42 protein-coding genes (1 of these 42 running past the window's edge) are annotated in these 57,671 nt (G+C 44.9%); 18 read left to right on the top strand and 24 right to left on the bottom strand.

Annotated features, from left to right (window positions below):
• The 5 genes from A3729_RS23900 to A3729_RS23880 form a co-directional block, all read right to left on the bottom strand.
• Positions 1-681 carry the 5' portion of an MtrB/PioB family outer membrane beta-barrel protein gene (locus A3729_RS23900; protein WP_197476021.1) on the bottom strand. Its footprint begins 540 nt before the window's first position, so only the first 681 of its 1,221 coding nucleotides appear in the window; the start codon lies at positions 679-681; its stop codon lies off the left edge, out of view.
• Positions 682-736: 55 nt separating this feature from the next.
• Positions 737-1,471 carry a hypothetical protein gene (locus A3729_RS23895; protein WP_068513993.1) on the bottom strand — a complete coding sequence of 245 codons (735 nt, stop codon included), beginning with the start codon at positions 1,469-1,471 and terminating at the stop codon, positions 737-739.
• Complete coding sequence (locus A3729_RS23890) at positions 1,472-3,001, bottom strand: XrtA system polysaccharide chain length determinant (RefSeq protein WP_068634368.1); 1,530 nt, start codon at positions 2,999-3,001, stop codon at positions 1,472-1,474.
• Between the two features lie 6 nt (positions 3,002-3,007).
• Positions 3,008-3,622 carry an XrtA/PEP-CTERM system exopolysaccharide export protein gene (locus tag A3729_RS23885; RefSeq protein WP_082880615.1) on the bottom strand — a complete coding sequence of 205 codons (615 nt, stop codon included), beginning with the start codon at positions 3,620-3,622 and terminating at the stop codon, positions 3,008-3,010.
• A gap of 118 nt (positions 3,623-3,740) precedes the next feature.
• Positions 3,741-5,159: a TIGR03013 family XrtA/PEP-CTERM system glycosyltransferase gene (locus A3729_RS23880; protein ID WP_068513987.1), complete on the bottom strand. Its 1,419-nt coding sequence runs from the start codon at positions 5,157-5,159 to the stop codon at positions 3,741-3,743.
• A gap of 319 nt (positions 5,160-5,478) precedes the next feature.
• Between A3729_RS23880 and tviB the strand changes: the two genes are divergently transcribed.
• The 7 genes from tviB (at position 5,479) to meaB (ending at position 16,351) form a co-directional block, all read left to right on the top strand.
• Complete coding sequence (gene tviB / locus A3729_RS23875; RefSeq protein ID WP_068513984.1) at positions 5,479-6,750, top strand: Vi polysaccharide biosynthesis UDP-N-acetylglucosamine C-6 dehydrogenase TviB; 1,272 nt, start codon at positions 5,479-5,481, stop codon at positions 6,748-6,750.
• Between the two features lie 82 nt (positions 6,751-6,832).
• Positions 6,833-7,846, top strand: coding sequence for an AraC family transcriptional regulator (locus A3729_RS23870; RefSeq protein ID WP_068513982.1), 1,014 nt, complete (start codon positions 6,833-6,835; stop codon positions 7,844-7,846).
• 353 nt (positions 7,847-8,199) lie between these two features.
• A complete protein-coding gene (locus tag A3729_RS23865; protein ID WP_068513979.1) occupies positions 8,200-9,864 on the top strand; it encodes an acyl-CoA carboxylase subunit beta in 1,665 nt (554 codons plus the stop codon).
• Positions 9,864-12,725, top strand: a complete 2,862-nt coding sequence (locus A3729_RS23860; protein ID WP_068513978.1) for a biotin/lipoyl-containing protein — start codon at positions 9,864-9,866, stop codon at positions 12,723-12,725. Before A3729_RS23865 ends, A3729_RS23860 begins: the two co-directional genes overlap by 1 nt.
• A gap of 11 nt (positions 12,726-12,736) precedes the next feature.
• The gene (gene mce, locus A3729_RS23855; RefSeq protein WP_068513974.1) at positions 12,737-13,144 is read left to right on the top strand and encodes a methylmalonyl-CoA epimerase; all 408 of its coding nucleotides are present in this window, start codon (positions 12,737-12,739) and stop codon (positions 13,142-13,144) included.
• Between the two features lie 51 nt (positions 13,145-13,195).
• Entirely contained in the window at positions 13,196-15,346 is a 2,151-nt protein-coding gene (gene scpA / locus A3729_RS23850; RefSeq protein ID WP_068513972.1) for a methylmalonyl-CoA mutase, read from the top strand.
• Positions 15,347-15,355: 9 nt separating this feature from the next.
• Entirely contained in the window at positions 15,356-16,351 is a 996-nt protein-coding gene (gene meaB / locus A3729_RS23845) for a methylmalonyl Co-A mutase-associated GTPase MeaB (RefSeq protein ID WP_068513969.1), read from the top strand.
• A gap of 141 nt (positions 16,352-16,492) precedes the next feature.
• Here meaB and A3729_RS23840 read toward each other — a convergent pair whose 3' ends face one another.
• Positions 16,493-16,735, bottom strand: a complete 243-nt coding sequence (locus A3729_RS23840) for a YdcH family protein (RefSeq protein WP_068513965.1) — start codon at positions 16,733-16,735, stop codon at positions 16,493-16,495.
• A gap of 323 nt (positions 16,736-17,058) precedes the next feature.
• Between A3729_RS23840 and A3729_RS23835 the strand changes: the two genes are divergently transcribed.
• The 4 genes from A3729_RS23835 to A3729_RS23820 all read left to right on the top strand — a co-directional run bounded on the left by A3729_RS23835 (position 17,059) and on the right by A3729_RS23820 (position 22,247).
• On the top strand, positions 17,059-17,700 hold the full coding sequence (locus A3729_RS23835; RefSeq protein WP_068760543.1) for a PEP-CTERM sorting domain-containing protein: 642 nt from the start codon (positions 17,059-17,061) through the stop codon (positions 17,698-17,700).
• 138 nt (positions 17,701-17,838) lie between these two features.
• Positions 17,839-19,500 (top strand): energy-dependent translational throttle protein EttA, encoded by a 1,662-nt coding sequence (ettA, locus tag A3729_RS23830; protein WP_068513959.1) that lies wholly within the window; start codon positions 17,839-17,841, stop codon positions 19,498-19,500.
• A gap of 186 nt (positions 19,501-19,686) precedes the next feature.
• Positions 19,687-20,064: a PilZ domain-containing protein gene (locus A3729_RS23825; protein WP_068513956.1), complete on the top strand. Its 378-nt coding sequence runs from the start codon at positions 19,687-19,689 to the stop codon at positions 20,062-20,064.
• 131 nt (positions 20,065-20,195) lie between these two features.
• Positions 20,196-22,247 (top strand): EAL domain-containing protein, encoded by a 2,052-nt coding sequence (locus tag A3729_RS23820; protein WP_068513955.1) that lies wholly within the window; start codon positions 20,196-20,198, stop codon positions 22,245-22,247.
• Positions 22,248-22,271: 24 nt separating this feature from the next.
• Here A3729_RS23820 and radA read toward each other — a convergent pair whose 3' ends face one another.
• The 13 genes from radA to A3729_RS23755 all read right to left on the bottom strand — a co-directional run bounded on the left by radA (position 22,272) and on the right by A3729_RS23755 (position 41,101).
• Complete coding sequence (gene radA, locus A3729_RS23815) at positions 22,272-23,633, bottom strand: DNA repair protein RadA (RefSeq protein ID WP_068513952.1); 1,362 nt, start codon at positions 23,631-23,633, stop codon at positions 22,272-22,274.
• A 149-nt stretch (positions 23,634-23,782) separates the two neighbouring features.
• Positions 23,783-25,144 (bottom strand): hypothetical protein, encoded by a 1,362-nt coding sequence (locus A3729_RS23810; protein ID WP_156495262.1) that lies wholly within the window; start codon positions 25,142-25,144, stop codon positions 23,783-23,785.
• A gap of 173 nt (positions 25,145-25,317) precedes the next feature.
• Positions 25,318-26,382, bottom strand: coding sequence for a uroporphyrinogen decarboxylase (gene hemE, locus A3729_RS23805; RefSeq protein WP_068513946.1), 1,065 nt, complete (start codon positions 26,380-26,382; stop codon positions 25,318-25,320).
• 119 nt (positions 26,383-26,501) lie between these two features.
• Positions 26,502-27,920 (bottom strand): FAD-dependent oxidoreductase, encoded by a 1,419-nt coding sequence (locus A3729_RS23800; protein WP_068634367.1) that lies wholly within the window; start codon positions 27,918-27,920, stop codon positions 26,502-26,504.
• Positions 27,921-27,972: 52 nt separating this feature from the next.
• The gene (gene gltB, locus A3729_RS23795) at positions 27,973-32,418 is read right to left on the bottom strand and encodes a glutamate synthase large subunit (protein WP_068506603.1); all 4,446 of its coding nucleotides are present in this window, start codon (positions 32,416-32,418) and stop codon (positions 27,973-27,975) included.
• A gap of 211 nt (positions 32,419-32,629) precedes the next feature.
• A complete protein-coding gene (locus A3729_RS23790; RefSeq protein WP_197476020.1) occupies positions 32,630-34,261 on the bottom strand; it encodes an AAA family ATPase in 1,632 nt (543 codons plus the stop codon).
• A gap of 60 nt (positions 34,262-34,321) precedes the next feature.
• Complete coding sequence (aroB, locus tag A3729_RS23785) at positions 34,322-35,398, bottom strand: 3-dehydroquinate synthase (protein ID WP_068506598.1); 1,077 nt, start codon at positions 35,396-35,398, stop codon at positions 34,322-34,324.
• Between the two features lie 4 nt (positions 35,399-35,402).
• The gene (gene aroK, locus A3729_RS23780) at positions 35,403-35,927 is read right to left on the bottom strand and encodes a shikimate kinase AroK (RefSeq protein ID WP_082865394.1); all 525 of its coding nucleotides are present in this window, start codon (positions 35,925-35,927) and stop codon (positions 35,403-35,405) included.
• Between the two features lie 115 nt (positions 35,928-36,042).
• A complete protein-coding gene (gene pilQ, locus A3729_RS23775; protein ID WP_231877493.1) occupies positions 36,043-38,208 on the bottom strand; it encodes a type IV pilus secretin PilQ family protein in 2,166 nt (721 codons plus the stop codon).
• A 19-nt stretch (positions 38,209-38,227) separates the two neighbouring features.
• The gene (locus A3729_RS23770; protein ID WP_068506594.1) at positions 38,228-38,767 is read right to left on the bottom strand and encodes a pilus assembly protein PilP; all 540 of its coding nucleotides are present in this window, start codon (positions 38,765-38,767) and stop codon (positions 38,228-38,230) included.
• Complete coding sequence (locus tag A3729_RS23765) at positions 38,767-39,453, bottom strand: type 4a pilus biogenesis protein PilO (RefSeq protein ID WP_156494828.1); 687 nt, start codon at positions 39,451-39,453, stop codon at positions 38,767-38,769. The genes A3729_RS23770 and A3729_RS23765 overlap by 1 nt, the downstream gene beginning before the upstream one ends.
• Positions 39,453-40,037, bottom strand: a complete 585-nt coding sequence (locus A3729_RS23760) for a PilN domain-containing protein (protein ID WP_068506592.1) — start codon at positions 40,035-40,037, stop codon at positions 39,453-39,455. Before A3729_RS23760 ends, A3729_RS23765 begins: the two co-directional genes overlap by 1 nt.
• Complete coding sequence (locus A3729_RS23755; RefSeq protein ID WP_068506607.1) at positions 40,037-41,101, bottom strand: pilus assembly protein PilM; 1,065 nt, start codon at positions 41,099-41,101, stop codon at positions 40,037-40,039. The genes A3729_RS23760 and A3729_RS23755 overlap by 1 nt, the downstream gene beginning before the upstream one ends.
• 182 nt (positions 41,102-41,283) lie before the next feature.
• On the opposite strand from A3729_RS23755, the gene A3729_RS23750 reads away from it, so the two are divergent.
• Complete coding sequence (locus tag A3729_RS23750) at positions 41,284-43,737, top strand: penicillin-binding protein 1A (protein ID WP_068634366.1); 2,454 nt, start codon at positions 41,284-41,286, stop codon at positions 43,735-43,737.
• Positions 43,738-43,866: 129 nt separating this feature from the next.
• On the opposite strand, the gene A3729_RS23745 is transcribed toward A3729_RS23750, so the two are convergent.
• The gene (locus A3729_RS23745; protein WP_197470071.1) at positions 43,867-45,129 is read right to left on the bottom strand and encodes a malic enzyme-like NAD(P)-binding protein; all 1,263 of its coding nucleotides are present in this window, start codon (positions 45,127-45,129) and stop codon (positions 43,867-43,869) included.
• Positions 45,130-45,364: 235 nt separating this feature from the next.
• The gene (gene rpmE / locus A3729_RS23740) at positions 45,365-45,577 is read right to left on the bottom strand and encodes a 50S ribosomal protein L31 (protein WP_068509060.1); all 213 of its coding nucleotides are present in this window, start codon (positions 45,575-45,577) and stop codon (positions 45,365-45,367) included.
• Between the two features lie 292 nt (positions 45,578-45,869).
• Between rpmE and A3729_RS23735 the strand changes: the two genes are divergently transcribed.
• The 5 genes from A3729_RS23735 (at position 45,870) to hslU (ending at position 52,694) form a co-directional block, all read left to right on the top strand.
• On the top strand, positions 45,870-48,080 hold the full coding sequence (locus tag A3729_RS23735; protein ID WP_068509058.1) for a primosomal protein N': 2,211 nt from the start codon (positions 45,870-45,872) through the stop codon (positions 48,078-48,080).
• Positions 48,081-48,215: 135 nt separating this feature from the next.
• Positions 48,216-49,907, top strand: a complete 1,692-nt coding sequence (gene argS / locus A3729_RS23730) for an arginine--tRNA ligase (protein ID WP_068509056.1) — start codon at positions 48,216-48,218, stop codon at positions 49,905-49,907.
• A 33-nt stretch (positions 49,908-49,940) separates the two neighbouring features.
• Positions 49,941-50,606, top strand: a complete 666-nt coding sequence (locus A3729_RS23725) for an SPOR domain-containing protein (RefSeq protein ID WP_082865176.1) — start codon at positions 49,941-49,943, stop codon at positions 50,604-50,606.
• A gap of 155 nt (positions 50,607-50,761) precedes the next feature.
• The gene (gene hslV, locus A3729_RS23720) at positions 50,762-51,292 is read left to right on the top strand and encodes an ATP-dependent protease subunit HslV (protein WP_068509054.1); all 531 of its coding nucleotides are present in this window, start codon (positions 50,762-50,764) and stop codon (positions 51,290-51,292) included.
• A 76-nt stretch (positions 51,293-51,368) separates the two neighbouring features.
• The gene (gene hslU, locus A3729_RS23715; protein ID WP_068509052.1) at positions 51,369-52,694 is read left to right on the top strand and encodes an ATP-dependent protease ATPase subunit HslU; all 1,326 of its coding nucleotides are present in this window, start codon (positions 51,369-51,371) and stop codon (positions 52,692-52,694) included.
• Between the two features lie 319 nt (positions 52,695-53,013).
• Here hslU and A3729_RS23710 read toward each other — a convergent pair whose 3' ends face one another.
• The 3 genes from A3729_RS23710 to A3729_RS23700 form a co-directional block, all read right to left on the bottom strand.
• Positions 53,014-54,276 carry a patatin-like phospholipase family protein gene (locus A3729_RS23710; protein ID WP_068509051.1) on the bottom strand — a complete coding sequence of 421 codons (1,263 nt, stop codon included), beginning with the start codon at positions 54,274-54,276 and terminating at the stop codon, positions 53,014-53,016.
• A gap of 89 nt (positions 54,277-54,365) precedes the next feature.
• Positions 54,366-56,651 carry a phosphoenolpyruvate--protein phosphotransferase gene (ptsP, locus tag A3729_RS23705; RefSeq protein WP_068509049.1) on the bottom strand — a complete coding sequence of 762 codons (2,286 nt, stop codon included), beginning with the start codon at positions 56,649-56,651 and terminating at the stop codon, positions 54,366-54,368.
• A gap of 41 nt (positions 56,652-56,692) precedes the next feature.
• Positions 56,693-57,169 carry an RNA pyrophosphohydrolase gene (locus A3729_RS23700; protein ID WP_068509047.1) on the bottom strand — a complete coding sequence of 159 codons (477 nt, stop codon included), beginning with the start codon at positions 57,167-57,169 and terminating at the stop codon, positions 56,693-56,695.
• A 241-nt stretch (positions 57,170-57,410) separates the two neighbouring features.
• On the opposite strand from A3729_RS23700, the gene A3729_RS23695 reads away from it, so the two are divergent.
• On the top strand, positions 57,411-57,671 hold a 261-nt coding region (locus A3729_RS23695), incomplete at its 3' end, for an HAD family phosphatase (RefSeq protein ID WP_197476019.1).

Below are 57,671 nucleotides of genomic sequence, written 5' to 3'. Positions count from 1 at the left end.
AGTTTCTGCACTCTCTTCAGGCACTAACTGCGTGCGCCCTGCACTTAAACTAACACTGCCATCAACAAATTGACGAAAAAAACCTACACCCAGCTGAATACGGTCATACTTTTCAGTACCGTCAGCATCCAACATTACTTCATATTGCCCGGTTAAGTTCACACCGGTAATCGAGTTAATTTGGTGAGCAATGGCCGCGGAAAAATCAGCACGCTGCGTATCTGAGGTATTACTTTGAGAATTTTCTACGATTGTATAGCTGCCTTCTCCTGTTAAATATGTAGTTGGAGACACTACATAGGTAATGCTCGGGCCACTGGAAAGAGTATCCCTATGCCCTAGGTTGCCCGGCCTTGCTTGCTCTAGCGGGTCATCAAGAGTCTGGCTACGCGTAAAAGACGTCTGCCAACTTAAGAAATCCTCAATTAGATCAAAGTTTAATAATCCCAACCCTGTACTCAAGGTCGTTTCACCCTCGTAACTACCGCTATAGTAGTGGTCTTTTTCTAGAGTAAAGTTAGCATTGGTTTGAAACGTTTTTCTTTCTTCTACTACACCAGCAGAGAGGGAGAGGGTATGAACGGTATCTTGATCTTTTACGTCACTTGCAAGGCCTATGTTATCTGTGTACTCAACACTATTCGATAACACTGCAGTATACTCGGCTGCCAATACGGGCAAAGAAAGGCCAAGTAAGCATATAAACCTGAGAAGTGAGCACCGATTCATCATAAGTTTAATTATTGTAAACCAGGCCAGCTAGCTTATCTTTTCCAACCACATCAATTGCAGCTTCTACCTGCTCCTGAGTAGCTCGACCATGAGGAACCACTAACACAACCATATCTGCGATTTCGGTCAATATTCTTGCCTCTGACGATTCTGTGACTGGCGGGGCATCAATAAAAATATAGCGATCACTGTATCGTGAACGAATTTCATCAATAAAATGCTGCATCTTATCGGATGAAAAGTACTCTGCAGCACCCTCACTATTATCGCCAATCGGCACAACCCGCAAACGCGGAACACCCGTCGCATAAACGACATCTTTGACATCAAAGCTTGCATGACTTAAATAGTCAGTAATACCAACGCTCGCATCCCCAATAATCAACTGTTCCAAGCTTGGCGCGTATAGGTTTGCATCAATTAACATACTGGTTTTGGCTTTATCCAAAGCAAAAACGCTCGCAAGATTCATCGCGACATAGCTCGCGCCACCTTGATGACAGATAGAAGTCACCATACATACAAAATTCTTTTTATTATTCTTTTTCATTAGCTGCGTTCGCAGCTCTCTAAATATATTTAGAATTTTAGCGTTGGTTTTCTGACCGCTAATTAGCTTAAGGCGCTCCAATTCCTCAATAGTGAACTGATCCACCTCTCCCATACGCCTAATTTCAGCCCGTTCTTGATCACCCGTTTTAAAACCGGCTACGCCCTGACTTTGAGAAATATCACTCATCTAAACCATCCCCAACTTCGCAGCAAATGCCAAACCTATATATGCAGCCAAAATTACAATAGAAAGCGCGACACAAATGATCATATCAATTCTTACAACGCGCTTTGTAAAAGCGGTCTTAATATGAGGAATGACAGCTAAAGTCGTTACATCAAGCTCATGTAAACGTTCAGGAAAACGAATTCGCTGATCAACAAAAATATATGCAACAGCCAAACCTATAATGACCAACAATCCGACTATTGGCCCCAATAAAACAAAGTGTAAAAAACGCAAGCCAACAGGGTTAAGCGGCGGTAAAGCCGGCTCTTGAATACGATAAGTTACACCCTGCCCCTCAACGTTCAATGTCATTGATAAACGAGCCTTCTCTTTTCTCTCAAGCATATCTTCATAGATACGCTTAGTCACTGTATAGTCTCGAGTAAGCTCTGCCTCTTCCGCTCCTCTTTCTGCAATACGTTTGCGCCGGTCAAACTCTTTATCCATCAAGCCCCGTAACGCACTTAAGCGTTTTTCTTTCGTCTGCTTTCGGGTAATAGCGTTCGACAAGCTACTTCGAAGCTCTTGATATAATGGGTTTAATACTGCTTCCTGCTCGTTACCAGCTCCCGAATTATCATTATCTGAGTTCTTATTCGCATCGGCTTGCCTCATAGCATCACGAATATCTTCGATCTGATAAGTTAAACTTACTACATCAGGGTAATCTTCAGTATAGGTTAACAACAAATTATTACGGCTTGCCTCTAGTGATTTAAGGCGTTCACCATACACGTCTGCTTTATATTTCTGGGAAGAAAACTCGGACTCGTTACTTAATTGCCTTTGAACCGCTACAATGGATGTCTCATCTTCGTCGATACTTATTTTTAGCTCTTCTATTTGCGAGCGAATACGACTAATACTTGAATCCACATCACCGTCACGACCATCAAAATTCTGAGACCTGAAGTTCTTCAAGCGCTCTTCTGCCAGCAATAGTTGATCTTTATACTGCTTTACCTGGTTATCGATAAACAAAAAAGCTTCGCGACTTTCCGTACGCTGCTCATCCGTACTTGCACGAATAAAAACATCTACAACCTCATTTATCACCCTGTAAGCGTCATCAGCCGTTGAATCTGAATAGGCTACTTTAATGTAACCAGCCCCCAGACCTCTAACTTGAACTTTAGAACGCAGACTATTTATCTGCTGCCCCAGCTCCTCTGCAGATTCAAAGCTGTCGATCCCATAAACATTTTCAACCACTGTCTTTAGGATCCGAGGAGACTGGATCATATCTCGTACAACCTTCGTATGGTTCTGGACCTTAGATTGCGCAGCCTGAGTCGCTAAAAGTGGCTTTAGTATATTCTGGTTATCGGCAAAGATTGTGGCGGATGTTTCAAACTTTGAAGGCCAGAAAATCCCAGTCACCAATACTGCAAAGCTCACGACAGTGAACCCAAACAAGCATAAAAACTTTCTCTGCCACAACTCTCGAAAAATGACACCGATATAACGAATTAACAGCGCAAAATCCATATTCGTCTAGAAGCCTCTCTCTGGAACAGTAATAATGTCTTGCGGGTAAAGGGTATAATTGGAATCCAGAATTCCTTTTTCTAATATATCATTCAAATAGATCGGGTAAACTTTTGCTCCTTCAGCTGTCTGACGATACAACTTAGACCCGTCGCCATCTGCAAATACAGTTACACCACCCGCTTCTAACACCACATCTAAAACTGTAATACCTTTACGATAAGGGATCGATCTTTGTTGCTGCACCGCACCGGTTACTCGAATTCGATGAATAAAATCCGCACTCGTTGGATTGGAGACAATCACCGTTACTTTGGGGTTGCGAATATAACTATTGAGTTTATCCTCAATAATCGTTGATAATTCAGCGGTCGATACGCCATCCACTTCGATGTCACCAGCCAAAGGTACAGAGATTTTTCCATCCGGGCGCACCAGAACAGATACTGACAGGTCTGGATTTCTCCAAACATTCACTTGTACAGCATCGCCAACACCTAAGAGGTATTCTTCTACAACCCCTATACTGGTTTCAACAGGCTGCTCCTTCACAACATTCTTAGTCGAGCAGGCACTTAGAAAACCCACCAACACAAAACAAATAATTAGTTTTATTTTCATCCTTCGACCCTTTGCCCTTACTCTAATCTTAAAAACGAACAAGCTCTTCGCCCTAACACAATAAACCTACCCTGCTTACGAGCTCGCTTTGACACCCAGTGATTACTACAATAACAGTTTAATGAACACCCTTGCCCAACAACACAACTTCAACCGTTTGTATCACAATCAACACATCCATAAAGAAGCTATGATTCTTAACATAATACAAATCATATTTTAACTTATTTCTCGCATCGTCAACCGACGCGCCATAGGGGTACTTTAACTGTGCCCAGCCCATCAATCCCGGTTTTACTTTATGCCGAGCATCGTAAAAAGGTATTTGTTCTTTCAATTCTTCTACAAACTGAGGCCTTTCTGGACGAGGCCCAACAAAACTCATATCGCCCGTAAAAACATTATAAAGCTGCGGCAATTCATCAAGACGTGTATTTCTGATAAACGCCCCCACTTTTGTTACGCGCGCATCATTTTTAGTCGCCCAAACGGCCTTACCGTCTTTCTCCGCATCTTGAGCCATACTTCTGAATTTATAAATAGAGAACTCTTTTCCATTCAGCCCGACACGCGTCTGACTGTAGAGAATTGGCCCGTCACTTTCTAGCTTAACCGCAATGGCAGTTATCAACATAAACGGCCAGGTAAGCAATAAAATCAGGCTTGCGACGGTCAAATCAAATAACTTCTTTAGAATATCTCGTGCTTGAGAATAGACAAAACCATCTGAGAACAAAGCCCAACCAGGACGAAGCATTGAAATTTCCAATCGCAACAGCTCTCGCTCTATGAACTCAACAGGGTCCGTCACACGAACCCCTCTGAGCTTACAATCCAGCAGTGCATCTATAGGAATCTGACCACCTTCACTGCGGCGGCGCTCATCTGGCGCGACAACTATTTCACTAATATTATGCTGCTTAACAAAGGCCATCCAATCTTCAGGTTCATTGACCAATAAACTGGAATCTACAACCACCTCACCTTGCCCACAAGCCATACAGCCATATAACTGAAACCCTGACTCATCTTTACTAGCTTGAATTCGCTCCATAATATTGGCAGCTGTGTTCCCAGCACCAAAAATTACAACTCGCCGCGTTAACTGAGCCAAATCAACGACTTTATAAAAAAGTACCCTTACCACTAATACGAAGATCAAGGAAAAGGTGATCGCAAACGCTAAAACGCCGCGACCTAAATACATAACAGGGAACAAGTAATAGAGTATCGTCAAGCTTGCGGTACCCAAGAAGAAATAGCTCACAACAGTACGCAAAGCCATCCCGGTCAAGCCTTCTATATAGATACTCGTATAAACCCCCATTGCAAGGGAGCATACACTCAACACCACCGCAAAGGAGATCATCTGAAGTTTAGGTGACTCCAGAATAACATTTACTTCGTCCGCGGCACCCCACATATTTCGCAACTCGACACCGGCAACAACCGCCAACATCAACAAGCAAAATTCAACCGCCCCTAAAACGAGAAACTTACTATGCAAATAATGATTTAAAACACGTACGTGAGCCACTAACGATTACCTTGAATGGAACTGAGAATTTTCTACAAACAACCCGGCTAAGCGAAAGAATAACACCCCACCAACACCCTAGCCGGAGAATAATACAGCTGTACGATAAAAGACGTAAATACAGAATTCACCTTTCATCATAGACTATTTCTTTAAATTATCTGCTTCGTCCTTTACTATTCTCTTAGAATTCAGTCTATCCTGAAGAATTAGTTGCGGCATTATGCAATAATCCGTCACCTTTTTTCAGCGTTCATTGTAAGTCATTTGTAAACAGTCGGCGCAAAGTTTTTATTTATTGATGAAAGATCGAGAGACCATGGAAACAAATACACAAATTTGCATTATCGGACAGGGCTATGTAGGTCTGCCACTGGCAGTCGAATTTGGGAAGAAATTCCCAACCATAGGGTTTGACATCAAAGAAGATCGCATCAACGAGTTACGCGAAGGTGTTGATAGCACACTAGAATGCTCATCTGAAGAGCTTGCTGAGAGCACACACCTCACCTTCACAACCCAGCTCGATGATATCAAGAATGCTACCGTCTATATCGTCACAGTTCCTACACCGATCGATGACTACAAAACACCAAACCTAACGCCGCTAATCAAAGCGAGCGAGATGCTTGGCAAAGTAGTCAAAAAGGGCGATTACGTTATTTACGAGTCGACTGTTTACCCGGGTGCAACCGAAGAAGACTGTTTACCACTAATCGAGCAAGGCTCTGGTTTGAAGCTAAATGAAGATTTCTTTGCGGGATACAGCCCGGAACGAATCAATCCTGGCGATAAAGAACACCGTGTCACGAACATTCTCAAAGTTACCTCTGGCTCAACGCCCGAAGCGGCAACTTTTATTGATGACCTTTATAAAAGCATCATCGTTGCCGGCACGCACAAAGCAGCTTCTATTCGTGTAGCTGAAGCCGCAAAAGTTATTGAAAACACCCAGCGTGACGTCAACATCGCTCTCGTTAACGAGCTTTCTTTAATTTTTGACAAAATGGGCATCGACACCCTGGAAGTACTCGAAGCCGCTGGCACAAAGTGGAACTTCCTCCCCTTCCGCCCAGGCTTGGTTGGCGGTCACTGTATTGGTGTAGACCCATACTACCTAACACATAAAGCGCAATCGATTGGTTACCACCCAGAAATCATTCTTTCCGGTCGTCGTATTAACGACAACATGTCTGCTCATGTTGCCGAGAAAGTATTGAAGCTTATGACCAAGAAGAAAATTCAGGTTGTTGACGCAAACATTCTGGTCATGGGGCTTACATTTAAAGAGAACTGCCCTGATATTCGCAACACCAAAGTGACTGATGTTATTACAGAGCTCCAGGGCTACCACGCCAATATTGACGTCTATGACCCTTGGGCAGATGCAGAAGAGGTGAAGCATGAGTATGGGCTTAACTTGATCAGCGAACCTAAACAAGATCACTACGATGCAGCAGTCATTTGCGTATCACACGACCAGATCAAAGAAATGGGTATCGCAGAAATCCGTAAGCTATGCAAAACCAATAACGTTATCTTTGATGTGAAATATCTATTCGACAAAGATGATGTTGATGCGCGTTTGTAAGCCTCAGCTCGGCATTGAATTAAGAGCCCGGTAGTTACCGGGCTTTTTTGTTATCCGCTTGCGATTCGATAATTAGCACCACATGGCAACCATTGGCACTCACTACATCCTCAGCGCGCTAGGCGGCGCGAGAAAAAAAGGCGTCGATACTCGCCAACTGCTAAAGCAAGCGCGAATATCCGAACTTCAACTCAGAAACCCCAGAGCACGCTTCCCGGTAGAGTCGGTTGCCAAGCTCTATTCAAGTATTGCAGAGACCCTAAATGACGAGTTTATGGGCTTCACTGAAACCCCCATTAAGCTCGGAACCTTTGCCCTCATGGCTGAATGGGTCAGTTACAGTCATAACCTCGAAGAACTATTGCATCGAGGGATTCGCTTCTATAACCAGATCAACAATGAAATAAAGGTTTCTCTTGATGTCGAAGGAGAGCACGTATATTTCACCTCAGAGTTCAACAATCCGGAATTAGATTTCGAGCACTTTTATATCGAGTACTGGCACGTCATTTGGCACCGCTTTGCAAGTTGGTACATTGGCAAACCAATTAAACTAATTGGCGCCTATATTAATTACACCCCCATTGATCATGAAGAATTTGAGCTCTTGTTTCGCTGTAAAACTAACCAAAAGAGCAAATTCAACCGCTTAGTCTTCCATCGGAAGTATCTCGAAGAGCCTTTGATCAAAACTACTCGCGACCTAAAAGTCTTTCTAGCACGCGCGCCGATAGATCTACTTACCATCCCCGGCGAAGACAATAGCCTGACAGCACAAATCAAACTTCTTATAGAGCCCAAGAGCACCCACATCAGCGAAGCAATTAAACTTCCAAATAGCGCTGTCATCTCTCGCCAATTAGGAATCAGTGAACAAACACTACGCCGAAAGCTTCACCTAGAGGGCATTAGCTATCAACAAATCAAGGATAATCTTCGCCTCGATATCGCTAATAAGCTGCTGACCAAGCGCAACCTGACTATCGCAGAAATTTCTCAGCACCTTAACTTCAGCGAACCCCGAGCCTTTTCACGCGCCTATACAAAATGGACAGGCGAAACACCGAAAACCTACCGCGTAAAAAAGATAAAATAAGCGATTAAGTCTATTTATCTGCACCTTTTCAACCAACAAATAAGCGTTTATGTCTATTTAAATTTTATATATTTGTCCTATACAGACATCATAACAAAACACTTATCTGTTTAATTTCAACACCTTAATTAAATATCACACCTTACCTCTCGTATCGAAGCGCACTTTATTTTATAGACATTTCCAAATATCATCGCTGCACTTTTTAGGACAAAAGCGAACCTTTTTCGTTTTAGTCATAATATTAAATTGCCAAAACTTCGCTACACTTGAGCGCTAAAATACACCTATACTTAGTAGCTTTATTTAACGAACTCCTATCACGACAGGCAAGCAAACTAACGGACCGTGCGATGACAACAAGCAAAGACGCCACACCCAAGATCAGCCTAGATAACCCTTTTGGTTCTGACAACGAGCTGGACTTTAGAATCCCCGGGCAAAATGCAGAAAACCCCGGACTTTATGAAGAAACTCTCCGTAAAGGTTACGACCTGATGCAGCGCCCAAGAAAAGCTGCTGGTGTAACGGCCATTACGCGTCAACACAGTAAAAAGCGAATGACGATATGGGAACGTATTTCAGTTCTAACAGATGAAGACCCAAAGGTACTGTTCCAGAACTGGGGTAAAAATCTAGATGGCGCGTCAATCGTCACGGCAGTCGTAAAAATAGACGGCCGAGACGTTGCCTTATACGGTCACGATTTCACCGTCAGGGCGGGCTCTATGGATGCCACCAACGGCACTAAGCTAGCCCGCTTAATGGAGCTTGCGGGTAAACGAAAGATTCCTTTAGTGGGCCTAAACGATAGTGCCGGCGCTTACGTCCCCGCCGGAGTCGGCGGTCTAGACGGTTACGCCGAAGCTTTTACCGCTTTAAGAAAGATCAGCGGTGTTGTACCTAGCATTATGTGCATGTTTGGTTTTAATGCCGGTGGTGGTTCATACCTTCCACGCCAAGGTAGCTTTATGATTCAGCCAAATGATACATTCTTTGGCCTAACAGGCCCTGGTGTGGTGAAAAGTGTACTCGGTGAAGATGTAACGCCTGACGAGCTTGGCGGCCCTGGCGTACATAGCCAAAGTGGTGTCACAGATATCGTGGTAAAAGATGAAGTCAGCGCCTTGAAGAAAGTTCGCCAACTACTCAAATATCTTCCGAACAACAATTCCGAGTTAGCACCCTATCAGGAAACGTCCGATCCGATTGATCGTAAGACCTGGGATATCGACATCCTGCTGAAGAAGGCCTTCAATAGCCCAACCGGTTTCAATACGCCTATTGATGTCACTATCATGATCCAGCAACTTTGCGACCATGGCGACTTTATTGAAATTCAGGAAGAGCGTGCACGTAACACGGTTACAGCCTTGGGTAGAATGGGTGGCAATGTGGTCGGCTTTCTGGCCAATAACAGCGCCGTGTCTTCAGGCCAGATTGATATTGATGCAGCCTATAAGAATGCACGCTTTATCCGCTTCTGTAACCTTTACAATATCCCTGTCATCTTTATGGAAGATACAACGGGTTTCTTACCTGGTAAAGATCAAGAATCAAACGGTATTGTGCAAGCAGGTAGAGCAATGCTTGATTCAATTATTGACCTAAGAACGCCTCGTTTTTTGGTGATCATTCGTAACGCTTTCGGTGGTGCTTACGCTTCTTACAACTGCTATCAGACAGGTGCAGACTTTGTATGCGCCCTGCCTTCTACCAGAGCAGCCGTAATGGGACCAGCAGGTGTAGAATTTGTCTATAAGAAGGAGTTACGCGCTATTCGCGGTGCGGTTAAGACAGGCGAGCAAAGTGCCGAATGGGGCGCTGAGCAAGAAGCCTTACTCGCAAAACGCTATGAAGAAGAATTGATGAACCCAAATGAGGCGTTGAGCCTAGGGTCGATCTCTCAAATTGTTATGCCCAGAGACATGCGCAAGGTCTTGTGCGAACAGCTCAATTTCCACTTATCACACTATACACCTGAGCCACTCGGCGGCGTACAAAGGGAGTCTTTCTAATGAGTAACGAACATTACCTTAACAACCCGCTGACTCATCAAGACCGTCGTTTAGGCCAATCAGACAGCACTTGGGTACGTAGCTTCTCGTGTGAAGACATTCGCCCCTTAATCATTTGTCGTGGCCCTATTCGTAAAGAAGCAATGGATGTATTTGCAGAAATGGGAGTGACGCATTGCGGTATCTTATTGTCTGAAAAAGACAGTATTGTTTATCAAAATGCCTTGGCGCCAGAACTGCGCCAAATCAACAATCCTGACCGCATTCACCGTGTGCCAGACTACAGCGGCGCAGATAAAGAAGAGCGTGTTCAGCGCATAGAACAGATCATTCGCATTGCTAAAGAGAACAACTATAACGCTATTTTTGCCGGCTACGGCTTTATGGCCGAAGACGAAGCGATGGTTGGCGCAATGGAAGAAGCCGGTCTGAACTTTATTGGCCCTTGCTCGGAAACGGTTCATAAAGCAGGCCTAAAAGACGAGGCGAAGCGCACCGCATTGCAAGTCGGCGTCAGTGTAACGCCTGGAATCAACAATGCTACTGCCTTGACACTCCTTAAAAAGCATAGCGATGAAAAGGCGCTACTGTCTTTAGTCAAAAAAGAAGGCTTAGCACTCAACCAAGAACGCTTTGAAAATGCCGACTCAATTGAAGATAAAGCCGACGTCGTGCTTGATGCAGGCTACAAAAAAGGCATCGACCTTTATAGCGTGGCAGAGCTTCAGGAAACCATCCGCGAGCAAGTAATCAAGATTGGCCAGGAGTACCCTGAAAACCGTATTCGCCTGAAATGCATCGGCGGTGGCGGCGGTAAAGGCCAACGCATACTCTCCAGCCCTTCAAGCTTTAAAGGCAGCATCGAAGAGCGCTTAAGCCAAGCAGCAGATGAAGCACCTTCTCTAGTACTTGAGATCCTCAACGAGGTAAAAGCGACAGGCCAAGGCGACAACAAGAATATTCTTGTCGAGTTGAATATCGAAACCACTCGTCACCAGGAAATCCAGGTGATCGGTAATGGTGAATGGGCACTGGCTTTGGGCGGTCGTGATTGCTCTTTGCAGATGCACGAGCAAAAGCTGCTTGAAATATCGGTTACGACCGAAGATTTACAGCATGCGCTTACAGAGTCGTTGCATCGCGGTAGTGAAGCCGAATCTAAAATCCTTAGCCAGGAGATCAAAACCCTTCAGGCGATGGAAAAAGAATCCGAAGTATTTGGTCAGGCTGTAGGTTTGGACAACGTATCCACCTTCGAGTGTATCGTTGACCGCGACAAACACTTCTTTATGGAAATGAACACCCGAATTCAGGTTGAACACCGCGTTACAGAGCTCTGTTATAGCCTGAAATTCGTCAACCCCGACAACGCTGATGACAGTTTTACGGTGCACTCATTGGTCGAGGCCATGGTATTACTCGCTGCACACGGCAAGCGCTTACCCAAGCCCGAGCGCGTATTGCGTCATAATGCTTCGGTTGAAGCCCGCCTTAATGCAACTAACCAAGCTTTGGCACCCCATGCAGGTGGTTTGATTGAACATTGGTCAGATTCGCTTGATGGCGAAATTCGTGACGACCAGGGCATCAGTCTTCACAACCCTGATACAGATGTATTCATGTCCTATCACTTGGCCGGTGCTTACGATAGTAATATCGCCCTACTCCTGACTGTTGGCAACAATCGTCTGGAAAGCTTTGAACAAATGTCTGAAGTACTTCGCCGCACTAAGCTGGAAGGTAAGGATCTAGGCACCAACCTTGAATTCCATTACGGCTTGGTCAACTGGATAATGGGCAACAATATTCATGCGAAACCAACAACCCAGTTTATCGTTCCCTATCTAACGGCTGTAGGCGCGTTAAAAAAACAGGCACAGCAATACGACCTGAACCAGGTTTATGCTGAAGTCTGCCAAGCAAATATTGCTAGCCTTAAATCCAAGGACGACAAGACTGCAATGCAAAGCGTATTGCAACGCAAGCACCTATTGCTTACACGTCCGGTTGAGCACTTAATGCTTGAACCACACTTGTTATCCGGCTGGTTGGCCATGCATCAAACTCACTTCTCGGTTGATAAGAAGGGCAAGGTCTCCTGGATAGAAAACCCGATTAAAGTCCTGGATGAAACTTATCACTTCCTTAACATGGACTTTCACCCGGGAAACAAACGAGAGAACCCAGCGGCCACCATGATCTGGGATCATGACCAGGAAATCCTCAGCGATGCACTTTCCTTCTATAGCACACTTGAAGAAAAACTGGATATTTGCAACTTCAACGACTTAGACAAAGCCCTAAAAGCTGCCAAGCACAGCGATTTTGATACAGCGACCTGGGCCGCAATCAAAGCTGCCCACGCAGGCTATCAAGCTGGCTGCAGAGTACTACTATTACTGCCATACATAGCCGCCAAGACAGGTTTCTTCGAACTGAAAGTCGCTGATGACCTGAGCTTAGTCATTCCTGAGAACTTAACCAATAAAGATTATCAGGAAGCGATGGCGAAGGTCCTAGTACCACCACCTGTCGCGAAAAGTGATGAGATTCTCGCCAGCTCAGGCGGTATGTTCTATTCGCGCGAAGCGCCTGATATGCCTCCCTTTATTGAGGAAGGCCAGCACTTTGAGACGGGAGATCCGCTCTATATCGTTGAAGTCATGAAGATGTTCAATAAAATAGCTGCGCCGTTCTCTGGCACCATTGCTAAAGTGCTGCTTGAAGACGATGGCACCATTATTAAGAAGGGTCAGCCACTGTTCAAAATTGTTCCTGATGAAGAAATCGTTATTGAAACAGACGAGCAGATAAAAGACAGACAAACCAAAGCTTGCACTGAGTTTTTGGCGAATATTTAGGAGAATAAACAATGATTACAGGCTTAGACCACATTGCGATAGCAGTGCCAGATTTACAGAAAGCCATAGAGCGCTTTGCGGAAGACTTCGGCTTGAACCTTAAAGGCCAGGAAGATGTACCTGAAGCAAAAACCAGTGCTGCGTTTTTAGACGTTGAGAAAACCAGTATTGAATTGATTCACCCACTTAACGGTGAAGGCCCTGTGCAGAAATACTTGGAAAAGAAAGGCGGTGGCATTCACCACCTTTGTTTCCGCAGCGACGATATCGAAGCGGATGTTGAGCGTTTGAAGGCAAAGGGTTATCAATTCCTTTCCGATGCACCTTCACCTGGTGCGCACAATTGTAAAGTGATCTTCATCCACCCAAAAAGTGCCGACGGCATTTTAATAGAGCTTAACCAACCCATGGATCAGTAAGCACTTACATAAGCATAACAATAGAGCAGCTATTACTTAACGAGAAATACTATGTCTGATAAAAAGCCTGATTTAGCCGCACAACTCGAGCAATGGGAAGCGCTTGCGACCAAACAAATGAAAGGGGTCAGTCCGGATGAAATGACCTGGCAGACGCCAGAAGGTATTCCCGTTAAGGTGCTCTATACCGAGGAAGATACAAAAGACCTGCCTCACACCCAGACACTTCCCGGTATGGCTCCCTTTGTACGTGGCCCAATGGCAACGATGTACGCCGGCCGCCCCTGGACCATCCGCCAATACGCAGGATTTTCCACCGCAGAAGAGTCAAATGCTTTCTATCGCAAAAACCTGGCTGCCGGTGCACAAGGCGTATCAGTTGCCTTTGATTTAGCGACTCACCGAGGTTACGACTCAGACCACCCACGCGTAACGGGTGATGTAGGTAAAGCAGGTGTGGCGATTGATTCAGTCGAAGATATGAAAATTCTTTTCGACGGCATTCCGCTTGATAAAGTATCGGTATCCATGACCATGAACGGCGCAGTCTTGCCAATCCTGGCTAGCTACATCGTTGCAGCAGAAGAGCAAGGCGTTTCACAAGAACAGCTTTCAGGCACGATTCAGAATGACATTCTGAAAGAGTTTATGGTGCGCAATACCTATATCTACCCACCAAAACCATCCATGAGGATTATTGGCGATATTATCGGCTACACCTCCGAGAACATGCCTCGCTTTAACAGCATTTCAATCTCCGGCTACCATATTCAGGAAGCCGGTGCTGATGCAGCGCTGGAACTAGCCTACACACTTAGCGATGGCAGAGAGTATGTTAGAACTGCACTGAAAGCTGGTTTGGACGTCGATGCCTTTGCGCCTCGCCTTTCCTTCTTCTGGGGCATTGGCATGAACTTCTATATGGAGATCGCCAAGCTCAGAGCCGGTCGCTTGTTATGGCATAAGATTATGGATGAGTTCGGACCTAAGAACCCCAAATCTTCTATGCTTCGAACCCACTCGCAAACATCAGGCTGGTCTTTGACCGAGCAAGACCCTTACAACAATGTGATTCGTACCACCATCGAGGCGATGGCTGCGGTATTTGGTGGCACTCAGTCACTGCACACCAATGCTCTGGACGAAGCGGTTGCACTACCAACAGAATTCTCTGCCCGTATTGCGCGAAATACTCAGATCATCCTTCAAGAAGAAACAGGTATTCCTCAGGTTGCAGACCCTTGGGGGGGCTCCTACATGATGGAAAGTCTCACGCAGCAGATTGCTGATCGAGCTTGGGAATTAATTGAAGAAATCGAGGAAAAAGGTGGAATGGCAAGTGCCATAGAACATGGCATTCCAAAAATGCGAATTGAAGAAAGTGCCGCGAAAAAACAAGCACGCATTGATCGCGGTGAAGATGTCATTGTTGGTGTCAATAAATACCAGCTCGATCATGAAGATGACCTGGATATACTTGAAGTAGACAATGTGGCTGTACGCGAGTCACAAATCAAGCGCTTGGAATCGATTCGTACAAATCGAGATTCTGATGCGGTTAAAGCAGCGCTTACAGCCTTGACTGAGGCAGCGAAAACAGGTGAAGGCAATTTGCTAGAATTGAGCGTAAATGCTGCTCGCTTACGCGCGACTGTTGGCGAAATTTCTGATGCTCTGGAAGAAATATACGGACGTTTTCAGGCGGAATCTCGCACTATTAGCGGCGTTTACGGCGCCTCCTATGAGGGCGATGAAGACTGGCAAGCAATACAGTCTGATATTGAAGCCTTTGAGAAAGCCCAAGGTCGGCGCCCAAGAATGCTGGTCTGTAAAATGGGCCAAGACGGCCATGACAGGGGTGCTAAAATTATTGCCACCTCATTTGCCGATGCGGGCTTTGATATCGACCTATCCCCTATGTTTTCAACCCCTGAAGAAGTCGCCAAGCAAGCCGTCGAAAATGACGTGCATGCCGTCGGTGTCAGCTCACAAGCTGCAGGACACAAGACACTAGTTCCTGAGCTCATTCAGGCGCTCAAAAATCAAGGCGCGGACGACATTATCGTTATTGCCGGGGGAGTGATCCCTAAACAAGACTACGACACACTCTATCAGGCAGGAGTTAAAGGAATCTTCGGGCCTGGTACAAAAGTGCCTTATAGTGTTCGCCAAGTGCTAACGGCGATCAATGAGTCTGCCTAGCTTCCTGGTATGAATATCGATCTTGAGCAACTCAAAAAAGGCCAGCGCCGAGCACTAGCCAAAGCTATTACCTTGGTCGAGAGCAAGCGCGACCAAGACAGAGCGGCTGCTCAACAAGTCTTGAATGAGCTATTGTCAGATACCGGAAATAGCCTTCGTATAGGAATCAGTGGCGTACCGGGGGTGGGAAAGTCTACCTTCATCGAAGCCTTTGGTCGCCATCTGATCGCTAATGGAAAAAAGGTAGCTGTACTCGCTGTCGACCCCAGCTCTCCTCTACGTGGAGGAAGTATCCTTGGCGATAAAACCCGCATGGAAAAACTTGCCCGTGAAGACAATGCCTTTATTCGCCCCAGCCCTTCTGAAGGCGCGCTAGGTGGCGTCGCGCTTAGAACCCGTGAGACAATGCTCCTATGCGAAGCCGCCGGCTACGATGTAATACTCGTAGAGACCGTTGGTGTAGGCCAATCCGAGTATGAAGTCGCCTCGATGGTCGATTTCTTTCTCGTATTGATGCTTCCTAACGCTGGAGATGACTTACAAGGCATCAAACGAGGCATTATGGAGCTGGCGGATGCCTTAGTCGTTAACAAAAGTGATGGTCCTAACCAAGGCTTGGCTCAGCAAACCAAAAACCACTACAGTAATGCCTTTCACCTCTTACAGCACGATGGTTTTTGGAAACCTCAAATTCTCACCTGCTCATCTCTTGAGAACACCGGAATTGAGACTGTATGGGACATGATTCTGGACTACCAGGAACAAGGCAAAAGCCACTCCAATGAAGAAGGCCTTAATCTATTTGAGGATAAACGCGCCCGACAAAATAGAGAATGGTTGAACACCTTGGTAAAAGATATGTTGGAACAGGAGCTTAAAAGTCACCCTCCAGTTCAATCAGCACTACCTAAGCTCCGCTCAGCTGTGCAGGAAAATAGTGTAACCCCCTACTCTGCAGCACATCAAATCATTCAGTTATTTCTCAACAAACAAGACCCGTCTTGACTATTTACCGCCCCTTAGCGAGGACCCTATTGCTATCAGCCTGAGCTAATCACGACAGGCAAGGGTTCGAATATATCTGCCAACGCTAAACTAAAAAAGCCCGATTAAGTAACCGGGCTTGATAACAAACTAAGCTAAATATTATGCTGTTGTTTTCTTGATAATCGCAAGCAAATCGTCCTTTAGCTTAAGGCGCTCTTTCTTACACTTTTCAAGGTACTCGTCAGAGGTGTTTTCTGCACCAGTCTCAATTCTGTGTACTTCATGATCCTTATCATGATACTCATCAAATAAACGAGCAAAGTGATTATCACTCATCTTGAGGTTATGAATAGTCTCTTTATGCTCTGGCAACTCATGAACTAGATCGTGCTTTTCTAACATAGATATATATCTCCTTAGAGGGATTGTTTTTTATCATCTTTTCATAACTCCACTTTATATGAGCCTTAGTCCAAACGAGATGATCTAGGTCAAACAATTAGGTATCTTGAAAATCTTTCTATTGTCAGCCTAGATCAGGCCTAAACGTGAGTTTTCTATACATCAGGTAAAGACTTGTAAGCAAGTCGTGAAATCTAGTCAAATCCGCCTATACCCATTACTCAAACCTAAGAACAGCCTATACACTGAAGTCATTGTTTATGAATAGTTCTTCCAAAAAGCATAAGCACTATGGAAAGACTAAAACCAAATCAGGAAAGAATATGCTAAAAAGAATCATTGCTGTCAGCAGCCTGCTGTTTGCTGCGTCAAGCGTCAATGCAGGCCTCATTAACCCGACCGGCAATGCCGACGGGCTAAACTTTAGCTGGTCGCAACAAGAGTCTGATCAGCTTCAAACGTTTGATGAACAACAGGGCGTTGCGATAGCTCATCAACAGGTTCAAGTTGACTACTTGCTTGGGAGTAACCTGTTCGTTGGTGATACCTTAAGAGGTCAGCAAACTGGCAAAAATTCACCTTACCTAAGTGCAGGCAGTTACAGTTCTCACCTGATTCACTTTGACCCACTAGGCACCTCGAGCGGTAAAGAGACCAAGCAATTAATTGAGTTTGATAGTGACATTGTTGCGATCATCCTCAACGGTAAAAAACTCAATGCGTCGGACAATATATTTGGTGGTACGGGGGCCAATTACGAGACATCAACTTCTCGAAAGTGGGAAAGTAACGATTTTCTAACATTTACTAGCTCCCAGTCGATACTGGTTGATCGCGCAACGGTAGGTCGCTACTGGATTGATGATGCGCGCATCATTACCCAAAGCGTATCAGAACCCTCTTCTATTGCCTTGCTTGGCCTAGGTCTTCTTGGCTTAGTGGGTATTCGTCGCAAGAAAATCTAAGTCTCCTCATCGCAATCATTACCCTGCTTCGAACGATTTAGTCAATTAGTCTGGAGCAGGGATTGCCAAGCCTGCCTTTTTTAGCTAACGTCTAGCCCATTCAGATCGACCCCGTTTTTACTAATTAAGGCTATTTGTATGGCACAGTACGTATTCACCATGAATCGCGTGGGAAAAGTTGTCCCACCTAAGAAAGAAATCCTCAAAGATATCTCCCTTTCATTTTTCCCTGGCGCCAAAATTGGTGTATTGGGTCTTAATGGTGCGGGTAAATCAACACTACTAAGAATTATGGCGGGCGTTGATAAAGACTATATTGGTGAAGCCCGCCCTCAGCCGGGTATCAATATTGGCTACCTCGCTCAGGAGCCTGAACTTAACGAAGAAGCAACGGTCAGAGACAACGTTGAAGAAGGCGTGAGTGAGATTAAAAATGCGTTAACTCGCCTAGATCAAGTTTATGCAGAGTACGCTGAAGAAGGTGCAGATTTCGATGCTCTAGCCGCAGAACAAGCCAAGCTAGAAGCAATCATTGAAACCGGTGATGGTCATAATCTGGAAAGAACACTGGAAGTCGCTGCTGATGCCTTAAGACTGCCACCATGGGATGCTGAAGTTAAACATTTATCAGGTGGTGAAAAGCGTCGTGTCGCTCTTTGCCGTCTATTACTTTCTAAGCCGGACATGCTGCTTCTTGATGAACCGACCAACCACCTTGATGCAGAAAGTGTCGCGTGGTTGGAACGTTTCTTACATGACTACCCTGGAACCGTCGTCGCCATCACCCACGATCGTTACTTCCTTGATAATGTTGCAGGTTGGATACTGGAGCTCGATAGAGGCCATGGCATTCCATTTGAAGGTAACTATTCTCAGTGGCTTGAAAATAAAGAGAAACGTTTAGAGCATGAGCAAAAGCAAGAAGATGCTCGCCAAAAGAGTATTAAATCTGAGCTAGAGTGGGTTCGCAGCAACCAAAAAGGGCGACATGCCAAGAGCAAGGCGCGTCTTAAGCGCTTTGAAGAGCTTAACTCTTCCGACCTACAGAAACGCAACGAGACCATGGAAATTTACATTCCACCAGGGCCACGCCTGGGTGATGTTGTTATCGAGCTCGATGGTGTCAGTAAGCAATACAAAGACAAGCTGCTATTCAAAGATTTGAGCTTTAGTGTTCCACCCGGAAGCATTGTCGGTGTAATTGGTGGTAACGGTGCAGGTAAATCTTCACTATTCAAGCTGCTAGCAGACGTAGAGCAACCCGACTCAGGCACTATTCGTTTGGGTGATACTGTTAAGCTGGCTTTCGTTGAACAAACGCGTGACCTGGACAATTCCAAGACGGTATGGGAAGAAGTCAGTGACGGTAACGATATGATCACTATCGGCAATTACCAAACACCATCTCGTGCTTATGTCAGTCGTTTCAACTTCCGTGGTAATGACCAGCAAAAGAAAGTGAATGAGCTGTCTGGTGGCGAGCGTAACCGTCTACATTTAGCCAACGTGCTTAAGCAAGGTGCGAACGTTCTACTACTCGATGAGCCAACCAACGATCTTGACGTAGAAACACTACGAGCACTGGAAGAAGCCGTCTTGGCATTCCCTGGTTGCGCAATAGTGATTTCGCACGACCGTTGGTTCCTCGATAGAATTGCAACGCATATATTGGCTTATGAAGGCGATAGTGAAGTGGTCTGGTTTGAAGGCAATTACACTGAATACGAAGAAGACTTCAAAGCTCGTAAAGGTGAACAAGCCAAGACACCTACTCGTGTCAACTATAAGAAGCTTGCCTAAGAGCCAAGGCTGCCAAACTAGCTGAAAGCCTGAAACAGCAGTTCTTTTGAGCGATTTGTTCTCAAAAGGACTGCCTAAGCTTGCAGTTACCTGATATAGCACTTATATTCTAATGAATGACTATAATAATTAATCCTCTCTGTTATCCTTCAAACTGGTTTGCAGAACAGAGTTGCCGGAGGCCAAATGAGCGAAGAGACAAAACAAGACGAGCGCCGTCATTTTAGCCGAATTCTATTTAATGCCGATTGCACCTTGCGTCAGGATGACCTTGAATGGTCTACCGAAGTCCTTGATATTTCCTTGCGCGGAATTCTGGTTCACCGGCCTGACCACTTCAGCCTGGATGTTGATACGCCTTGCGAAGCGACCATCAGACTATCAGGTAGCGAAAGCCATATTATTATGTCACTCACCTTTTCCCACGAGGAAAACAATACCTTAGGTTTTAAATGCCAGCACATTGATATCGACAGCATGACCCACCTTAAGCGTTTAGTAGAGCTTAATGTTGGTAGCGACGATATTTTAATGCGTGAACTGGAACTTCTCACAGTCATTTAAATTAAGCTCTGCTCAAGTTTCCTCTCTATTTAAGCCTCAATAACTAGGAATTTCCTAAGTTCCTACTAAACTAATTAGTCATAGTAAACGCTTGTTTTCTTTAATTGACGTATAACTGCAACAAGGCACTCATGGGATCAGGACAACAAAAGCATATTGAAAGTGATCGCATGCTCAAGGCCATCACTGACCAAAGCTCTGAAGGCATTACAGTTGCCGACACTGAGGGTAATTACGTATTTGTTAACCCTGCTTTTTGTAAGATGAGCGGCTACAGCAAAGATGAGCTGCTAGGCATGACGGTGTTTGATATAAAGGCACCCGAACAAGATCACCGCTCTTTCGAAAGAACCAAAACCACTGAAGAAGGGCTAACCGTTGAAGTTTTGCTTCAACGTAAAGACGGAAGCACTTATCACTCAGAAGTGATTGGAAAGAATATTGATATTGACGGCAAAGCCCTGGTACTCGGGATAGTTCGCGATATCAGCCAGGAAGTAAAAACCGGACAAAAAATTCGTACCCTCTCCCAAGCCGTCGAGCAGAGCCCTGTGTCGGTCATGATCATCGCCACCAATGGGAGCATAAAGTATGTAAATCAGGCATTTGAAACGACCTCCGGCTACCCTCTTAGTGAGGTTGAAGGAAAGAAGTTTTTCAGCCTAATGCCTGACCACGCAAAAAAAGATACCTACGCAGCACTCTTCGAAGCGCTTGAAAAAGAACATAGCTGGGAAGGCGAAGTACAAATTCGTAAAAAGAATGGCGAGACCTTTTGGGAATATGGGCACATCTCTCCAGTAAAGGATGAGTATGGGAAAGTGATTCACTATCTTGCCGTCAAGGAAGATATCTCGACACGCAAAGCACAAGAAGAAAAAATATTTCACCAAGCGCATTTTGACTCGCTGACTGACCTGCCCAATCGACTTTTATCTTTGGATAGGCTCACCCACATCATTGGTGAAGCCCAACGTCAAAACAACAAAGTTGCCTTACTGTTCGTTGATCTAGACGATTTTAAAAAGGTTAATGACTCCCTTGGCCATGACATGGGTGACGAAGTATTGATGGTTGCTGCAGAGCGCCTATCAGAAGTACTTCGAACGGGCGATACAGTTGGCCGCTTGGGAGGCGATGAATTCATCTTAATTTTGGGCGGCCTAGATGACGAGAAGTCTGCGCAAAAAACTGCTGAGCGCATATTAGAACAATTCAGAAGCTCGTTTGATATTGAAGGTCGTAAACTGATGCTAACTGCCAGCATTGGCATTGCTCTTTTCCCTCATGACGGTGCTACTCCGACCGACTTGCTAAGAAATGCCGACTCAGCCATGTATCACGCTAAGTCTCTCGGGCGAAACGCCTACTCGTTCTACACTGAGGAAATGAACCAACAAGTCGCCCGAAGATTACAGCTTGAAGAACAAATCCATGGTGCCTTAGACCGAAATGAATTCTCGCTCGCCTACCAGCCTCAAGTCGATGTTCAGACTGACAAAATTATTGGAGCCGAAGCACTATTACGCTGGAATAACCAAACCTTAGGACAAGTACCTCCTGATGAGTTTATTCCGATCGCAGAGGAAACCGGGTTGATCATTCCTATTGGTCAATTTGTATTGCACCAGGCGCTATCTCAAGCATCAAAGTGGCAAAAGCAATACCAAGCAGACTTTCGCATGGCGGTTAACCTGTCGCCACGGCAGTTTCGAGATCCAGACCTGATATCTCAAGTCGAAAGAATTATTCAGGACCATCAAGTTGCCAGACATACACTTGAGTTTGAAATTACCGAGGGCGTTCTAATGAATAACCAGCAGTTCGTAAAAGATGCGCTAAGAGCCCTCAACCATCTTGATGTCCGAATATCGATGGATGACTTTGGAACCGGCTATTCCTCACTAAGCTATCTCAGGAACTATCCTTTTGACATGCTTAAAGTCGACCGTAGCTTCGTCAACGACTTAGTCGAAGACCAAGCCGACAAAGAACTAATTAATGCGGCGATTTCTATGGCTCACAGCTTAAACCTTAAGGTCGTCGCTGAAGGGGTCGAGAATCAGGAGCAATACAAGCTGCTCAAAGATCTAAACTGTGACTATGCACAAGGCTATCTGTTTGGTAGACCCATGGCGCCAGACATATTTGCCTGTCATTTAGAAAGTACGCTCGAAGACTAATCTAATAAGCTAAACCAAAGCATGTTAAAACAGAGCATTCAACAAATCAGGTAACTTCTTCACTAGCATAACTTCCATCCCTGCAATATCGTTTCTCGGTTTGTTTCCATAGGGAACAATCGCTCTTTTAAAGCCATGCTTCAGCGCTTCCTGAATTCGTTCCTGACCACTAGGGACTGGACGTATTTCTCCCGACAAACCGACCTCTCCAAAGATCACCATATCTTCAGAAAGTGACACCCCTTTCAAGCTAGAAACAATCGCTGCCAAAGTCGCTAAATCGGTACTCGTTTCCAGTGTCTTTACACCACCTACCAGATTCACAAATACATCCTGGTCGCCACAATGGATCCCACCATGTCGATGCATCACGGCCAGCAACATTGATAAACGGTTCTGATCCATACCCAAGGCGACTCGCTTAGGGTAGTTGCCTTGGCTCTCATCAACCAAAGCCTGTAATTCTACTAGCAACGGGCGCGTACCTTCCCAGAGTATCGTCACGACACTACCTGGCATTATCTCTTCGCCACGGCTTAGGAATATTGCACTCGGGTTCTTCACTTCAACCAAGCCTTTTTCGAGCATAGCAAAGACACCTAACTCATTCACTGCACCAAAACGATTTTTGATTCCTCGCAAAGTGCGATAACGAGTGTCACTGGAGCCTTCGAGCATTATCGAGCAGTCAATCATATGCTCCAAAACCTTAGGCCCGGCAATCGCTCCCTCTTTGGTCACATGACCAACCAGAAATAGCACCATGCCAGTCTGTTTGGCAAGACGGGTCAACCTGGCAGCACATTCTCTTACTTGCGAAACGCTACCTGGAGCCGACTCTATCGCTTCTGTGTGCATTACCTGAATACTGTCAACAACCAGCACTTTTGGCTTATGGACTTGAACCACTTCTTCTATTGATTCGATCCGGGTTTCAGAGAACATATTCAGCACATCAGCTTTGAGACCGAGGCGCTTTGCTCGCAGTGCAACCTGTTGTAAAGACTCTTCACCAGTAATATATAAGCCGTCCCTGCTTGAAGAAAGATGACACATCGTCTGGAGTAGCAAAGTACTTTTCCCGGCACCCGGATGACCTCCAACCAATATAGCAGAACCGGGAACTAAACCTCCCCCCAGCACCCGATCAAACTCACCTATACCGCTACTGAATCTGGGTTGATCTTCGAGGTCAATTGACCCCAAAGCCTTAATCTCGGACTTGGCGCCCGCATAACCCAACGAGGTACTGCTGCTCTTACTTTGCTTTGCTAGCTTTATTTCCTGAATAGTATTCCATTGGCCACAATCCGGACACTGGCCTTGCCATTTAGATAAATCTGACCCGCACTCAGTGCAGACGAATGCGGTTTTGCTCTTTGCCATGCTAAGCCTATTGCTATGAGATCTGATAATTATGCGTGCAAATAGATATGCTCGCTCTACAGGAGGAATATTATAGAGCTAATCGAGGAATTAAGTATATGAAGCCAGAAGGCCATCAATGATATATTGAGCAGTATGAAAGGAACTTTCTACTCTGCTGGAATAAAGTCATCTCGCTGGAAGTCACCTTCCAGAAGTTGCTCCCAGGTCGTTGTAAACGTTTCATCTGGGAAACTGGCTCCAACACGAGAATCATCACCATCATAATCAACACCGATCACCAGTGCACTAGGGTTTGACGTCAGGGTCACTCGCTCCAAACCCTGTCCTAATACCTTAAATATGCCATCAGTTGGATATTCGCCTATCGTGCCATTCAGCTTGCTAAAAGAGTCCATTGCATCAACTTCAACTGTTCCGCCAATCGAATCGGACTCCAAGACTCCTGAAAAACCAATCACATAGGTGCCTCGTGACAAATTCTCAACCTTTTCAGCATCAAAGTCAGTTAATGAAAACTCATTCAGTGAAGCATTCTGCTGTACGGACAAAGAAAAATCGCTATCGACAATGTTAAATGACTCAGTTTCGAGATCTTCTGAAATATTTGATAACTCAATTTCTCCATCTATAGTCGTGGTAATTTCGCCATCTTTAACTGCAAACTCATTGACACTTACATCTAAATGCCGACGATAGTACTGGCAGCGCTCTAGTTCCTGTTCACCTTCAAAAACATGATAAATTTCATCTCCGTCCAACGATGCTAAAGCACCAGCATCGACACCTAAACGCTCATTGATAATCAAGGTTGGCCTATTTTTGGCAACTTCATAAGATGCCCTTAGGGTAGATATTCGCTCACCCGTATCGCTATCGTAGCTGTGCTCATAAACTCGGACTATCGTGTCATCACCAAAGGGGAAAAATCTTACTTCATGGCCTGCTACATATAATGTGTCGTAATCAGGGCCTTCGTTTAGGATATTAAGCCTATCAACACAGTAATCAGTTGAAACCGGCATGAAGGTGTCATTTACCCCACCCATATCACTATATTCCATCGATAAAGCACCAGACACTTCTTGCCCTGTACTCAACTGACAATTGTCAAAGACCAGCTCTACTGTATCACCTTCGCTATAAGCCTGACCCGGCTCCCTAGAACTGTCCCAACTAATGGGGTCCTCAAATACATCTTTAACATAATTTCCGCATATCAAACTTAGATCTTCTGGAAAGTCTGATGCATCTAAATATCGATACAATGGCGAATCCAAGTAAGCTAAAAGAGTCGCTTGAAGCACTTTAAGAGATAAATCTTCGGACATGTCGACTTCGATATCGATGGTTTTGTTATCGATATTAGTTTCGGCATCACTTTGATATATGTCAGGATCCCCAACACTTTTGAAAAAGGCTATATTTTCTAAATTATCGCAAGCCACGATCATTGTAGCGCAGATACAAATTGAAATTGCCTTAGCAAAATAGAGAGAGAGATGCCTCATTACAGTTCCTTGGGAGACCTTAAGGGTTATCTATCGATTGTATTAAAAGAGTCGCACAGGTTAAATAAGAGCCTGCTGCAAATGTGACACGTGTGGGAATTACATGGCATTTTGTGCTAGAAAAAGAAAGGGTGCCACGTTGCACCCTTAATTCTATGCATTAGATAACGATCTTAAGCGTGATACTGAGCACTCAGTTCATGAACCGCATCAACAAAGTAGCCTGCATGTGCTGGATCAACAAATTGATGAATACCATGCCCCAGATTGAATACATGGCCTTCACCTGGACCATAAGATGCCAAAATTCTAGCCACCTCATCCCTAATACCTTTTTCTGAAGCATATAGCACCGACGGATCCATATTCCCCTGCAAAGCAACTTTATCACCTACCAAGGCACGCGCTTTACCGATATCCATCGTCCAGTCAAGACCAAGTGCATCAGCGCCGGTATCAGCCATAGAAGGCAACCATAAACCGCCTCCTTTGGTAAATAGAATCACGGGGACTTTTCGACCATCGTATTCCCGAATTAAGCCAGCTACAATTTTCTTCATATAAGCCAAAGAGAACTGTTGATATGCATGATCACTCAGGTTTCCACCCCAGGTATCGAAGATCTGAACCGCTTGCGCACCCGCTTTTATTTGAGCATTCAGATAATCAATCACAGACAAGGCAATTTTATCCAATAACTGATGCATAATTTCTGGCTGAGAATACATCATCGCTTTGATATGGCGAAAATCTTTAGAGCTTCCACCCTCAACCATATAAGTGGCTAAAGTCCAAGGACTCCCAGAGAAACCAATCAACGGAACACGTCCATTCAACTCTTTACGTATGGTGCTCACTGCATCCGTTACGTAAGTCAAGTCTTTAGAGGTATCAACTATAGGTAGTTTCTCGACATCCTCTGCTGTTCGAACAATCTTCTTGAAACGAGGCCCCTCACCCGTTTCGAAATAAAGACCCAAACCCATTGCGTCCGGAATCGTCAAGATATCAGAAAACAGAATTGCAGCGTCGAGCTTGTAGCGCTCAAGAGGCTGAATTGTGACCTCGCATGCTAGTTCTTTATTCTTACACAGACTCATAAAGTCACCGGCTTGCGCTCTGGTCGCTTTATACTCTGGCAGATAACGCCCAGCTTGACGCATCATCCATACAGGCGTCACATCAACCGGCTTACGCTCTAGCGCTCTCAGAAATCGATCATTCTTTAGCTCTGTCATTCACTGTCTCTTCAATATTAATAATCAAGAAATGTCTGGCAATGTTGTCCAGATACAAAAAAGGCACAGTATTATCAACCGTGCCTTGGATTTAGTCATTGATACTCATCACGTGCAGACTATATATCCAGGTAGTCCATGATGCCTTCAGCTGCCTGGCGGCCTTCCGCAATGGCGGTAACCACCAAGTCAGAACCACGAACCATATCACCACCGGCGAAAATCTTCGGGTTACTCGTCTGATAAGGGTACTCACCCTTCTCTGGCGCGACAACACCGCCCCAGCTATTAACATCTACCTTCACATCGGACAGCCATTCTGGTGGGCTAGGCTGGAAACCAAACGCAATCAATACTGCATCAGCAGGCAGGATTTCTTCACTACCTTCGATAACTTCCGGGCGACGACGACCATTTTCATCAGCGGCACCCAGCTGTGTTTTAACAACCTTCACACCTTCAACTTTATCATCACCTACAATCGCCACTGGTTGACGATTAAACATAAAGCCTACACCTTCTTCCTTGGCATTCTGAACTTCTTTGCGTGAGCCAGGCATATTCTCTTCGTCACGACGGTAAGCACAAACTACACTATCTGCCTGTTGACGAATAGAGGTTCGGTTACAGTCCATCGCAGTATCACCACCACCCAGAACAACCACCTTCTTACCTGCCATGTTAATGAAGTCAGCTTCATCTTTTTCAAAACCCAAACGACGATTAACGTTTGAGATCAAAAATGGCAATGCATCATGAACGCCTGGCAAGTCTTCACCTGGGAAGCCACCTTTCATGTACTTGTATGTTCCCATACCCATAAATACTGCGTCATAGTCATTTAACAAGTCATCAATACTGATATCTTTACCAATTTCGGTATTCAAGCGAAATTCAACGCCCATATCGGTGAAGATTTCTCGACGACGCGACATGACATCCTTTTCTAGCTTGAACTCTGGAATACCAAAGGTAAGCAAACCACCAATCTCAGGATTAAGATCAAAAACAACAGGCTTAACACCGTTACGAACCAGGATATCTGCACAAGCCAAACCGGCAGGGCCCGCGCCAATCACGGCAACCTTCTTGTCTGTTTTAACAACATTGGACATATCCGGGCGCCAACCCATAGCGAAAGCCGTATCAGTAATATACTTCTCCGCCGAGCCAATAGTCACCGCACCAAAACCTGCATTAAGAGTACAAGCACCTTCACACAATCGATCTTGAGGACAAACACGACCACACACTTCAGGCAAAGAGTTTGTCTGGTGACACAGTTCAGCCGCTTCAAGAATATTCCCTTCTGAAACCAGCTTTAGCCAGTTCGGGATATAGTTATGTACCGGGCACTTCCACTCACAGTAAGGGTTACCACACTCAAGACATCGATGAGCCTGTTCAGTCGCGTCATTCTGATCAAATGACTGATAGATCTCACCAAAATCTTCGGTACGACCTTCCATTGGAATTTTCTTTGGGTCAACTCGACCCACATCAACAAACTGAAAGTTGTTATTTAAACGCTTTGCCATATTCTAACCTCTAAACCTTATTCGCAATGAGAGTATTCGATAATTCGAAACACTACTCAGGGCGAGAACGCATGTTGTTAAGCAAGTTATCCAAGCTAGCCGCCTTCGGCTTAACTAACCAGAACTTAGCAATGAAGTCATCGAAGTGCTCAAGGATCTCTTGCCCCCACTTACTAGATGTCTCAGCAACATGCTCCTTAATAACGCCTCGCAAATGATTGCGATAAGGCTCCATTTGTTCAGTTGAAACTCTTTGAATTTCTACCAACTCATGATTGTATTTATCTACAAACGTATTTTCCTGGTCTAGCACATAGGCAAAACCACCTGTCATACCAGCACCAAAGTTATAACCTGTTTGACCTAGAACAGTAATCAAACCGCCAGTCATATATTCACAGCAGTGATCACCTGCGCCTTCAACAACCGCTGAAGCGCCAGAGTTTCGAACTCCAAAACGCTCACCAGCCGTACCCGCTGCAAACAACTTACCGCCAGTAGCGCCGTAAAGACAAGTATTACCAACAATGGATGTTTCCTGGGTTTTGAACTCACTACCTTGAGGGGGTCGAATGGTTAGTTTACCACCAGTCATACCTTTACCAACATAGTCGTTTGCATCGCCTTCAAGGTTCATATTCAAACCACCAGCATTCCAAACACCAAAGCTCTGACCAGCTGTACCCGTCAAATTCAAGTTGATTGGCGCACTCACCATACCTTGATTACCATGACGCTCTGCGATTTCGCCAGAGATTCGTGCACCAACCGAACGATCACAGTTAGTCACTTCGTAATCGAAGGTACCACCCGACTTGGATTCAATTGTTGGAACTAAGTCCTCAACCATTTTTTCGGCCAACAAGGCTTGGTCAAACGGAGCATTACGCTCTACCTTACAGGTATGCGGTTTATCTTCAGGTATTCCCTCAGTCGAAAGAATCGGCGATAGGTCAAGCTTGTTCTGCTTATCAGTAGTACCTGACAAAATGTCTAACAAATCTGTACGACCAACCAGCTCTTCCAAACTACGAACACCTAGCTTAGCCATCCACTCACGCGCTTCTTTCGCAACAAAGCGGAAGAAGTTCATTACCATTTCTACGGTACCGTTGAAGTACTCATCACGAAGTAATTCGTTCTGAGTCGCAACACCCGTCGCACAGTTGTTCAAATGACAAATTCTCAAATAACGACAACCCAAAGCAACCATAGGCGTGGTACCGAAACCAAAACTCTCGGCACCCAGTATCGCCGCTTTAACAACATCCAGACCTGTCTTTAAACCGCCATCGGTTTGCAGACGGACGCTGCCACGCAAGTCATTGCCGCGCAGAGTCTGGTGAGCCTCGCTCAAACCAAGCTCCCAAGGAGAACCCGCATATCGGATAGAGGTTAGCGGACTTGCAGCCGTGCCACCGTCATAACCGGAAACTGTAATCAAATCAGCATAAGCCTTGGCAACACCTGCGGCGATAGTACCAACACCCGGTTCAGATACCAGTTTCACAGAAACCAATGCCTTTGGATTAACTTGCTTCAAATCAAAGATTAGCTGCGCCAAGTCTTCGATAGAATAAATATCGTGATGCGGTGGCGGTGAAATCAAGGTCACACCTGGCACCGAATATCTTAATGTCGCAATCAGGTTATTTACCTTACCACCTGGTAACTGACCACCTTCACCGGGCTTCGCACCTTGGGCAACTTTGATCTGCAAGACATCAGCATTACGCAAGTAGTGTGGCGTTACACCAAATCGGCCTGATGCGATCTGCTTGATCTTGGAACGTTTTTCCGTACCAAATCTCGCTGCATCTTCACCACCCTCGCCAGAGTTAGAGCGGCCACCTAGACGGTTCATTGCAACAGCAAGTGCTTCATGTGCTTCAGGAGACAAAGCTCCCAAAGACATTGCTGCCGAGTCAAAACGAGGGAAGATATTCTCTACCGGCTCTACTTCGTCTAAAGGAATCTCTTTAGCAGAATCACTTAAAGCAAACAAATCCCTTAAGGATGACGCTGGACGTTCATTTACCAAGGTTGCGTACTTCTGGTAAACAGAGTAATCGCCCGACTCAACTGCTTGCTGAATTGTATTGACAACATCCGGGTTAAAGGCGTGATATTCCTGACCGTGAACAAACTTCAGTAAACCACCTGGCTGGATCGATTTACGCGCCTTGAAAGCTTCTTTAGCCAACAGTGCTTGCTCTGATTGCAGGTCTTCAAAATCAGCACCCTGAATTCTACTTGCGACACCTTTAAAGCATAGGTCAACAACATCGTCTGCAAGACCTACTGCTTCAAACAATTGAGCGCCACGGTAAGAAGCAATTGTAGAAATACCCATCTTCGATAAGATCTTCAACAAGCCCTTACCAATACCGCGACGATAATTATTTTTCGCCTCGATTGGGTCCATCAGCATCTCACCCGTACTGATCAGGTCACTCATAACCTGATAAGCCAAGTAAGGGAAGACTGCCGTAGCACCAAAACCAAACAACACCGCGAAGTGATGAGGGTCACGGGCAAAACCAGACTCCACAATAATATTCGAGTCGCAACGTAAGCCCTTCTCAACCAAGTGGTGATGCACTGCACCCGTTGCCATAAAGGCATTTAGTGGTAATAAGCCAGGTTCGATATCTTTATCCGACAAAACAAGCACAACCTTGCCTTGTCTAACAGCTTCTTCTGCTTGCTGGCACACATCAACAATTGCTTGCCTTAAGCCAGTCTCTTCTTTGTACTGAAGGCTAATCAAGGCATGTTCAAAACCATCTTTATCCGAGCTAAAGCAGCTAAACTTCGCAGGTGTCAGTACCGGCGTAGCCAAAATAATTCGCTTCGCATGCTCAGGCGTTTCTTCAAATACGTTCTGCTCTACACCCACACAGGTTTCCAGAGACATAACAATCGCTTCACGCAATGGATCAATCGGTGGGTTAGTCACCTGAGCAAACTTCTGTCTAAAGTAGTCTGAAACTGAACGAACACGAGTCGACAATACTGCCATTGGCGTATCATCACCCATCGAACCTACTGCTTCCTGGCCCGCCTCAGCTAATGGACGCAATACCTGATCTCGTTCCTCGAAAGTCACCTGGAACATCTTCATGTGCGTCTTTAGGGTATCAGCATCCATTGCTTGGAACGCTTCATGATCTTTGTCTAGCGTTGCCTCAATACGAACCGCGTTTTCTTTTAGCCACTTTTTATAAGGGTGAGCAGACTTAAGGCGGCTATCGATATCATCAGTATGTAGCACTTCACCCGTTTCAGTATCAACCGCTAGAATCTGTCCAGGACCAATTCGACCCTTAGCAACAACATCTTCCGGCTTATAGCCATAAGTTCCAATTTCGGATGCAACTGTAATGTAACCATTCTTAGTGATAACCCAACGACTTGGGCGCAAACCGTTTCTATCCAGTAAACAGACGGCGTAACGGCCGTCAGTTAGAACCAGACCAGCCGGTCCATCCCATGGTTCCATATGCATACTGTTATATTCATAGAAAGCACGTAGTTCGCTATCCATGGTGTCAACGTTCTGCCATGCAGGTGGAATCATCATACGAACGGCACGGAATAGGTCTACACCACCTGCCAGAAGTACCTCAAGCATATTATCCATACTGGAAGAATCTGAACCAGTACGATTCACCAAAGGAGATAATTCTCCCAGCTCAGGCAGTTCGTCTGTAGCAAACTTGCTTGTTCTCGCTGTAGACCAGTTTCTATTGCCTTCAATCGTATTAATTTCACCGTTGTGAGCAATACATCTAAATGGCTGGGCTAGTGGCCACTTTGGCATAGTATTAGTGGAGAAACGCTGATGAAAAACACAAATGCTTGTCTCAACATCTGGATTACCCAGATCCAAATAAAAATTCGGCAGGTCAACCGGCATCATCAGCCCTTTATAAGACACGACTTTTTCTGACAAACTACAAACGTAGAATTCTTCATCAGACGCCAAAGCCATTTCAGTCTTACGGCGCGCAACAAAAAGCTTAAGAGACAGTTCACGCTCACTAAGCCCGTCAGCCTGAACAAAGACCTGCTCAATCTGTGGCAAGCAATCCAGAGCCATACGACCCAAGCAATCGTTATTAGTCGGAACCAAGCGCCAACCAACAACGGTAAGACCTTGTGCTTCAAGCTCTGCACTCATCGTTGTTTTAGCTTGCTGCGCTTTCGTAGGGTCCTGTGAAAGGAAAACCATTCCTACGCCGTAAATCTCATTCAGATCGGCGCTAAACTGCTCCTTAACCACCTGCCTGAAGAACGTATCAGGTTTCTGAATCAACAACCCACAGCCATCGCCAGTTTTACCATCTGCTGCGATACCACCGCGGTGAGTCATACATGTAAGTGATTCTATCGCCGTCAATAGTAGATCGTGACTTGCCTGCCCTTCCATCTGGGCAATCAAACCAAATCCACAGTTATCTCTAAACTCTTCCGGGCGAAACAAACCTGCTGCCATAACATTCTCTCTACAAAATATCATTTAAAATCATACAGTTAGAACTAACAAAACTAACAAAACCATATGACTATGAAAATTGGGGTTGGACATTTTACACATCGTGCTTATTCAGTACAAACTTAAAGAAGGCGTATAAGCAGAAAAAACTCGTAGAAAAGCATAAACTATCCTTATATTTCAAATAGATAGCTTCAAAAAACTAATTTAGTTATTGCCTCGGATAAGACTTGAGAATTCCAGCATAACTCCTCAACCAAGGCTGTTGAGAAGTAATAATTTTAGGTGCCACCTTGAGCGCAGCATTGGCGGAAGCCTTATCAGGATAAACACCATAAAAAACAACAAACCAGGGTTTACCGCGATGCAGCGTTTCAAGATAGTATATCGGCTGAGCACTTTTACTTACGCGCTTTGCGAAGTCTATCGCTGTTTTCTCGTTATAGCTACCTAAAATTTGAGCTGAATAACCACTTGAGTTTTGGGATGCAACCCATGCTTTCCCCTTAAAGAACGGCTTAAGTATTTCACGGCTGCTCTCTGCGGCAGGAATAATTTTTTCCTGTACATTTTTAGCGATTTTCTCTATCTGCAAAGTATCGCTAACTAGTTGATCCGATTCTGGAACGCTAACTTCTTTATCTGCTAGAGTGCCATCTTGTACCTTGTCGGGCTCAACAAGCTCTTTAACACCAGCGCTCTCTGGAATTGATCGAGACGCCGACATTTCAGGCTTATTGAGCGAACCTTTTTTAATCTCGCCACTACCCTGACGACCTTTATCCAAACTATCTATATTGCTTTCTGAAGCTTTAGCCAAACTCTCTGACAGGGCCTGATCAAGCATTCTTAACCTTGCTTCTCTCTGTTGCTCTACGAGAGACACTTTATTTTCATCAGAGTTATTCTCTTGCTCCGGCTGCTCGTGCGCGACTGCTTCGCTATCTCCTTCAGTAAACAAGCCATATTGATAAGACACGAGTAAAAATGAGAAGCAAAGCAGAACGGCAACACCCCAAAAAACCTGCTTCGGCACTCCTTTACGGCTCTTAACCGGTAGCTTTAATGCCCCCGGTTCTAACACGACACTACTGAACAAACGATTCACCCGACCAGGCAAACCTTTCCCCATATCAATTAAATGTTGCACCTGACTTTCTGACAGCTCTAACAAGCCGGTATAGCCAGCATACTCCAATCTCAACTGGAGATATTCCAGCATATCTGAAGCACCTAAAGGCTTAAGCTGCATTTGATGCAACCACTCGTCATCACCTTCTATGTGACTCAAACGAGCAAGCTGCAGCAAGCTTGGCAAACCCGAAAAAATTGCTACCACTCCGCTTTCTTTAGGCAACTGACTGAAATATGAAAAGTAAAATTGAAGCTCTTTTTTTGATAATAGGTCTGCGTTATCAAAAACCAGAACCTTTCTCACACCATCTTTCTTGAACTCATCTTCCAAATACTGCAATAAACGGGAAAATGATTGACGCGTAGTTTCACCAACTATCGAATCTAAACCAACAAGCTCGCCAAAGTCATGTATAACAGATTTCGACTTTTCCTTATTAGCAAGCTCCTGAGCATCTGTAACGTAGATACTCAGCTCGCCAGCTGAAGATTTTGCAAATTTATTAAGTAGAGTGGTTTTGCCAGCACCTTTTTCGCCAGTAAGCAAGAGAACCATATCGCCAAAGGTCGACATATGGCGCAGTGTTTCTAAATTATGCTGACGCTGCGCCCCCTCAAAAAATACTAGCATTCGCTCATCGAATGGGTTTTCTTTCAAGTTAAAGTGCGAAATGAGCTGCTCACTCAAAACATTATTATTTTTTGTCACACTCATATCAGACTTATCGACTCACCTACAAAATTAATCGAACCAAGTAATTGCTTCTAATTAAGCTTTGCCACCCAAAACATTTGCCAGAGAATCAGCGCCAAAGTCTGCTGTCACAACAGCTTCACCAATCGACTTCAAAAGCACAAGACGGAGCGTTCCATCCATTACCTTTTTGTCCACAGACATTAGTCGTTCATATTCTGAAGCCAACATGCCTTCCGGCCCTTCAATTGGCAAGTTAGCAGCAAGCAATATATTTGAAATTCGAGAAACATCTTCATCACTAATCCAGCCTTCCATTCTCGACAATTCTGCTGCCATAACTGTTCCCGCTGCAACCGCCTCACCATGAAGCCAAGAGCCATAACCTTCATAAGTCTCAATCGCATGGCCAAATGTGTGCCCTAGATTTAATATTGCTCTAAGCCCACCCTCTTTCTCATCTAGTTCAACAACTTCCGCTTTACAAGAACAAGATTCTTTAATCGCGTAGGTTAAAGCATCAGAGTCCAAGGACCTTAAGGCCTCAACATTAGCCTCCAACCAGTCAAAGAACTCTGGCTTACGGATCAAACCATATTTGATCACCTCCGCCAGGCCCGCTGAAACTTCCTTTGAAGCCAGAGTTTGCAAGGTCAAAATATCAATGATAACGGCTTTAGGCTGGTAAAAAGCACCTATCATGTTTTTACCTAAAGGATGGTTGATTGCAGTTTTTCCACCTACAGATGAATCTACTTGCGAAAGAAGCGTCGTGGGCACCTGAATAAAATCTACGCCACGCTGATAAGCTGATGCAGCAAAACCTGCCATATCTCCAATTACACCACCCCCCAGCGCAACGATAGTCGTCTTCCTGGAATGAGCCTTCTCTAGTAGCGCATCAAAAATCAGGTTTAAGGTTTGCCAATTCTTATATTGCTCTCCGTCAGGCAAGACCACGCTATCAACCTCATAGCCAGACAATGCCTGTCTAACTTGCTGCTCATACAAAGGCCCGACTGTCTCATTTGTCACCAGCATTACTTTTTTTCCGGCAATGTAGGGCTGATAGAGAGATGGATTACTCAATAAGCCTTCGCCAATAAAAATTGGGTAATCACGCTCACCCAAATCTACTTTTAACTCAATCATTTATTCACTCTTTTTCTATCGCGCTGATTATATCTTTAACAATACCTTTCATAGACTTTTTGTCTGTATCAATTACATAGTCAGCAACTTCTCGATAAATTGGATCTCTGGTCGCATACAAATCACTCAAGACCTGACGAGCATCTTTGTCTCCCTGCAACAAAGGTCGATTCTTATCTTTGTGAGTTCTTTTGTACTGCTGCTCGACTGAGGTATTCAAATACACTACAAAAGCAGTGTTGTTCACACACTCTCTGTTCTCGGGGCGCATCATCGCACCACCACCTGTTGCCAAGACGACGTTTTTAAGTGCTGACAAATCTTTTATTGCCTGGCTCTCTCTATCCCGGAAGCCTGCTTCGCCCTCGACATCAAAAATCCACGGAATGTTTGCCCCGGTTCGCCGCTCTATCTCTTTATCGGAATCATAAAAGTCAAAGTTCAGCTCTTTGGCTAAAATTTTTCCTATGGTTGTTTTTCCTGCCCCCATTGGGCCCACAAAAACAATCAACGGTTTAGCTATACTCATATTTCGATCTTATGCCGGCCAATCAATATGTCAGTAAAGATTAACCTGTTTATTTTAAAAAGAAAAAAGGCCGCAATCTGCAGCCTTTTACCTAAGCTCAATAAGACATATTGTCCTATATTTGCTGGTCAATCACACCATTTTTTAATAGCTTAGGCGTGATAAAGATAAGTAATTCAGCACGCTCATCTATCTCTTCAGTCTTGGTAAATAAAGCACCTAAGTATGGGATGTCACCTAAGAAAGGCGTTTTAGTAACAGTTGTAGATCGTTCAGACTGAAAAATACCACCCAAGACAACCGTTTCACCATTACCAACAAGTACTTGAGTTAGTACCTCATTTGTTTCAATACTTGGAATACCTGCGGTCACTTCGCCACGGTTATCCTGATTGATCTTAAGATCCATAATGACCTGATCGTCTGGCGTAATTTGAGGCGTCACTTCTAAAGATAGCACGGCCTCTTTAAAGGAAACTGAGGTTGCACCAGAAGACGAAGCTTCCTGATAAGGAATTTCCTCACCCGATTTAATTGTCGCGGTTTGACGATCAGCCGTTACAATTTTCGGCTGGGCAACGATCTCACCCTTTCCATCAGATTCGAAAGCAGATAATTCCATATCAATTAGATAGTTATCACCACCAAAACCAATCGCTAAGGAAGAGCTGTTCGATCTGGTTACACCTAAATCAACAGCCAAAGCACCTGGAAATGAAATACTGTTACTATTTCCGTTCGCTATATCTGTCAGTTCACTAAGCGTCCCAGACGATCCACCTATACGGAACAAGTTATCTCCGCTACGATCTAAACCGCCACCGCCCCACTGAATACCCATTTCTTCAGCTATATTCGAACGAGCTCTTACAATTCTAGCCTCAATCAATACCTGACGAACCGGAATATCCCAGGTAGATATCAATTTACGAATCTGCTCCTGCTTCTCTGATGTCTCTCTCACACTTATAGTATTCGTTCGTTCATCAGATGAAATAAAGCCTCGCTCTGAAATCAGCTCACTGTCCTGGCGCAATAGCTCCACAATATCTGCCGCTTTTGCATAGTTAATCTGAACGATCTCCAAACGTACCGGCGCTAATGCTGCAACCTGTCGGTTAGCTTCCAATTCAAGCTTTTCACGCGCCGCTATTTCTTCGGCTGGAGCGACAAGCAGTACATTACCCACCGTTCGCTTATCTAATCCTTTTGTTTTTAGAATCAGCTCTAGAGCCTGATCCCAAGGTACATTCTGTAAACGAAGGGTAATACTTCCACCCACGGTATCACTTGCAACCAAGTTAAGGCTGGTAAAGTCAGCAATTAACTGAAGAACAGCTCGCACTTCAATATTCTGGAAGTTCAAAGATAGCTTTTCACCAGTAAACGGAAACTTATCCTTTTTACGCTGATCGACTTCTTCTTCTGTTAGCGCTTCAACACTCACGGTAAATTTATTATCAGCCTGGTAAGCCAGGTAATCATAATGACCAGAAGCTTTAATTCTAATTAAGGCATCACCATCAACGATATCTGAATCAATACGACGAACAGGTGTTGCAAAGTCGACAACATCTAGACGCTGTCGAAGCCCCATAGGTAAGTCAACCTTTGGCATGCGTAACTGAATATGGCCACCCACTTCTGACATATCAATATCTACGTCAGGCGAAGCAAAGCTAACGACTATCTGGCCATCGCCCTTTTCACCACGCTGAAAGTCAATATTGGTTATGCCATTTCTATCCGCAGCAACTTTCCTAGAAAACGTATTCGCTGCTGGCATTGCTTCTGGCGATGACGCGACAGCTTGGTATGCTTCACCAGCACCCTCTGAGCCCACCAATACAAACAGCGTATTTCCACTCGTTCGCGTGCTATAGGGCACTAAGTCAACTAAATCAAGAATTACACGGGTTCGGTCCTTGGTGCCGATTACAGTCATGCGTTTCGCATTTCCCATACCAAGATTATGGTATTTCTCTGCCAGCTTACTGCTAGCGCCCGGTAAATCGAGCGCTATTCTTGCTGGTTTTTCAATCGTATAGCCATTCACTTCCGGCGGCGTTTCATCAAAAATCAAGGAAATTTCAACTCGATCTCCAGGCAGAGAAGCGAAGCTAACATCGTTAAGGTTAGCGGCATTTGCATTCATTACTGCAAAGAAGCAAACTCCAATCAGGGTTATTAATTTACGCGTCTGAAGGACCATTTCTGTAAACCTTAATATTCTACTTACTTTTGACTTAAACATGTTTGCTCTATTTGATATATCATTCATTATTCCCAAGCCCCCTTAATTACTGATCGTCCAGCGAGATGGTTCGCGGCCTTTCAAGCCAGCCGCCATATCCGTTGGGAACAATTTCAATCAAATCAATCTGACCAACTCTTACATCTACAATTCGGCCATGGTTTTTACCCATATACTGCCCAACCTTGGCCATATGTACGCTCTGCAACTCATCAGCAATCAGCGCCCACAAAATATCTTGTTCATTTCGCTGAAGCGTACCAACCATTTTTAACTGCCCTAGAGAGTATGACTCCAGAACCTCAGGAACTCGATCAAAATCCGGCTTAACGTTACTTTGATCTTTTTGTATCTCTACCACGCTTACCACAACATCTTCAGGCGGCAAAAAAGGTGAACGTCTATTCGCAGCACTGTATGTAAATGCTCTATATACTTGTACTTCAGGCAAAGCCTCTATTTTTCCACGCGGCTTGGCATCAGCCTCTGCCATAAAGCGATCTAAATCACCAAAGCCACTACTCGTACCACAACCACTCAATAGAACACTTGATACGAGCACGAGAGACAAGAAAATTTTATTCATTATCTTCTCCTCCCTTTCTTCTTCTTAGATTGCCTACTTTTTTCTCTGTCTGCCTCAGTACCATAACGATATGTCTTCGCTTGCACAGTCATTTGCAGCTTATGACTGCTGCGCCCCTGACTATTTCCTTTAGACTTACTCTGCGTCTTGGAAATATTCATATCATGCAAAGTCACGATTCGTGGCAAGCTTGCAACACCACTCACAAAAGATGCGATGTCGTGATAAGTACCCGCAACCACGATTTCCATTGGTAATTCAACATAGAACTCTTTGGAAACCTCTGGCTTCAACTGAATGGATTCAATTTCCAAACCGCTTCCTAGCCCGGTATTGGTAATATCTTCAAGTAGGCCCGGAACCTCTGTTTTTGCAGGCAACTGCTTAAGAAGTACACCGAAAGACTTTTTCATATCTTCCATCTGTAAGCGAAAAGCCTCAAGATTTGCTACTTTATAAGCTCTACTTTCATACTGCTGCTTCAAGCTTGCTTCTTCTGCAGCGACTCTATCAAATTCGGTATATTGATCCTGAATCAGAAAGAAATAACCGCCTATAAGCAGCGCTAAAAAGACAACAACTAATACAATTGCTTTAACAGGTGTAGGCCATGAGCCTGCATTATTAAAGTCTATATCATTGGGATCAAAGCCTTTCAGGCTTTCCATAGATTCAGAAAAACCCACTATTTAGTCCCCTTTTCACTTGATTCCTGATCTTCAGCTAACTCAGGGGTCACCTGCTTAACACTAAGATCAAAACTATTTAGAGTCCCGTCATCACCTTTAATCGCACTCACGTCTTTCAGATTAGGGTTAGAAAACCAGACTGATGTTTCAAAGTTTCGCATCAAACCTGAAATACGGTTATTAGATTCAGCCAAACCCGTAATCTCTATGAGATCCTCTTTTCGCTCAAGGCTTTCATAATAAAGGCCATCTGGAAGTGTTCTCACCAACTCATCCATCACACGAACGATAACCGGGCGTGTTCCCTGTAAGTCCTGAATGACCTTCATTCTATCCAAAAGCTCTTTCTTTTCTTTTTTCAGCTCTTTGATCTCTTTAATTTTCTTATCCAGCTCAGCCATTGAAGAGCTTAAATAATTATTTCGAGACTTTTGAGTTTCAATTTCGGAGCTAACATAGTCTTGCCACAAAAACACGAGCACGACAGCAACAACAAGGACAGCGATCAACGATGTAATAAAATTCCGCTGCTTCTCGGCCCGGAGTTCTTCTCGCCACGGCCTAAGGTTAATAGAAGGCATTAATCAAAACTCCTCATAGCCAAACCACAAGCAATCATCAGTGATGGTGCATCATTGCTTAACGCAGACGCATTCACCTTTGAGCTTAAGGTCATATCAACGAAAGGGTTAGCCACAATAGTCTTGATCCCTGTTTTCTCTTCAACCAGCTCTACAAGTCCGTTTATTGACGCGACACCGCCAGCAAGCACGACATAATCGACTTCATTATATTGGCTTGAGGAAAAGAAGAACTGTAATGAACGGGCGACTTGTTGAACGACTGCCTCTTTGAAAGGAGCTAAGACTTCACGCTCGTAGTCATCTGGCAAGCCACCTTGCTTTTTAGCTAGCCCGGCCTCTTCAAAAGATAAGCCATAACGTCGCTGAATTTCTTCTGTCAGTTGACGACCACCAAATAACTGCTCTCTTGTATAGATCGTTTTGCCATCGGCAAGTACGCTCAATGTCGTCATCGTTGAGCCAACATCGACAATTGCGACTGTCTGCTCTTCACCTTCAACGCCAATTTGCGAACCGACAAGTTCAAAGGATCGTTCAATTGCGTAAGCTTCGATATCGATAACTTTCGATGTTAAGCCACCAATTTCCAGGGCTTCTTCCCGAAGTTCAACATTCTCTTTTCGACAAGCAGCTAATAATATATCAACCTGGTCAGCGCCCGACTCTGACTCGCCAAGCACTTCAAAGTCGATAGCCACTTCATCAAGAGGATAAGGTATATATTGATCAGCCTCGACAACGATCATATTTTCCAGCTCAGACTCGTTAAGCCCACCCGCCATTTGTATGGTTTTGGTGATAACAGCTGAACCCGCAACGGCAGCAGAAGCTAATCGACTATTAGCACGCGAGCGAGTCACCACCTTTCCGATGACTTCACCAACCAACTCCGAGTCATTAATATTCTTCTCTACTACGCAGTTACTAGGTAGCGGTTCCACGGCGTAACTCTCTACGCGGAACTTTTCACCATTCTTTGACAACTCCAATAATTTTACTGAAGAAGAACTGATATCGATTCCTAACAAGGAATCTTTTTTCTTTCCAAACAATCCAAACACGCGAAAACCCATTAAATTAATGGCAGCTACTTTGATTGAGATGTACTTATGAATCTATTATTCACACCTCAATGTACATTTTTTTACTTATAACACTCTAAAAAGACGTATAATCCTACAATTCTTAAATTAAAGCTATTTCTTAGATAATAGCTGTATATTTCTAACTTGCTAGGAAAAACATGTTTCGTTTTGTGAGACTCTTGAGCTTTTCAGCTTGGTCCTTGGCCGCAATGATATCTGGTGCCTTTTTCTTAATGGCCTCTTTCTTCCTTTATTTGACGCCAACACTTCCTGATGCCGAGCAACTTAAGCACACCCAATTACAAACACCCTTACGTATTTACTCACTTGATAGCAAAAGCATAGCCGAGTTTGGCGAAAAGAGAAGAAAGCCAATAAATATTGGTGACTCGCCTCAAAATTTGCTTAATGCCTTTATCGCAGCCGAGGATAATCGTTTTTTTGAGCACCGCGGAATAGATATAAAAGGCCTGGCTCGCGCAGCCACTCAGTTAGTTACCACAGGAAGAATTCAAACTGGCGGCAGTACCATCACCATGCAGGTTGCCAAAAACTTTTTTCTTTCCAGAGAAAAAACCTTCATCCGAAAGTTCAATGAAATTTTTTTAGCGATTCAGATTGAGCAATCTCTCTCCAAACAAGAAATCCTAGAACTTTATTTAAACAAGATTTATTTAGGTAATAGAGCCTACGGTGTTCATGCAGCCGCACAAGTCTATTATGGAAAGCCTATTGATGAATTAAACCTGGCACAAATGGCGATGATCGCGGGCCTTCCTAAAGCACCGTCTCGGTACAACCCCTTAGCCAATGCCAAACGAGCTAAAATCAGAAGAAACTGGATCCTGGACAGGATGCTTGATTTGGAGATGATCGATTCAGAACAACACGCTGAAGCAAAATCCTCTCTCATTACAGCCAGCTACCATGGCGGAAGCTCGGAACTTTATGCTCCTTATGTTGCTGAAATGGCGAGAAGAGAAGTTATTAATCGCTACGGTTCTGATGCATACACTTCTGGCATGCGTGTCTTCCTAACCGTAGACAGCAAACTACAAGAAGCAGCCTCACGCGCGGTCAAAAAAGGCTTGGAAGACTACGACAAGCGTCACGGCTACCGCGGCCCAATAAAAACCTTGGACATTAGCTCTGAAGAAGCAATCGAAAGCGCGATCAGTGAACTACGCTCCATCAAAACCCCACGTCAACACCAAGCAGCGCTGGTATTAGAAGTATCTCAAGATAGCGCCAAATTATCACTCAAAGATGGCCAGGAAAAGACCTTGCTACGCGAGCAGGCCGAATGGGCAAGAAAATACGAGACCGTTGACCGAAGAGGTCCTGCCATCAAAAGCCTGGAAGACATACTTCAAACCGGTGACGTGATTCAAGTGACCACGTCAAACACAGAAACCAGCAATGAAGACGGCGAAACGGCAATGGCAGAAATCATCCACCTAAGCCAACTTCCGGAGGCACAAGGCGCCCTTATTTCGATCAACCCCGACAACGGAGCAATCAAGGCACTGGTTGGCGGCTATGACTTTGCCATGAGCCACTACAACCGCGCGACACAAGCCAAACGACAACCAGGTTCCAACTTCAAAGCCTTTGTTTATTTGGCAGCGATAGAAAACGGGACCACCGCTGCAAGCCTTATCAACGATGCCCCAATCGTATTTGAGGACGACAATCTGGAAGCGGCATGGCGGCCCGAGAACTCTAGCGGTAAGTTTTATGGCCCAACCCGGATCCGAAAAGCACTGTATAATTCCCGCAACCTGGTATCTATTCGGCTCCTAAAAGAAACTGGCGTCCGAAAAACACTGAACACCATTGAGAAATTCGGTTTTGACAAAAAAGACCTACCCAGAGATTTGTCTCTCGCGCTTGGCAGCGCCGGACTCCCCCCTATCAGCATCGCCAGAGGATATGCAATGATAGCCAACGGCGGCTACAAAATTGATACCCATCTGATATCTCATATCGAAGATAATGAGGGGAACATAATTTTCAAAAACACGGCTCCCATCGTATGCCGTGAAAACTGCCTCACTCAACAAAGCTCAGAAGAGATTGACAACAAAGAGACTAACGAGGAAATCACCTACGCCCCGCGCATCGCCGATGAACGCGATATATATATTCTTCACTCAATGCTAAAAGACGTTATCACAAAAGGTACCGGCAGAAAGGCTCTACAACTAAAACGTAAAGACCTGGCAGGCAAGACTGGCACAACAAATGACCAAAAGGATGCATGGTTTTCCGGCTTCAACACTCAGCTAGAAACTAGCGTCTGGGTTGGTTTTGATAAGCCGCAAACACTAGGAAGGAGAGAATACGGGTCTCGCGCCGCGCTACCAATATGGAATGACTTTATGGCAGTCGCTCTAGAAGGCACACCAAACGCCAACTTGCCCCAACCTGACGGCCTGGTAACCGTTCGGATAAACAAAGAAACAGGCGAGCAAGCTCTGCCCGGCACAGACAACGCCATGTTCGAGATATTCAGAAAAGAGCTAGCACCGAAAAAGCCTAGAACCTTGCCACCTGCATTTGAACACAAAGAAAGCACACAACCTCAAATCGCTCCAGAAGATATCTTCTAACTAGCAAGAGCCTTCACGACACCACCCCATTCTACTCTAGACAAAATATAGAGACATAAAAAAACCGGTACTTTCCAGCACCGGTTTTTTTGTTTTCTTTAGAACTTTTGGCTCTAAAGAGTTAAGCCATTAGATATCTTCTAAAGACTTAAGTGGGTAGTTTGCAGGAAGTGGACCTTCCGCAGCACCCGTATCGATCGCTGCTTGAGCAACCGCAGTAGATACAATACCCAACAAACGGGAATCTGTCGCTTTTGGAATGATGTACTCTTTACCGAATTCCATTGAATCCACACCGTAAGCGTCTAGAACTTCCTTAGTTACAGGCTCTTTTGCTAGATTAGCAAGTGCTTTAGCAGCAGCCAGCTTCATCTCTTCATTGATAGCTGTTGCACGAACATCCAACGCACCACGGAAGATAAATGGGAAGCCAAGAACGTTGTTTACCTGGTTAGGGTAATCAGAACGACCTGTTGCCATAACAGCATCTGGACGAGATTCTGCAACCACTTCAGGCATGATTTCTGGAACCGGGTTAGCACATGCAAAGATGATTGGGTTTGGAGCCATCTTCTTAATTTGTTCACCAGTCACCATATCAGGACCAGATAGACCCAAGAAGATATCAGCACCGTCTAGCGCATCGTCAAACGTACGCTTGTCAGTATCTACTGCAAACATTGCCTTGTACTGGTTTAGATCATCACGACCAGAGTGGATAACACCTTTACGATCACACATGAAGATGTTTTCTGGCTTCATACCCGCAAGGGTAAGTAGCTTAGAACAAGAAATTGCAGCAGCACCGGCACCTAGTACCGCCATTTTTGCTTCTTCAATTTTCTTGCCTTGAATTTCAAGTGCGTTCAATGCACCTGCAACCGTTACGATAGCAGTACCGTGCTGGTCATCGTGGAAAACTGGAATGTTGCACTGCTCTTTAAGCGTACGCTCGATTTCAAAACACTCAGGTGCTTTAATGTCTTCTAGGTTAATGCCACCAAAAGTAATCGCAATACGACGCACTGTGTCGATAAATGCTTGAGGGCTTTCAGATTCAACTTCGATGTCGATTGAATCAACGCCAGCAAAACGTTTGAAAAGAAGAGACTTACCTTCCATTACAGGCTTAGAAGCCAAAGGACCTAAGTCACCCAGACCAAGAATCGCAGTACCATCAGTAATAACCGCTACCAAGTTACCTTTAGCAGTGTACTTATATGCATTTTCCGGGTCAGCAGCAATTTCCTTAACTGGCTCTGCAACACCTGGGCTATAAGCCAAAGAAAGGTCGCGAGAGGTTTGAGCAGGAGTAGAAAGTTCTACGCTGATTTTCCCTGGCTTCGGGAACTCATGGTAATCTAGAGCATCTTGTTTGAAATCTGACATTATATTCTACCGTTTTGGTTTTTCCGTTTAGGTTCTTTCAGGGACATTAAAGCCCTAAAGCCTGTCCGCGGCGCACATTATGACATCACTTATTCCCTAGGGACAATTATCAAATGATAATACGCCGTAACTTTTTTATTGTCATTTGACCGAAATCATCAAATAACCAGACGAAAAAAGAGCGACAAGCGCTCTTTTTCGGAATATCTTAGTTCTTTGGCAACTCGCCAAACAAAGCTTAGCCGCCGATACGGCTGCCGAAACGCTTCTTGAACTTATCAATACGACCACCTGTATCCATTACTTTCTGCTTACCAGTATAGAATGGGTGACATGCTGAACATACGTCCAGAGTAATATCTTTACATAGCGTAGAACGTGTTTTAATAACGTTACCACAACCACATTTTGCTTCGATTTCCTGGTAATCAGGATGAATAGCTTCTTTCATTGCACACCTCTAATTCAATTATGCCGCCACCTTACACTTATCACTCTTCTTTTAGCTTATAAAAAACCAGAAGAGCCGTTAAGGCACCGCACGAAAGGGGGCTTCCCATCTATCTTTACACCTTCAAACTTGCCTTGAAAACAAATTTTTAGACAAAAGACAGAGTGACTGCCAATTTTTAAGACGGCGCATATTAACAAAATAAACACAATAAGCAAGCATCGTTTATTTCATTTTTGAAATGCACTAGAATTTAGCCTCCTACTTCTAAGAGATTTCCTTCGTATCTTGCATGATCATCACCGTTGCAGTCCCCACCCCTTTATTTCGCTGCTTTGATTATCTGCCGCCTGATAAGATAAACCCTGAATATCTTGTGGAAGGGAGCAGGGTTCTCGTTCCCTTTGGGCCAAGAAAGTTAGTTGGCATTATCACTAAAATACAAAATACCCCTTCGGCTCATGAGGGGAAAATCAAGAACGCCTTGGCGCTTCTAGATCCATCACCCACTTTTCCAAGCGTTTTGATGCAGCTGCTAAACTGGGCCTCAAGCTATTATTGTCACCCTATTGGAGATTGTTTCGCGACCGCCCTGCCCGGAGCACTTAGAACAACCTCTGCAAAGCAAGGCGCGTTGGTCAAAAGCATAGAGCTAAGCAAATGGTATCGCAGCCCCAAACAGTTTGAAGGTAGAGCGAATGCAACCAAGCAAATAGAGATACTCGACTATCTCGAAAGCAACCCTGAAGGCGTTTGGCTCGATACACTCAAAGCTATGAGATATAGCAACAGTCAACTCAAAAACCTGGAAGGCGCAGGCTACATATATAAAGAAGTCTATGACCCCCTGAGCGCGGAAAAAGAACAACAAAGCAAAGCGCCCATTCAAAGCAAAACCCTCAATACCGAGCAAAAGCTTGCAGTTGAGACAATTCTTAACGCCGATGCAACTATCAATGCAACCCTACTTCAGGGTGTAACGGGCAGCGGCAAAACTGAAGTTTATATCGAATGCGTAAAGAAACAGCTTGAACAAGGTAAACAGGCCCTCATTCTCATCCCAGAAATTAACCTCAGCCCACAAACGCTACTCAGGTTCCAGAGTCAGCTGAGCACACCTATTGGCGTCATTCACTCTGGCATGAGCCATAAAGAGAAATATACTAGCTGGTTTTTAGCAAAAGAAGGCATTGCACGCGTCATCATCGGCACCCGTTCAGCAATTTTTACTCCCTTCAAAGAGCTCGGAATAATTATCGTAGATGAAGAGCATGACCCCTCCTACAAGCAGATTGATAATTTCAAATATTCAGCACGAGATCTATCAGTCAAACGCGGACAGATTGAACAATGCAAAGTGGTGCTAGGAAGTGCAACACCATCACTTGAAAGCCTCTATAACGTTAAGCTAGGTCGCTATCAGCTAGCTTTAATGCAAGAACGCGCCGGCGCAGGCCAAACACCGGAAATGTTTCTAATCGATATCCGCAGCCGTCCTCTGGAGAATGGTTGTTCTCGCCCCTTGAAGCAGCGAATCGGAGAAGAGCTTGCTCAAGGCAACCAAGTAATCATATTCCAAAACCGCAGAGGCTTTTCACCAACACTAATGTGTAATAGCTGCGGTTGGCTCGCCCAGTGCCCTCACTGTGATGCACGCCTTACTGTTCATAGTCGCCCACCTCAGCTACATTGCCATCACTGCAATCATAAAGAAATCATTCCAAGAGCCTGTCATGAATGCAACCACACAAGTCTGACACCACTTGGCGCAGGCACCGAAAGACTAGAGTTTGGACTGCAGGCACAATTCCCGAGCGCCAGCGTGGTGCGTGTTGACAGAGACAGCATAAAGAACCAAAAACAAATGACTGAGCTAGTCGAGCAAATCAATAAGGGAGAGCCTTGCTTGTTGATTGGCACACAAATGCTCGCAAAAGGGCATGACTTTCATAACGTCACCCTGGTCGCCATCATCGATGCCGACGCCAGTTTTTTTAGCGCCGACTATCGAGCCATTGAGCGCAGCGCACAGCAACTTTTACAGGTTTCAGGGCGCACGGGCCGCGGTAACAAGCATGGCACAGTGCTCATCCAGACACGCCAACCAGAACACCCCATCTTTGAACCTATTCTGCGTAGTGACTATACAAGCATTGCTCAGCAGGAGCTTGAAGAGCGCCAATATTGCGAGCTGCCGCCTTTCTCAAAAATGCTCACTATCCGGGCTGAGTCAGCCAAGGCTGAGGCAAACCTTGAAGAGTTGAGTTCAATTAAAAACTTGGTGCTAGCAAGTTACTCTAACGAGGCAGCGATACAAATATCGGGCCCCATTGAAGCAAATATCGCCAGAAAGTCTGGAATCTACCGAAGCTACTTGCATTTATTTATTTCAGATATGAAGGCTCGCTCGCAGCTTGTACATAGCTTGCGCTGTTATCTAGATTCGCGTAAATCCCATAAAACCAAGCTATATATCGACGCAGACCCCCTCGATTACGTCTAATAGCAATACTTGGAGTCAGAGTAAAAAGCGCACTTTTTACTCTGACTCCAAGTATTAGCGTTTAAATCTTGAACGGAATCATAGATAATACGCCCCCTTTTAATTTCCCATTGGCTTTTGTAAATCTGGACGCGCATGAAAGAACTGATAATTGAACTTGTACAAACGGTTGTGACTGAACTTAGCAACGAGAACGTCATTCCTTCGGACGCGAGTTATAAGATCAATATTGATGCGACAAAAGATAAAGCGCATGGCGACTATGCCTCGAATATAGGGCTAGTCTTAGCCAAGCAGGCCAAGATGCCACCTCGAGCGCTTGCTGAGCAAATCGTTGAAAAGATCACCGCTCAAAATAATGCAAGCGTAGACAAAATTGAAATTGCTGGCCCTGGCTTCATCAACTTTTTTATGAGCTCCGCCAGCAGCTTTGCCGTCCTCAGTTCAATTATTGAAAATGCGGATAAATATGGACACAACAACTCAGGTAAAGGCCAAAAAGTTCAAGTCGAGTTTGTTTCCGCTAATCCTACCGGCCCATTGCATGTGGGGCATGGCCGTGGCGCAGCAGTCGGTGACAGCATTTGCAGACTTCTCGGTGCAAATGGCTGGGATGTGACCAGCGAGTTCTATTACAACGATGCTGGCCAACAAATCAATAACCTGGCTCTATCTGTTCAAGCTCGCTGCAAAGGTTTAACACCTGAAGACCCAAGCTGGCCAGAAGATGGCTATCGCGGGCACTATATTATTGAGCTTGCTGAAAGCTTTATGAACGGTGAAACCATCGAGTCTGCCGACCAGAGCTTTACAGGTACCAAAAACGCTGACGACCTGGAAGATATCAGACACTTTGCTGTCGCCTATTTAAGAAGAGAGCAAGATCTAGACCTAAAAGCCTTTGACGTTGATTTCGATGTTTATTTCCTTGAAAGCTCTCTCTATAGCGATGGTAAAGTCGAAAAAGCAGTGGAAGCTCTGATTGAAAATGGCTATACCTACGAGAAAGATGGCGCGCTTTGGTTGCGAACGACAGACTTTGGCGACGACAAAGATCGTGTTATGCGCAAAACTGAAGGCGGCTACACTTACTTTGTGCCAGACGTAGCCTATCACCTCGACAAGTGGCAACGTGGCTTTACTCGCGTCATAAATGAACAGGGTGCCGACCACCACAGTACAATCACTCGCGTTCGAGCAGGCCTACAAGCATTGAAGCAAGATATACCTGAAGGCTGGCCTGATTATGTTCTTCACCAAATGGTGACTGTCATGAAAGGCGGCGAAGAGGTGAAGCTATCCAAACGTGCCGGCAGCTACGTCACATTGCGAGACTTGATCGAAGAAGTTGGCCGCGATGCCACTCGCTACTTCCTGGTCGCACGCGCTCCCAGCTCACAACTAACATTCGATATTGACCTGGCTCGCAGCCAGTCAAATGACAACCCTGTGTACTATATCCAATATGCACACGCTCGAATTAGCAGTATTTTTAGAAAGGTTTTAGCAGCTTCTCCAGAGTGGTCTGCCGAAGACGGCCTAGCCAACCTAGAGCAGCTAAGCGTTGAAAGCGAACGTAAACTAGCAAACACGCTGGCTAGCTTCCCTGAAGTTGTCAGCATTGCGGGAGAGCAAAATGCGCCTCATCAAATTGCAAACTACCTATATAGTTTGGCGAGCGACTTCCATACCTACTACAATTCAAATATTGTAATGGTTGAAGATAGTAAAATTAGAGATGCTCGTGCAGTGCTTTGCCTAAGCATCCAGCAAGTATTGAGAAACGGGCTTAAGCTACTAGGGGTTAGCGCTCCTGAAGAAATGTAATCACACCCGATAAACTATTGACGCGTTGATCATATGACTCAAGATTTTGCTAAGCCCTCGACCACTAAAAAGCCCGGAGCACCCAAGACAAAAAAAGGTTCTTCGGGAAAGTCTGGCGGGGCTAAAAGCAGCGCGAGCAAGAAGGCCAGCGGAGCAAGCCCTAAAGAAGTGCCAAGCTCAGCGCCGGTAAAAAACCGTACACCATTTTTTCTTTCCCTAATTGTACTGGTCTGTGCTTTTGCCTATGGCTTGTATTTTTTACAGTCTATTCCGCCCACTGAAACACCCGAGAAACAGCCAACAATATCCAAAAAATCCCCTTCTGCCAGCAAAAGCACGCCCGCCGAAGAAGCACCGGCAAAGCGTTTCAACTTTTACGATATCCTTCCAGAATCGACAGTGACTGCACCGAAGGTAGAAGAGTATCGCTTCAAACAAAAATCAGGCAGTGAAGACTACTTCTATGTGATTCAAACTGGCTCATTCAAAAACCGGGCAGATGCCGAGCGCCAAAAAGCCACTATCGCCTTTAAGGGCTTAAAAGCCAATATTGAAACAGTTACCAATGATAAAGGTACTGTCTGGCACCGAGTTAAAACCGGACCATTCACCAACCGTAGTAAGTTAAATAGCGCCCTGGATAAACTTGTATCTCTTAATATCCAGCCTCTCGTCAAGAAAGTAAAAAAAGATAGCTAAAGCGCCTTCTTAACGCTTGATATCTCTTCAAGCGACTCCATATAAAAACTTTCGCTGCTGCAATACATCGCTTAATCGCAGCTGGCAGTATTTAGTCAAAACACCAATTGAGCCACTTGGCCGCATTGGTGAACGCAAACTTTGTGGAGAAGTTCATGACAACCATCTTATCAGTCCGCCGCGAAGGCGAAGTTGCTCTTGGCGGCGACGGTCAGGTTTCGCTCGGAAACACCATCATGAAAGGCAACGCTAAAAAAGTGCGCCGACTCTATGACGGCAAAGTCATCGCCGGGTTTGCAGGCGGCACAGCAGATGCTTTCACATTGTTTGAACGTTTTGAAGCGCAACTAGAGAAACATCAAGGCAATCTTGTTAAAGCTGCCGTTGAGCTAGCCAAAGACTGGCGCACAGATCGCGCACTCAGAAAGCTTGAAGCATTGCTTGCCGTGGCAGACGAAAACAACTCTCTTATCATCACCGGTAATGGCGATGTAATAGAGCCTGAAGATAGCCTGATTGCAATTGGCTCTGGCGGCCCTTTCGCTCAAGCTAGCGCAAGAGCTCTACTTGAAAACACCGAGCTATCAGCACAAGAGATTGTTGAAAAAGGTCTAACGATCGCTGCCAACATCTGCGTATTCACTAATGATGCCTTTACCATCGAGCACCTTGGTGAAGCCAAATAGCCACTAATCAGGCACGACACAACTTAACGAAAGCCCGAATCAACATCACCCTTTACATGATACGGTACTAAATTCCATGGCAAACATGACTCCTCGCGAAATCGTACACGAGCTCAACCAACATATCATCGGCCAAGATGAAGCCAAGCGTGCAGTTGCTATCGCACTTCGAAACCGCTGGCGCCGCATGCAACTTGACCCGGCCTTAAGAGAAGAAATTTCCCCCAAAAACATTTTAATGATTGGCCCAACCGGTGTGGGTAAAACTGAAATCGCCCGACGCTTGGCTAAACTTGCTGATGCTCCCTTCCTGAAGGTTGAAGCAACGAAATTTACTGAAGTAGGCTACGTGGGTAGAGATGTAGAGTCTATTGTTCGCGATGTTGCTGACTCGGCCCTTAATATGTTGCGGCAAAAAGAAATGAAGCTTGTCGACACTAAAGCTGCTGACGCTGCTGAAGAGCGTATTTTAGATGCCCTGCTTCCTCCAGCACGAACGGGTGCCGACTCAGCTCAAAGCGATAATTCTTCGACGCGACAAATCTTCCGCAAGAAGCTCCGAGAAGGCGATTTAGACGATAAAGAAATCGATATTGAAGTCAGCGCCACACCTGTAGGCGTTGAGATTATGGCGCCTCCAGGCATGGAAGAAATGAGCAACCAGCTTCAGAATATCTTTTCCAGCATGTCCGGTGACAAAAAGAAAACCCGAAAACTAACGGTTAAAGACGCGCTTAAGCAAGTCAAAGAAGAAGAAGCTGGCAAGCTGGTAAATGAAGAAGACATTAAATCTAAAGCTATCCAGGCAGTTGAGCAGAACGGTATTGTCTTTATCGATGAGATCGATAAAGTTGCCAAGCGCTCTGAAGGCTCCTCCGCCGACGTATCACGCGAAGGTGTACAGCGCGATTTACTTCCACTAATTGAAGGAAGTACAGTAACCACTAAACTTGGGCCAATCAAAACAGACCACATTCTGTTTATTGCTTCAGGCGCCTTCCACCTATCGAAGCCTTCAGACCTTATTCCTGAGCTTCAAGGGCGCCTACCAATTCGTGTTGAGCTTAAAGCGCTGTCACCAGAAGACTTCCAAAAGATTCTAACCGAACCAAATGCTTCACTGATTGACCAATATATTGCACTTATGGCTACCGAAGGCTTAAAACTCAGCTTCAGTGAGGACGCACTCGAAACGATTGCACACATTGCCTGGAAGGTTAATGAGAAGACTGAAAATATCGGGGCTCGTCGCCTGCACACAGTGCTTGAGAGACTTCTGGAGCATATATCATTTGAGGCTGGCGACAGCCAACGAGATGACTTTGAAGTGACAGCTGACTACGTTAAAGAGCAACTCGATGAGTTGTCTGAAGATGAAGATTTAAGCCAATATATTTTGTAATCATTAAATCATCAGGGTCAGAGGAAAAACCTTCGCTTTTACTCTGACCCCAATGGCACTTACTTAAGGCAAACAAAGACGTCATTCCCTTGAATAAGGGAATCCATTGTTTTTACGAGTTATGCGACACATTAAAAGTAAAACTAAACGCATTAAATCATGCAGCGACGAGAAGTCTTCTTTTTTGTTTAGTCGTGTAGGATTCAAAACAATAGATTGCCGCCTGCGCGGCAATGACGATGGGGCATAGCGGGAATGACAAGCGTCGGAGCGCGTCCTAGCTTAAGTAAGTGCCATTCTACTCTGACCCCAATTAATCTTAAAACATAGATACTACTTTCTGAGAGACTCTTTCAAAATAGCTGTCACCACCAGACGAACCGCCCTTTACTTTGATTGTCTTGGGCCTGCTTTCCTGGCTACCCTGGTAGGTTGGCAAGGCCTCACCATACAGACCTGTACTGAGTGTTCTCTGCTCATCAAATAGAATATCTTTTCGGACTCGTACACCCGCTGGTGCCAGTACTTTTTCGAGCTCATCGATCCTGTTTCTAAGATTAGCCCGAGTTAATTGATAAGCACTCTCGCACATCATTTTTCGTGAGTTAAAACTAAAGACACTTGAGAAAAACAAATTTGCATCGTGCCTTGGTGGCTCAAATGACAATACATCTTTTCCGGGGAAATCACGGGATATATTCTTGAGGCCTGAAGTAAGGCGAGAGTGAACCATTGTACGATAGGCCTGGGAAAGAACATTCGGCATCCCTGACTGCGTCAACTCCTCGCGCTTCATCGTATCAGCTTGAACGGCCTGCCCGACATCTATCGGCACAACAGGGTTAATGGCAAAAACAATATCTGCACCTGACTCAAAGGCAACCGAGGTATGCATCCCTTTGTTTAAGGTACCATCGACATAATAACGTCCACCGACCTCTACAGGTTTGTATATACCGGGCGCAGCCATACTACACTGGATAGCCTTGGAGATAGGCAAATCAGTTAAGCCTTCGGTACCAAAACGAACAGTCTCGCCTGACTCCAAGTCTGCCGCAATAACAATCAATTGCTTACGGAGCTTCTCGAACTCATTTGTTCTACCAATTGACGAGTACGAACGGCTCAAATATTTATGGAAGCCATTATTATCAAAAATACCAGAAGGAATGGCTTGAGCCAGCGCTGTCAAAGCCTCTAATACTGACTGGTCATTTGGGTGACTTAATACACTTAGACCAGCATTAAGCAATATCTTGGGTATAGATTTTATTCTACGCGTATATTCTGAAAAAGCCGGCTTATAAAAGACTTCAGGATGAAAAGGGTGAACATCAGCCTCATTACGCACAAAGATTCGGCACATTTGTGCAGGAGTCATCTGGTTCGCTAGATTCGCTGCGACAAAAGAGCCTGAGTTTACACCTACATAGATATCTAAGTCATTGAAATCGAGCCCTTCGAGCGCCTCGTCAATCGCACGCAGTGCCCCTATCTCATATATGCCACCTAATGGGCCACCGCCACCGAGTGCAATCCCCAACGTTAGTTTTTTGTTTTCTGTTGGCTGCGCCTCAGACATTCAATAACCTCTATCGTCCAATTTAATCAATTCTAAAAATAGTAAGCGTAAATATAATTACTAGAGTATTCACACTAGGAAGCAGCAGACTAGTTTTCCTCACCAATTTTGCTAGGTCGTAGGTAACGGCTAAAGCCCGCTTCTTTTAAAGCCAAATTAAGCGTACTCTGGATAATGTAGGGCGAATCCAGTGCTAAAACACTATCTAACAAGTCTTTCGCCCAAGTCATATCGATATCACGAATAACAGATTTAACCTTAAGCAAATTTGAGGCGTTCATAGACAAAGCATCATACCCCATCGCCAGCAATAGGACGGCACCAGCCGGGTCACCGGCCAACTCTCCACAAATGCTCAACTGCACGGGTAGATCAGCGGTATCCTGAGCAATCTTATATAACGCTTGAAGTACAGCTGGGTGAAAAGAATGGTAAAGCGAGGCAACACGCGGATTATTTCGGTCCACCGCCAATAGGTATTGGGTTAAGTCATTTGAACCAACTGACAAGAAGTCAACTCGTTCAGCAAGCTCTTTCACTTGATACACTGCACCAGGTACTTCTATCATGACACCGATTTGAGGCATAGATATGTCATAACCTTCAGCACAGATTTCATGATATTCACGATAAATAAGATGTAGCGCTTCCTCAACCTCGTTAACATTTGAGATCATCGGTAGCATAATACGCAGATTATCGAGGCCCACACTCGCCTTCAGCATAGCCCTCATTTGTACCAAAAATATCTCTGGGTGATCCAGAGTTACACGAATTCCTCGCCAACCCAGGAAGGGGTTTTCTTCTGTGATCGGAAAGTAGGATAAAGCTTTGTCTCCGCCAATATCCAAGGTACGCATGGTGACATAATTCGGTGCAAACGCTTCCAGTTGCTCGCGATAGCAGTCCATCTGCTCTTGCTCACTTGGGAAACGCTCATTGATCATGAATGGCACTTCAGTTCGATATAGACCAACACCTTCAGCGCCTTGATTCAGTGAACGAACAACATCAGTCATTAAACCGGTATTCACCCAGGCACAGATGCGATGCCCGTCTTTAGTTTCGCAGGGTAGGCTCTTTAACTTCTCTAAGCCTTGATCCAGCGCCTTCTCTTCTTCGACGATCTGCTCATAGTAGCCACGCAGCTCTTCAGAAGGGCAGGCAAAAATATCACCATTGTAGCCATCGACTATTAACTCTTTATCGTCCAGCTGTGTGAGTGGCATATCCACCACACCCATGACAGTGGGAATCCCCATCGCTCTGGCTAAGATTGCTACGTGAGAATTTCCTGAGCCTTTAATCGAAACAAGACCGAGTAGCTTCTCTTTCGGAATTTCACCCAACATAGTAGGGGTTAATTCTTCACTGACCAGGATCGCATTATCGGGATAGTCATGCTGTTTTTTATCCGCTGTTTGCAGGTATGAAAGTATACGGCAACCCAGATCTTTTATATCTACAGCTCTTTCGCTGAGATAGGCATCATTCATCATTTCAAAATGACGTGCATATTCACTAATGGTATTTTTTAATGCGGTTTGGGCAGACTTCCCGGCTTTTATCTGGGTGATCACTTCTCCTGCCAGAGCATTGTCATCCAACATACCAAGATAGACATCAAACAAAGCTTGTTCTTCAGGCCTTAACTGGGTAGATAAACGCTCACCGACGCTTTGAATATCTTTACGGACGGACTCAACCGCATTTTCAAATGAAATGATATCATCATCAATATTTTCAGCACTTCTATCAGGCACCGCATCCAGGTCGGCAAGCGGAAAAACAACAACACTGCGACCAATCGCAACGCCTGGTGCACCAGCGATACCCTTGAAGGCGATATCCTGCGCTACTTTCCCACTCTCAGAAACTGACTCAATTGCTTTAGTTGCTTCTGAATGCGCTATAACGCTCGCCAGCTGTGCAGAAACCGTAACTAGAAAAGCTTCTTCACCTTCATCAAACTTACGCAGGTTACTGGCTTCCTGAACAACCAATACACCCAATACCTTTTTATGATGAATGATTGGAACACCAAGAAAGCTTGTAAAACGCTCTTCTCCCGTTTCAGGCAAATAGCGGTAGCGTTCATGCTGCTGGGCATCTTCGAGGTTTATCGGCTCTTCCCTAACACCAACCAAACCAACCAGACCCTCTGAATAACCCAAGCTCACGTTCCCGATCGCATCTTCCCGCAAGCCACGAGAGGCACGCAAGACATAACGATTTTCTGCCGGATCAAGAAGATAGATGGAACATACTTCCGTACTCATAGCCTCCTGAACGCGACTGACAATAATATTCAGTGCTTCCTCAAGACTAGCGGCACTATTCACTTCCTGAACAATACTGCGAAGTATGCTTAGCATTTAATACCCTTTATATTATGCCCACGTTTCCAATAGGTGGCTTAGTTCTTAAATAAGTCAGTTGATAACTCTTTCATTGCTCTTCGGTATACCTCTCGCTTAAATGAGACAACCTGACCCAGCGGATACCAATAACTTACCCACTGCCAACGATCGAACTCGGGGCTCACGTTCCGATCTACAGATATGCTTGAGTCAGCACTCAGCATGCGTAACATATACCACTTTTGTTTCTGTCCGACGCATAACGGTAAGGAGTTATGGCGAATCATTTTCTTGGGTAATCGATAGCGTAACCAACCCTTTGTTTTGGCCACAATCTGTACATCTGAAGGCTGCAAACCTATTTCTTCATTCAATTCACGGTAAAGTGCTTCATCAGGAGTCTCATCAACTTTGATTCCACCTTGCGGAAACTGCCAAGAATTTTGTCCGATTCGCCTTGCCCAAAGTACCTCATTAAATTCGTTTGCGAGAATAATTCCGACATTTAATCTGAAACCGTCAGAATCTATCACTCTCTAATTTCCCGTCTATAGATATTTACATTGCCTTCATTCTTTCAGAATTTGCCCGATACAGCAAACCCATGAGCGGGCAAATAATTAATTATGCTAGATATATCAATCAATTCTAGACTACTTTTAAGATCTTAATGAGTTTTTAAAGAGATGATCTGATATGATTTTCTATTCATCGAAATCGACCCTTTGTGATTGGTCGTTATTTAGCATAAAACACTCTCGGGGGAGTACATAAGTGGCACTGGCAATTTTCGACTTAGACAACACATTAATCGCGGGTGATAGCGACCATGCCTGGGGCGAATTTCTCGTCGAAAAGTCTATTGTCGACGCTCAAGTTTACAAAGAGGCCAATGATCAATTTCTTTTGGATTACCAAAATGGTGAACTCGACATCCTCAAATACCTGTCATTCGCGCTTCGCCCACTCGCCGCACATCCGACAGAGCAACTGCTGAAATGGCGAGAAGAGTTTTTTCTGGAGAAAATCAAACCA

Source organism: Oleiphilus sp. HI0043, from assembly GCF_001634935.1.
Note: the sequence above shows the minus strand (reverse complement) of the source record. Positions and strands in the feature narration are given on the sequence as shown.

Excerpts from the sequence above, each read along its gene's own strand:
- A3729_RS23885 (WP_082880615.1), bottom strand. The coding sequence starts at position 3,622 with ATGAAAATAAAACTAATTATTTGTTTTGTGTTGGTGGGTTTTCTAAGT.
- ptsP (WP_068509049.1), bottom strand. The coding sequence starts at position 56,651 with ATGCTAAGCATACTTCGCAGTATTGTTCAGGAAGTGAATAGTGCCGCT.
- A3729_RS23710 (WP_068509051.1), bottom strand. The coding sequence starts at position 54,276 with ATGTCTGAGGCGCAGCCAACAGAAAACAAAAAACTAACGTTGGGGATT.
- A3729_RS23800 (WP_068634367.1), bottom strand. The coding sequence starts at position 27,920 with ATGGCAAAGCGTTTAAATAACAACTTTCAGTTTGTTGATGTGGGTCGA.
- rpmE (WP_068509060.1), bottom strand. The coding sequence starts at position 45,577 with ATGAAAGAAGCTATTCATCCTGATTACCAGGAAATCGAAGCAAAATGT.
- A3729_RS23760 (WP_068506592.1), bottom strand. The coding sequence starts at position 40,037 with ATGCCTTCTATTAACCTTAGGCCGTGGCGAGAAGAACTCCGGGCCGAG.
- meaB (WP_068513969.1), top strand. The coding sequence starts at position 15,356 with ATGAATATCGATCTTGAGCAACTCAAAAAAGGCCAGCGCCGAGCACTA.
- A3729_RS23865 (WP_068513979.1), top strand. The coding sequence starts at position 8,200 with ATGACAACAAGCAAAGACGCCACACCCAAGATCAGCCTAGATAACCCT.
- mce (WP_068513974.1), top strand. The coding sequence starts at position 12,737 with ATGATTACAGGCTTAGACCACATTGCGATAGCAGTGCCAGATTTACAG.
- tviB (WP_068513984.1), top strand. The coding sequence starts at position 5,479 with ATGGAAACAAATACACAAATTTGCATTATCGGACAGGGCTATGTAGGT.
- A3729_RS23860 (WP_068513978.1), top strand. The coding sequence starts at position 9,864 with ATGAGTAACGAACATTACCTTAACAACCCGCTGACTCATCAAGACCGT.
- A3729_RS23820 (WP_068513955.1), top strand. The coding sequence starts at position 20,196 with ATGGGATCAGGACAACAAAAGCATATTGAAAGTGATCGCATGCTCAAG.
- A3729_RS23725 (WP_082865176.1), top strand. The coding sequence starts at position 49,941 with ATGACTCAAGATTTTGCTAAGCCCTCGACCACTAAAAAGCCCGGAGCA.
- hslV (WP_068509054.1), top strand. The coding sequence starts at position 50,762 with ATGACAACCATCTTATCAGTCCGCCGCGAAGGCGAAGTTGCTCTTGGC.
- hemE (WP_068513946.1), bottom strand. The coding sequence starts at position 26,382 with ATGACAGAGCTAAAGAATGATCGATTTCTGAGAGCGCTAGAGCGTAAG.
- gltB (WP_068506603.1), bottom strand. The coding sequence starts at position 32,418 with ATGGCAGCAGGTTTGTTTCGCCCGGAAGAGTTTAGAGATAACTGTGGA.
- A3729_RS23835 (WP_068760543.1), top strand. The coding sequence starts at position 17,059 with ATGCTAAAAAGAATCATTGCTGTCAGCAGCCTGCTGTTTGCTGCGTCA.
- A3729_RS23895 (WP_068513993.1), bottom strand. The coding sequence starts at position 1,471 with ATGAGTGATATTTCTCAAAGTCAGGGCGTAGCCGGTTTTAAAACGGGT.
- scpA (WP_068513972.1), top strand. The coding sequence starts at position 13,196 with ATGTCTGATAAAAAGCCTGATTTAGCCGCACAACTCGAGCAATGGGAA.
- aroB (WP_068506598.1), bottom strand. The coding sequence starts at position 35,398 with ATGATTGAGTTAAAAGTAGATTTGGGTGAGCGTGATTACCCAATTTTT.
- pilQ (WP_231877493.1), bottom strand. The coding sequence starts at position 38,208 with ATGAATGATATATCAAATAGAGCAAACATGTTTAAGTCAAAAGTAAGT.
- hslU (WP_068509052.1), top strand. The coding sequence starts at position 51,369 with ATGGCAAACATGACTCCTCGCGAAATCGTACACGAGCTCAACCAACAT.
- A3729_RS23825 (WP_068513956.1), top strand. The coding sequence starts at position 19,687 with ATGAGCGAAGAGACAAAACAAGACGAGCGCCGTCATTTTAGCCGAATT.
- A3729_RS23870 (WP_068513982.1), top strand. The coding sequence starts at position 6,833 with ATGGCAACCATTGGCACTCACTACATCCTCAGCGCGCTAGGCGGCGCG.
- ettA (WP_068513959.1), top strand. The coding sequence starts at position 17,839 with ATGGCACAGTACGTATTCACCATGAATCGCGTGGGAAAAGTTGTCCCA.
- A3729_RS23750 (WP_068634366.1), top strand. The coding sequence starts at position 41,284 with ATGTTTCGTTTTGTGAGACTCTTGAGCTTTTCAGCTTGGTCCTTGGCC.
- argS (WP_068509056.1), top strand. The coding sequence starts at position 48,216 with ATGAAAGAACTGATAATTGAACTTGTACAAACGGTTGTGACTGAACTT.
- A3729_RS23735 (WP_068509058.1), top strand. The coding sequence starts at position 45,870 with ATGATCATCACCGTTGCAGTCCCCACCCCTTTATTTCGCTGCTTTGAT.
- A3729_RS23770 (WP_068506594.1), bottom strand. The coding sequence starts at position 38,767 with ATGAATAAAATTTTCTTGTCTCTCGTGCTCGTATCAAGTGTTCTATTG.
- A3729_RS23840 (WP_068513965.1), bottom strand. The coding sequence starts at position 16,735 with ATGTTAGAAAAGCACGATCTAGTTCATGAGTTGCCAGAGCATAAAGAG.
- aroK (WP_082865394.1), bottom strand. The coding sequence starts at position 35,927 with ATGAGTATAGCTAAACCGTTGATTGTTTTTGTGGGCCCAATGGGGGCA.
- A3729_RS23810 (WP_156495262.1), bottom strand. The coding sequence starts at position 25,144 with ATGAGGCATCTCTCTCTCTATTTTGCTAAGGCAATTTCAATTTGTATC.
- radA (WP_068513952.1), bottom strand. The coding sequence starts at position 23,633 with ATGGCAAAGAGCAAAACCGCATTCGTCTGCACTGAGTGCGGGTCAGAT.
- A3729_RS23890 (WP_068634368.1), bottom strand. The coding sequence starts at position 3,001 with ATGGATTTTGCGCTGTTAATTCGTTATATCGGTGTCATTTTTCGAGAG.